At 71.3% G+C, this 56,535-nt stretch carries 54 protein-coding genes (1 of these 54 only partly in view); 21 read left to right on the forward strand and 33 right to left on the reverse strand.

Annotated elements, in window-relative coordinates; translation table 11 throughout:
* Positions 1–87: 87 nt before the first annotated feature.
* Positions 88–1,038, reverse strand: coding sequence for a DMT family transporter (locus tag ACWDAS_RS34605; RefSeq protein ID WP_450398772.1), 951 nt, complete (start codon positions 1,036–1,038; stop codon positions 88–90).
* Between the two features lie 220 nt (positions 1,039–1,258).
* Here ACWDAS_RS34605 and ACWDAS_RS34610 point away from each other — a divergent pair, with 220 nt between their 5' ends.
* Positions 1,259–1,786 carry a hypothetical protein gene (locus ACWDAS_RS34610; RefSeq protein ID WP_450398774.1) on the forward strand — a complete coding sequence of 176 codons (528 nt, stop codon included), beginning with the start codon at positions 1,259–1,261 and terminating at the stop codon, positions 1,784–1,786.
* A 15-nt stretch (positions 1,787–1,801) separates the two neighbouring features.
* On the opposite strand, the gene ACWDAS_RS34615 is transcribed toward ACWDAS_RS34610, so the two are convergent.
* Positions 1,802–2,503, reverse strand: coding sequence for a hypothetical protein (locus ACWDAS_RS34615; RefSeq protein ID WP_450398776.1), 702 nt, complete (start codon positions 2,501–2,503; stop codon positions 1,802–1,804).
* Between the two features lie 173 nt (positions 2,504–2,676).
* Here ACWDAS_RS34615 and ACWDAS_RS34620 point away from each other — a divergent pair, with 173 nt between their 5' ends.
* The 3 genes from ACWDAS_RS34620 to ACWDAS_RS34630 all read left to right on the forward strand — a co-directional run bounded on the left by ACWDAS_RS34620 (position 2,677) and on the right by ACWDAS_RS34630 (position 5,648).
* Positions 2,677–3,936, forward strand: a complete 1,260-nt coding sequence (locus ACWDAS_RS34620; RefSeq protein WP_450398778.1) for a magnesium transporter MgtE N-terminal domain-containing protein — start codon at positions 2,677–2,679, stop codon at positions 3,934–3,936.
* On the forward strand, positions 3,900–4,427 hold the full coding sequence (locus tag ACWDAS_RS34625) for a DUF1003 domain-containing protein (protein WP_450398872.1): 528 nt from the start codon (positions 3,900–3,902) through the stop codon (positions 4,425–4,427). Before ACWDAS_RS34620 ends, ACWDAS_RS34625 begins: the two co-directional genes overlap by 37 nt.
* 63 nt (positions 4,428–4,490) lie before the next feature.
* Positions 4,491–5,648, forward strand: a complete 1,158-nt coding sequence (locus ACWDAS_RS34630) for an Mrp/NBP35 family ATP-binding protein (RefSeq protein ID WP_450398780.1) — start codon at positions 4,491–4,493, stop codon at positions 5,646–5,648.
* Positions 5,649–5,728: 80 nt separating this feature from the next.
* Here ACWDAS_RS34630 and ACWDAS_RS34635 read toward each other — a convergent pair whose 3' ends face one another.
* From ACWDAS_RS34635 to sigE, 5 genes are all read right to left on the reverse strand, one after another.
* A complete protein-coding gene (locus tag ACWDAS_RS34635; RefSeq protein WP_450398782.1) occupies positions 5,729–6,340 on the reverse strand; it encodes a hypothetical protein in 612 nt (203 codons plus the stop codon).
* Positions 6,341–6,418: 78 nt separating this feature from the next.
* On the reverse strand, positions 6,419–6,865 hold the full coding sequence (locus ACWDAS_RS34640; protein WP_450398784.1) for a sec-independent translocase: 447 nt from the start codon (positions 6,863–6,865) through the stop codon (positions 6,419–6,421).
* Positions 6,866–7,037: 172 nt separating this feature from the next.
* The gene (locus ACWDAS_RS34645) at positions 7,038–8,534 is read right to left on the reverse strand and encodes a trypsin-like peptidase domain-containing protein (RefSeq protein ID WP_450398785.1); all 1,497 of its coding nucleotides are present in this window, start codon (positions 8,532–8,534) and stop codon (positions 7,038–7,040) included.
* A 69-nt stretch (positions 8,535–8,603) separates the two neighbouring features.
* Complete coding sequence (locus ACWDAS_RS34650) at positions 8,604–9,533, reverse strand: zf-HC2 domain-containing protein (RefSeq protein WP_450398787.1); 930 nt, start codon at positions 9,531–9,533, stop codon at positions 8,604–8,606.
* 41 nt (positions 9,534–9,574) lie between these two features.
* On the reverse strand, positions 9,575–10,351 hold the full coding sequence (gene sigE, locus ACWDAS_RS34655) for an RNA polymerase sigma factor SigE (RefSeq protein WP_450398789.1): 777 nt from the start codon (positions 10,349–10,351) through the stop codon (positions 9,575–9,577).
* 136 nt (positions 10,352–10,487) lie between these two features.
* Here sigE and ACWDAS_RS34660 point away from each other — a divergent pair, with 136 nt between their 5' ends.
* Positions 10,488–11,153, forward strand: a complete 666-nt coding sequence (locus ACWDAS_RS34660; RefSeq protein ID WP_450398874.1) for an O-methyltransferase — start codon at positions 10,488–10,490, stop codon at positions 11,151–11,153.
* Between the two features lie 108 nt (positions 11,154–11,261).
* On the opposite strand, the gene ACWDAS_RS34665 is transcribed toward ACWDAS_RS34660, so the two are convergent.
* Entirely contained in the window at positions 11,262–11,429 is a 168-nt protein-coding gene (locus ACWDAS_RS34665) for a DUF3117 domain-containing protein (RefSeq protein ID WP_018561471.1), read from the reverse strand.
* Between the two features lie 262 nt (positions 11,430–11,691).
* On the opposite strand from ACWDAS_RS34665, the gene chcB reads away from it, so the two are divergent.
* Positions 11,692–12,510, forward strand: coding sequence for a 2-cyclohexenylcarbonyl CoA isomerase (gene chcB, locus ACWDAS_RS34670; protein WP_450398791.1), 819 nt, complete (start codon positions 11,692–11,694; stop codon positions 12,508–12,510).
* Between the two features lie 10 nt (positions 12,511–12,520).
* On the opposite strand, the gene ACWDAS_RS34675 is transcribed toward chcB, so the two are convergent.
* Both ACWDAS_RS34675 and ACWDAS_RS34680 read right to left on the reverse strand, forming a co-directional pair.
* Positions 12,521–13,111, reverse strand: a complete 591-nt coding sequence (locus ACWDAS_RS34675) for a DNA-3-methyladenine glycosylase I (RefSeq protein ID WP_450398793.1) — start codon at positions 13,109–13,111, stop codon at positions 12,521–12,523.
* Positions 13,108–13,491 (reverse strand): cell division protein DivIVA, encoded by a 384-nt coding sequence (locus ACWDAS_RS34680; protein WP_450398794.1) that lies wholly within the window; start codon positions 13,489–13,491, stop codon positions 13,108–13,110. The genes ACWDAS_RS34675 and ACWDAS_RS34680 overlap by 4 nt, the downstream gene beginning before the upstream one ends.
* A gap of 123 nt (positions 13,492–13,614) precedes the next feature.
* Between ACWDAS_RS34680 and folP the strand changes: the two genes are divergently transcribed.
* A complete protein-coding gene (gene folP, locus ACWDAS_RS34685; protein ID WP_450398796.1) occupies positions 13,615–14,475 on the forward strand; it encodes a dihydropteroate synthase in 861 nt (286 codons plus the stop codon).
* 18 nt (positions 14,476–14,493) lie between these two features.
* Here folP and ACWDAS_RS34690 read toward each other — a convergent pair whose 3' ends face one another.
* Both ACWDAS_RS34690 and dapE read right to left on the reverse strand, forming a co-directional pair.
* The gene (locus tag ACWDAS_RS34690) at positions 14,494–15,228 is read right to left on the reverse strand and encodes an LOG family protein (RefSeq protein WP_450398875.1); all 735 of its coding nucleotides are present in this window, start codon (positions 15,226–15,228) and stop codon (positions 14,494–14,496) included.
* Positions 15,229–15,369: 141 nt separating this feature from the next.
* Entirely contained in the window at positions 15,370–16,437 is a 1,068-nt protein-coding gene (gene dapE / locus ACWDAS_RS34695; RefSeq protein ID WP_450398797.1) for a succinyl-diaminopimelate desuccinylase, read from the reverse strand.
* Between the two features lie 63 nt (positions 16,438–16,500).
* Here dapE and ACWDAS_RS34700 point away from each other — a divergent pair, with 63 nt between their 5' ends.
* Both ACWDAS_RS34700 and ACWDAS_RS34705 read left to right on the forward strand, forming a co-directional pair.
* Complete coding sequence (locus ACWDAS_RS34700) at positions 16,501–17,502, forward strand: heavy metal transporter (RefSeq protein WP_450398799.1); 1,002 nt, start codon at positions 16,501–16,503, stop codon at positions 17,500–17,502.
* Positions 17,503–17,786: 284 nt separating this feature from the next.
* Positions 17,787–18,224, forward strand: coding sequence for an ATP-binding protein (locus tag ACWDAS_RS34705; protein ID WP_450398801.1), 438 nt, complete (start codon positions 17,787–17,789; stop codon positions 18,222–18,224).
* 65 nt (positions 18,225–18,289) lie between these two features.
* On the opposite strand, the gene dapC is transcribed toward ACWDAS_RS34705, so the two are convergent.
* Both dapC and fdxA read right to left on the reverse strand, forming a co-directional pair.
* Positions 18,290–19,402: a succinyldiaminopimelate transaminase gene (gene dapC / locus ACWDAS_RS34710; protein WP_450398802.1), complete on the reverse strand. Its 1,113-nt coding sequence runs from the start codon at positions 19,400–19,402 to the stop codon at positions 18,290–18,292.
* Between the two features lie 94 nt (positions 19,403–19,496).
* Complete coding sequence (fdxA, locus tag ACWDAS_RS34715) at positions 19,497–19,817, reverse strand: ferredoxin (RefSeq protein ID WP_018561461.1); 321 nt, start codon at positions 19,815–19,817, stop codon at positions 19,497–19,499.
* 113 nt (positions 19,818–19,930) lie between these two features.
* On the opposite strand from fdxA, the gene ACWDAS_RS34720 reads away from it, so the two are divergent.
* Positions 19,931–20,956, forward strand: a complete 1,026-nt coding sequence (locus tag ACWDAS_RS34720) for a GNAT family N-acetyltransferase (protein WP_450398877.1) — start codon at positions 19,931–19,933, stop codon at positions 20,954–20,956.
* A gap of 10 nt (positions 20,957–20,966) precedes the next feature.
* Positions 20,967–21,791: a transglutaminase family protein gene (locus ACWDAS_RS34725; protein ID WP_450398803.1), complete on the forward strand. Its 825-nt coding sequence runs from the start codon at positions 20,967–20,969 to the stop codon at positions 21,789–21,791.
* 78 nt (positions 21,792–21,869) lie between these two features.
* Here the strand turns inward: ACWDAS_RS34725 and ACWDAS_RS34730 are convergent, their stop codons facing one another.
* From ACWDAS_RS34730 to ACWDAS_RS34765, 8 genes are all read right to left on the reverse strand, one after another.
* Positions 21,870–22,478 (reverse strand): response regulator, encoded by a 609-nt coding sequence (locus tag ACWDAS_RS34730; RefSeq protein ID WP_450398805.1) that lies wholly within the window; start codon positions 22,476–22,478, stop codon positions 21,870–21,872.
* Complete coding sequence (locus ACWDAS_RS34735; RefSeq protein ID WP_450398807.1) at positions 22,408–23,658, reverse strand: sensor histidine kinase; 1,251 nt, start codon at positions 23,656–23,658, stop codon at positions 22,408–22,410. Before ACWDAS_RS34735 ends, ACWDAS_RS34730 begins: the two co-directional genes overlap by 71 nt.
* Positions 23,659–23,695: 37 nt before the next feature.
* A complete protein-coding gene (locus ACWDAS_RS34740; protein ID WP_450398808.1) occupies positions 23,696–24,409 on the reverse strand; it encodes an ABC transporter permease in 714 nt (237 codons plus the stop codon).
* Complete coding sequence (locus tag ACWDAS_RS34745; RefSeq protein WP_450398809.1) at positions 24,406–25,311, reverse strand: ABC transporter ATP-binding protein; 906 nt, start codon at positions 25,309–25,311, stop codon at positions 24,406–24,408. Before ACWDAS_RS34745 ends, ACWDAS_RS34740 begins: the two co-directional genes overlap by 4 nt.
* Positions 25,312–25,447: 136 nt before the next feature.
* Positions 25,448–27,286: a hypothetical protein gene (locus ACWDAS_RS34750; RefSeq protein ID WP_450398811.1), complete on the reverse strand. Its 1,839-nt coding sequence runs from the start codon at positions 27,284–27,286 to the stop codon at positions 25,448–25,450.
* A gap of 429 nt (positions 27,287–27,715) precedes the next feature.
* Complete coding sequence (locus tag ACWDAS_RS34755) at positions 27,716–28,072, reverse strand: DUF6113 family protein (RefSeq protein WP_450398813.1); 357 nt, start codon at positions 28,070–28,072, stop codon at positions 27,716–27,718.
* On the reverse strand, positions 28,069–28,962 hold the full coding sequence (mshB, locus tag ACWDAS_RS34760) for an N-acetyl-1-D-myo-inositol-2-amino-2-deoxy-alpha-D-glucopyranoside deacetylase (RefSeq protein WP_450398815.1): 894 nt from the start codon (positions 28,960–28,962) through the stop codon (positions 28,069–28,071). The genes ACWDAS_RS34755 and mshB overlap by 4 nt, the downstream gene beginning before the upstream one ends.
* A 38-nt stretch (positions 28,963–29,000) precedes the next feature.
* Positions 29,001–29,195 (reverse strand): hypothetical protein, encoded by a 195-nt coding sequence (locus ACWDAS_RS34765; protein WP_450398817.1) that lies wholly within the window; start codon positions 29,193–29,195, stop codon positions 29,001–29,003.
* A gap of 189 nt (positions 29,196–29,384) precedes the next feature.
* On the opposite strand from ACWDAS_RS34765, the gene ACWDAS_RS34770 reads away from it, so the two are divergent.
* Positions 29,385–31,517 carry an alpha/beta fold hydrolase gene (locus tag ACWDAS_RS34770; RefSeq protein WP_450398819.1) on the forward strand — a complete coding sequence of 711 codons (2,133 nt, stop codon included), beginning with the start codon at positions 29,385–29,387 and terminating at the stop codon, positions 31,515–31,517.
* A gap of 231 nt (positions 31,518–31,748) precedes the next feature.
* On the opposite strand, the gene ACWDAS_RS34775 is transcribed toward ACWDAS_RS34770, so the two are convergent.
* Positions 31,749–32,777, reverse strand: coding sequence for a hypothetical protein (locus ACWDAS_RS34775; protein ID WP_450398821.1), 1,029 nt, complete (start codon positions 32,775–32,777; stop codon positions 31,749–31,751).
* A gap of 488 nt (positions 32,778–33,265) precedes the next feature.
* Here ACWDAS_RS34775 and ACWDAS_RS34780 point away from each other — a divergent pair, with 488 nt between their 5' ends.
* From ACWDAS_RS34780 to ACWDAS_RS34800, 5 genes are all read left to right on the forward strand, one after another.
* Positions 33,266–34,294, forward strand: a complete 1,029-nt coding sequence (locus tag ACWDAS_RS34780) for an ABC transporter permease (protein WP_450398879.1) — start codon at positions 33,266–33,268, stop codon at positions 34,292–34,294.
* Between the two features lie 140 nt (positions 34,295–34,434).
* Positions 34,435–36,216 carry an ABC transporter substrate-binding protein gene (locus ACWDAS_RS34785; RefSeq protein WP_450398823.1) on the forward strand — a complete coding sequence of 594 codons (1,782 nt, stop codon included), beginning with the start codon at positions 34,435–34,437 and terminating at the stop codon, positions 36,214–36,216.
* 80 nt (positions 36,217–36,296) lie between these two features.
* Positions 36,297–37,274 (forward strand): ABC transporter permease, encoded by a 978-nt coding sequence (locus ACWDAS_RS34790; RefSeq protein WP_450398824.1) that lies wholly within the window; start codon positions 36,297–36,299, stop codon positions 37,272–37,274.
* Between the two features lie 37 nt (positions 37,275–37,311).
* Entirely contained in the window at positions 37,312–38,403 is a 1,092-nt protein-coding gene (locus tag ACWDAS_RS34795; protein WP_450398826.1) for an ABC transporter ATP-binding protein, read from the forward strand.
* Between the two features lie 35 nt (positions 38,404–38,438).
* Positions 38,439–39,509, forward strand: coding sequence for an ABC transporter ATP-binding protein (locus ACWDAS_RS34800; protein ID WP_450398827.1), 1,071 nt, complete (start codon positions 38,439–38,441; stop codon positions 39,507–39,509).
* A gap of 115 nt (positions 39,510–39,624) precedes the next feature.
* Here the strand turns inward: ACWDAS_RS34800 and ACWDAS_RS34805 are convergent, their stop codons facing one another.
* The 5 genes from ACWDAS_RS34805 to ACWDAS_RS34825 are packed head-to-tail and all read right to left on the reverse strand — an operon-like array spanning position 39,625 to position 45,233.
* Positions 39,625–40,674: an ABC transporter ATP-binding protein gene (locus tag ACWDAS_RS34805; RefSeq protein ID WP_450398829.1), complete on the reverse strand. Its 1,050-nt coding sequence runs from the start codon at positions 40,672–40,674 to the stop codon at positions 39,625–39,627.
* Positions 40,658–41,683: an ABC transporter ATP-binding protein gene (locus ACWDAS_RS34810; RefSeq protein ID WP_450398831.1), complete on the reverse strand. Its 1,026-nt coding sequence runs from the start codon at positions 41,681–41,683 to the stop codon at positions 40,658–40,660. The genes ACWDAS_RS34805 and ACWDAS_RS34810 overlap by 17 nt, the downstream gene beginning before the upstream one ends.
* Positions 41,683–42,684 carry an ABC transporter permease gene (locus ACWDAS_RS34815; protein WP_450398832.1) on the reverse strand — a complete coding sequence of 334 codons (1,002 nt, stop codon included), beginning with the start codon at positions 42,682–42,684 and terminating at the stop codon, positions 41,683–41,685. Before ACWDAS_RS34815 ends, ACWDAS_RS34810 begins: the two co-directional genes overlap by 1 nt.
* Positions 42,677–43,600, reverse strand: coding sequence for an ABC transporter permease (locus ACWDAS_RS34820; protein WP_450398834.1), 924 nt, complete (start codon positions 43,598–43,600; stop codon positions 42,677–42,679). The genes ACWDAS_RS34815 and ACWDAS_RS34820 overlap by 8 nt, the downstream gene beginning before the upstream one ends.
* A 4-nt stretch (positions 43,601–43,604) precedes the next feature.
* Entirely contained in the window at positions 43,605–45,233 is a 1,629-nt protein-coding gene (locus tag ACWDAS_RS34825; protein ID WP_450398836.1) for a peptide ABC transporter substrate-binding protein, read from the reverse strand.
* A gap of 407 nt (positions 45,234–45,640) precedes the next feature.
* On the opposite strand from ACWDAS_RS34825, the gene ACWDAS_RS34830 reads away from it, so the two are divergent.
* Genes ACWDAS_RS34830 through ACWDAS_RS34845 form a run of 4 tightly spaced genes read left to right on the forward strand, consistent with a single transcriptional unit; the run spans position 45,641 to position 51,454 of the window.
* Positions 45,641–46,621: an ABC transporter permease gene (locus ACWDAS_RS34830; protein WP_450398838.1), complete on the forward strand. Its 981-nt coding sequence runs from the start codon at positions 45,641–45,643 to the stop codon at positions 46,619–46,621.
* Between the two features lie 54 nt (positions 46,622–46,675).
* Positions 46,676–47,656, forward strand: coding sequence for an ABC transporter permease (locus ACWDAS_RS34835; RefSeq protein WP_450398840.1), 981 nt, complete (start codon positions 46,676–46,678; stop codon positions 47,654–47,656).
* The gene (locus ACWDAS_RS34840) at positions 47,653–49,725 is read left to right on the forward strand and encodes an ABC transporter ATP-binding protein (protein WP_450398842.1); all 2,073 of its coding nucleotides are present in this window, start codon (positions 47,653–47,655) and stop codon (positions 49,723–49,725) included. The genes ACWDAS_RS34835 and ACWDAS_RS34840 overlap by 4 nt, the downstream gene beginning before the upstream one ends.
* A gap of 31 nt (positions 49,726–49,756) precedes the next feature.
* The gene (locus ACWDAS_RS34845; protein WP_450398844.1) at positions 49,757–51,454 is read left to right on the forward strand and encodes an ABC transporter family substrate-binding protein; all 1,698 of its coding nucleotides are present in this window, start codon (positions 49,757–49,759) and stop codon (positions 51,452–51,454) included.
* 612 nt (positions 51,455–52,066) lie between these two features.
* On the opposite strand, the gene ACWDAS_RS34850 is transcribed toward ACWDAS_RS34845, so the two are convergent.
* The 5 genes from ACWDAS_RS34850 to ACWDAS_RS34870 form a co-directional block, all read right to left on the reverse strand.
* Positions 52,067–53,188 carry an ABC transporter ATP-binding protein gene (locus ACWDAS_RS34850; protein ID WP_450398846.1) on the reverse strand — a complete coding sequence of 374 codons (1,122 nt, stop codon included), beginning with the start codon at positions 53,186–53,188 and terminating at the stop codon, positions 52,067–52,069.
* Positions 53,181–54,239, reverse strand: coding sequence for an ABC transporter ATP-binding protein (locus ACWDAS_RS34855; protein ID WP_450398848.1), 1,059 nt, complete (start codon positions 54,237–54,239; stop codon positions 53,181–53,183). Before ACWDAS_RS34855 ends, ACWDAS_RS34850 begins: the two co-directional genes overlap by 8 nt.
* A gap of 15 nt (positions 54,240–54,254) precedes the next feature.
* Entirely contained in the window at positions 54,255–55,196 is a 942-nt protein-coding gene (locus ACWDAS_RS34860; RefSeq protein WP_450398850.1) for an ABC transporter permease, read from the reverse strand.
* Positions 55,189–56,118 (reverse strand): ABC transporter permease, encoded by a 930-nt coding sequence (locus ACWDAS_RS34865; protein WP_450398851.1) that lies wholly within the window; start codon positions 56,116–56,118, stop codon positions 55,189–55,191. The genes ACWDAS_RS34860 and ACWDAS_RS34865 overlap by 8 nt, the downstream gene beginning before the upstream one ends.
* A gap of 136 nt (positions 56,119–56,254) precedes the next feature.
* Positions 56,255–56,535 carry the 3' portion of a peptide ABC transporter substrate-binding protein gene (locus tag ACWDAS_RS34870; protein ID WP_450398853.1) on the reverse strand. 1,354 nt of this gene lie beyond the right edge of the window, so 281 of the gene's 1,635 nt are visible here — the last part of the coding sequence; the start codon falls outside the window, past its right edge — the gene reads right to left on this strand; it ends in the stop codon at positions 56,255–56,257.

Below are 56,535 nucleotides of genomic sequence, written 5' to 3' on the forward strand. Positions count from 1 at the left end.
CTCCCCGGCCCATTCCCCCTGCATGCCTACAAGACTGGCCCCGACTCCACAGAGCCGGGGCCAGAACCCGAGATTTTCAGCAGTCTTCTAGGCGGCCTTCCTGCGGTCCGCCAGGATCACCAGGGCCAGTCCCGCGAGGATCACCAGGAGCGCCGGGTAGGCCGCCGCGGGCGGGTTCTGGCCCAGCCAGAGCGCCGCCACCAGCGCGGCCCCCGGCGTCTCCAGCAGGATCGCCGTGGACGTCGTCGAGGCCCCCAGCCCACGGACCACGCGGTTCAGCAGGCTGTGGCCGAGCAGCTGCGCGGCCACCGTCAGCGCGACGAGCTTCGCCCAGGTGCTCCCGTCGTAGCCGCCCAGCGCCGAACCCGAGACCAGGCAGACGACCAGCAGCACCACGGCCGTCGTGGAGTAGCAGACGTATGTGTACGCGGTCGTGCTGACGGTCCGTCGCACCTCCGCGCCGAGCAGGACGTACCCCGCCGCCGCGATGCCGCCGCCCAGCGCCAGCGCGTCCCCGGCCAGGGCGCGCGGCGACAGTGACAGGTCGACGCCGGTCAGGAGCACCACGCCGGCGACCGCCAGCGCAGAGCCGAGCCACACCAGCCGGGGCGGCCGGTGACCGCGCATCCGCAGGATCAGCGTGGTCCACACCGGTGTGGTCGTCCCCAGCGCCGTGGAGGACGCGACCGAGGTCATGTTCAGGCTCGGCAGCCACAGCCCGAAGTGCAGCGCCAGCACCGCGCCGGACGCGAGCGACAGCCACAGGGCCCGGCGGCCCATGCCCCGCAGTTCGTCGCGGTGCCTGAACCAGGCGAAGGGGCTCAGCACGCCGACCGCCATCGCGTTCCGCCAGAAGGCGATGGCCAGCGCGGGGGCGGCGGTGGCGGCGATCAGCGGTGCCGACAGGGAGACGCCCGCGATCGCGACCGCCAGCAGCACGAAGTCCAGCGGCGCCTTGACCTGCGGGGATGCCGCCCCTGACGCGTCGTCCGCCGGGGTGGCGGCGGGTGTTCTGCTGGCGGACGGCGCGGCGGACACGCGGTTTCTCCTCTGGGCACGGCAAGACGGCGACGTGCTTAGCGTAAGGCCCGTCCGGGCGCCGAGCCCCTGTCGTCTCAGCATGTGTGCGGTGACCTCGCTCCTCCCGGCGGTCGCGGGCCGCCGGCCGTACGGCGGAGGCCGTGCCGTGCCGCGCCGCGCCGCGCGAAGTGCCGGGCGCGAGGGGATGCCGCAGGCGCCCACACCATAGGGTGGGCGCATGACGGAAACCGTGACGCAGCCGCTGCTGGACAAGGCCCTGATCGAGGAGGCCGTGAAGAAGTCCGGCCTGCTGTGGGCCGACGGGCAGGCCCTGTGGCACGCGTGGGTCGACGGCGCCGTGGTGGTCGTCGGCGGCGGCCCCGGCGAGCAGCCGCTGCCGGGGCCGGGGCTCACCGACGGCGGCACCGCCACCGTGACCGTCCGCAGCAAGGACAAGGGCGGCCGGCTGGTCGCCTTCCCGGTCCGGGTCACGGAGCTCGTCCCGGAGGGCGAGGCGTGGACGACCGCCGTCGAGGAACTGAAGGGCAAGCGGCTCAACGCGCCGGACGCGGAGACGATGACCGGGCGCTGGGCCCGCGAGTGCCGTGTCCTGCGCCTGGAGCCCGCCGGCGCCCCCTTCGAACGTCCCGGCGCGATGCCGGACGGCAGCGGCGCCGCCGCGCCGGTGCCGACGGCCGCCGTCACCCGCCGCCCGATCCCGGCCGGCCTGCCCAAGCTGCTGCTCAAGCGCCGCAAGAGGGCCTGAGCCGCCGCGGCATCCCTACGGTGTGACCGCCTTGCCGTAGTCGACGACGTCCTCGTCGTCCGGCGCGCGCAGCGTGAAGTCCTTGCCCCAGTCGGCCATCGTCAGCGTGCCCGCGCCGCCCGCGCGCTCGTAGCGCAGGGGGTACGGCCTGCCCTCCAGGGACACGTCGAGCGTGCCGCCGCTGCCGCCGTCCGCGGTGACGGCGATCGTGCGGACGCCCTCGACCTTGCGGTGGTCGCCGACCGCGAGGCCGCCGTGGAGCACGAAGAGGCCCTCCAGCAGCACCTCCTTGTCGGTGAAGCCGCTGAACTGCTCGTACGCGGGATCCCCGGCGGGCACCTTGACGTACTTGTTCTTGAGCTTGGCGCCGACCTGGTCGCCGTAGAAGCCCGCGCCCGCCTTGAGGTAGAGGTCGTCGCCCACCCGCAGCAGTTCGAAGGTGCTGCCCTCGGCGGTGACCTCGCCGAGGCCGCCGTTGCCGCGCAGCCTCATGTCGAGCCGGTAGGTGCGGCCCTTGCTGACGACGGTGCCCGACAGCCTCACCGTGTCGGCGGTGTCCGCGGCCGCGCGGGCGCGCTTCTCGATGGTCTCGGCCGGCAGCTTGCCGACCCCGTTGGTCCCCGTGTCCGGATCGCCCGCGCACCCGGTCACTCCGGCGAGCGCGAGAACCGCGCCCAGAAGGCTCCCAAGGACGGCTGACCGGCGGCCGGGGATCACGTGTTCTCTTCCTCCTGCAGTTGTACGCACCCGTCACACGACCGGTACGGCGAAGCGGAGCCGAAGCTACCGCAGCGTACCGCTGCCCGGGTGAACCGCTGTGAACGCCGTGCGAAGCCCCCGTGGAGCATTACCGCGCGCCCGGCCCGGGACGGCGGCGTTAGCCTGGCGGCATGGCAGCCGGAACCTCGCGGGTCTTCGTCTCGCACCTGTCCGGGGTGCGGGTCTTCGATCCCAACGGCGACCAGGTCGGCCGGGTCCGGGACGTGGTCGTGATGCTGCGGGTCGGCGGCCGCCCGCCGCGAGTGCTCGGGCTGGTGGTGGAGGTGGTCAGCCGGCGCCGCATCTTCCTCCCGATCACGCGGGTGACGGGTGTGGAGTCCGGCCAGGTGATCACCACCGGTGTCGTCAACATGCAGCGCTTCGAGCAGCGCCCGACCGAGACCCTGGTCCTCGGCGAACTGCTGGACCGCCGGGTGACCCTGGTCGAGACCGGCGACGAGGTGACCGTGCTGGACGTGTCGATGGTGCGGCTGCCCGCGCGCCGCGACTGGGAGATCGACAAGGTCTTCGTCCGCCGCGGGAAGGGCGGCCCGCTGCGCCGCAGCGGGGAGACGCTGACCGTCGAGTGGTCGGTGGTCACCGGCTTCTCCCTGGACGAGCACGCGCAGGGCGCCGAGGCGCTGCTCGCCACCTTCGAGCAGCTGCGCCCCGCCGACCTGGCGAACGTCCTGCACCATCTGTCGCCCAAACGCCGTGCCGAGGTCGCCGCCGCCCTCGACGACGACCGGCTCGCCGACGTCCTGGAGGAGCTGCCGGACGACGACCAGGTGGAGATCCTCGGCAAGCTGAAGGAGGAGCGTGCCGCGGACGTGCTGGAGGCCATGGACCCGGACGACGCCGCGGACCTGCTGGCCGAGCTGCCCAAGGAGGAGCAGGAGCGGCTGCTGGCCCTGATGGAGCCGCACGAGGCGGCCGACATGCGGCGGCTGATGTCGTACGAGGAGCGCACCGCGGGCGGTCTGATGACCACCGAGCCGATCGTGCTGCGCCCCGACGCGACCGTGGCCGACGCCCTCGCCCGGGTCCGCAACCCGGACCTGTCCCCCGCGCTCGCCGCCCAGGTGTACGTCTGCCGGCCGCCGGACGAGACCCCGACCGGCAAGTACCTGGGCACGGTGCACTTCCAGCGGCTGCTGCGCGACCCGCCGTTCACCCTGGTCAGCTCGCTCCTCGACAGCGACCTGCAACCGCTGGCGCCGGACACCCCGCTGCCCGCGGTCACCAGCTTCCTCGCGACGTACAACATGGTGTCCGTGCCGGTCGTCGACGACAGCGGCTCGCTGCTGGGCGCCGTCACCGTCGACGACGTGCTGGACCACCTGCTGCCGGAGGACTGGCGCGAGACGGAGCTGCACGAGGCGGCGCAGTGAGCGACGAGCGTCCCCGCGTCCGCCTCGACCAGCCGCGGGTGCCGCGGATCAGCTTCCTGCCCTCCTACGACCCGGAGGCGTTCGGGCGGCTGTCGGAGAAGATCGCCCGCTTCCTGGGGACCGGGCGGTTCATCGTCTGGATGACGGTGGTGATCATCGCGTGGGTGGCGTGGAACGCGCTGGCGCCCCGCCACCTGCGCTGGGACTCCTACCCGTTCATCTTCCTCACCCTGATGCTGTCGCTGCAGGCCTCGTACGCCGCCCCGCTGATCCTGCTGGCGCAGAACCGGCAGGACGACCGGGACCGGGTCAACCTGGAGCAGGACCGCAAGGCGAACGAGCGCAGCATCGCCGACACCGAGTACCTGACCCGCGAGATCGCCGCGCTGCGCCTCGGGCTCGGCGAGGTCGCCACCCGTGACTGGATCCGCTCCGAACTGCACGAGCTGATGAAGGAGATCGACCAGCGCTCGCCCGTCGAGGCGGAGTGACCCTGCGTGTGAGCCCGCCCACCGCGGGTCCTCGGGCCACCGGCCGGGACGTACCATCGACGCATGGCTGACGACACTCTCCCAGGCTCCGTCTCACTCGACGCGGTGCGGGCCGCGCTCGCGACGGTGAACGACCCCGAGATCCACAAGCCGATCACCGACCTGGGCATGGTCAAGTCGGTCGACATCGCGGACGGCGGCGCGGTGCGGGTCGCGGTCTATCTGACGGTGTCGGGCTGCCCGATGCGGGACACCATCACGAGTTTGGTGACCACCGCCGTGTCGAAGGTCGCCGGGGTGACCGGGGTGACCGTCGAGCTGGACGTGATGAGCGACGAGCAGCGCCGCGAGCTGGCCACCTCGCTCCGCGGCGGGCAGGCGGAGCGGGAGATCCCGTTCGCCAAGCCCGGCTCGCTGACCCGGGTGTACGCGGTCGCCTCCGGCAAGGGCGGCGTCGGCAAGTCCTCGGTGACGGTGAACCTGGCCGCCGCGATGGCCGCCGACGGCCTGAAGGTCGGCGTGGTCGACGCCGACATCTACGGCCACAGCGTGCCGCGCATGCTGGGCGCGGACGGCCGTCCGACCCAGGTCGAGAACATGATCATGCCGCCCTCGGCCAACGGGGTGAAGGTCATCTCCATCGGCATGTTCACCCCGGGCAACGCCCCCGTGGTGTGGCGCGGCCCGATGCTCCACCGGGCCCTGCAGCAGTTCCTCGCCGACGTGTACTGGGGCGACCTGGACGTGCTCCTGCTCGACCTGCCGCCCGGCACCGGTGACATCGCGATCTCGGTCGCGCAGCTCGTCCCGAACGCCGAGATCCTCGTGGTGACCACGCCGCAGCAGGCCGCGGCCGAGGTCGCCGAGCGCGCGGGCACCATCGCCGTGCAGACCCACCAGAAGATCGTCGGTGTCATCGAGAACATGTCCGGGCTGCCCTGCCCGCACTGCGGCGAGATGGTCGACGTCTTCGGCACCGGCGGCGGCGAGCGGGTCGCCGAGGGCCTGACCCGCACCACCGGCGCCACCGTGCCGGTGCTCGGCCAGATCCCGATCGACGTACGGCTGCGCGAGGGCGGCGACGACGGGCGCCCGGTCGTCCTGACCGACCCGGAGTCCCCGGCGGGCTCCGCGCTGCGCGCCATCGCGGGCAAGCTCGGCGGGCGGCAGCGCGGCCTGGCCGGCCTCTCCCTGGGCATCACGCCGCGCAACAAGTTCTGATCCGGGGGCCGGCCGCGACCGGCTCCCCCGGAAAACGCCTCAGGGGCGCCCTCCGAGCCGGAGGGCGCCCCTGAGGCGTGTCACGGCCGGTACGCGGTGATGTCCTTCACCTGGGCCAGACCGAGGCCGTACGCGCTCATACCGCGCCCGAAGGCACCCAGGTGCACCCCGCGCGCGGAGCCGGCCATCACCCAGCCGTACTCCGACTCCCGGTAGTGGAAGGGCGTGGGAACGCCGTCCACCGGCAGGGTGAGCGTCGACCAGCCGGGCCCGTCCAGGTTGTCGGCGAGGTCCCAGGCGATGGCGGTCTGCTGGTCGAGCCAGTTCTGTCGCAGATGGCGCTCCATGTGGGTGGGCCAGGTGCACGACAGCAGTCCCGAGCCCGCCAGCCAGGCCGCCGAGGCGACCGAGGTGGCCTCCAGCACGCCGGTGCCGTCCGAGCTGCGCCGCACCGGGCGGTCGGCGACCGTGACGACCGCCACGAAGCGGCGGTTGTCGGGCGTGGGCTCGACCTTGACGGACGGTTCGTCGCCGTGACCGGTGGAGCCGTGCTCCACGGTGCCGTCGGCGCTCAGGCCGATGGGGGCGAGCCAGCGGTCGCCGGTGAATGCCTCGTCCAGCCCGTACCAGGGGAAGTCGGCCTTGAGATAGCCGTCGATCGTACGATCCGCCGGGTCAGCTGTGGTCTCCATACGCGCGGCGCCTCCTCCATAAGGGCAAACAAAGGGAGAATAGCCACTCGCGCTACCTGAACGGGGCAGGGCCCCGGATCAGGTGGCGTCGGAATCGAACGGCGGGGCCTCGCCCGGGGCCAGGCCGTCCCGCTTGCGCAGCCGGTCCGGGGTGCCCGAGGAACCGGAGGAGCCCGAGCCGCCGCTGCCGGCGGCGCTGTCGCGGCCGTGCACGGCGTCGGTGACCGCGGACATCTCCTCCTTGAAGTCGAATCCGTTGCGGATCTCCTTCAGGCCCAGCTCGTCCTTGTCCAGCAGCTGCTTCCGGACGAAGTTCTTGGGGTGCAGGTCCTCGAATTCGAAGTCCTTGAACTCGGGACCCAGCTCGTTGCGGATGTCGGCCTTGGCGCTGTCCGAGAACTCCCGCACCTTGCGGACGAACTGCATGACGTCCTTGATGACCTTGGGCAGTTTGTCCGGCCCGAACACGAGCACGGCAAGGATCACGAGCGCGACGACCTCCAGCGCGCCTATGTCTGAAAACACCGTGCAGCTCCTCGTGGTCCTCGACCGGCGGACGGAATCCGGCGGATCTCACCGTACCTGCCCCAACCGCGTACACGGGAGTGGCCCGGGTCAACAGTAGGTCGTGCCCCGGTAAATCCCGAATTCGCCGCCCGGCCCCGTCGCGCCTTCCCCGCCGGGCCGGGCGCCCCCGTCAGGTCCCGGTGGCGGAGCCGAGGGTCAGCTGCACGGCGCGCTCCTTGCCGTCCCGCTTCACGGTCAGCTGCAGCGTGTCGCCGGGGCGGTGGGCGCGGATCCGCACGATCAGTTCCTCGCCGCTGTGCACCCGCTTGCCGTCGATGGCGGTGATCACGTCGCCCGGCTCGATGCCCGCCTTGGCGCCCGGGCCGTCGGGGGTCACCGAGTCCCCGTCGCCCTCGCCTTCGGGGCTGACCTGGGCGCCGTCGCCCGAGTACTGCAGGTTGATGCTGACGCCGATCACCGGGTGGGTGGCCTTGCCGTCGTTGATCAGCTGTTCGGCCACCCGTTTGGCCTGGTTGACCGGGATGGCGAAGCCGAGGCCGATGCTGCCGCCCTGGCTGCTGTTGCCGAACGGGTCGGAGCCGCTGTCCGCCGAGCGGATGGCGCTGTTGATGCCGATGACCAGGCCCTTTGCGTCGACCAGCGGACCGCCGGAGTTGCCGGGGTTGATGGGGGCGTCGGTCTGGATGGCGTCCACGTAGCTGACGTCGCTGCTGTTGGTCTCCCCGCCGGCGGTGATCGGGCGCTGTGTGGCGCTGATGATGCCGGAGGTGACGGTGCCCTCGAGCCCGTACGGGGCGCCGATGGCGACCACGGGGTCGCCGACCTGGGCGGCGTCGGAGTCGCCGAGGGTCAGCGGGTGGAGTCCCTTGACGCCGCTGACCTTGATGACCGCCAGGTCGTAGCCGGTGTCCCGGCCGACGATCGTGGCGGGTTTCACCTGGCCGCCGTTGAAGGTCACCGAGATCGTGCCGTTCTTGGCGACGCTCTCCACCACGTGGTTGTTGGTGAGGATGTGGCCCTCGGCGTCCAGCACGAAGCCGGTGCCGGTGCCCTCGCCGTCGTCGCCCTTGACGTGGATGTAGACGACACCGGGCAGCACGTTGGCGGCGATGCCCGCGATGCTTCCCGGAGCGCGGGTGCCGGCCTCCGCGGTGGCCTGCGGCAGGGTCACGTCCTGCGCACCGCCGCTGTCGTGGACGTAGGCGCCGAGCGCGCCGCCGATGCCGCCGGCGATCAGCGTGACCGCGATCAGCGCGGCCGCCAGCGGGCCGCGCCGGCTACGCCCGGGTGGGGCGGGCTGCTGCGGGTCCCCGGTGCCGCCGGGAGCCGCCCAGGGGTCATGGCGGTGCCACTGGCCGATGGACAGCGGCGGGGCGGGCGTGGGCGGGGCTGTGGGCGGCGGCGCGGGCTGGTGCGGCGGCACGGCTCCCGCGGGGTGCTGCACCGGCGGCGCGGGCGCCCACGGGCCGGGCTCGCCGTACGGCGGGGTGTCGTACGGGTCGGAGGCGTGCCGCGGCTCCGCTCCGGCGGTGGGCTCGGTGGGCCCGGCGGGTGCGGAGTCGGTGACCGTGTCCGGGGCGGGCCGGTCCTGCGGCTCGGGCGGTACCGGCGCGACCGTCTCCGGCCGGCTCCACCATTTCGGCCCTTCGGCCTTCCCCTCGTCCACACTGCTCCCCTACGACGACCTGTCCTCCCTGGATTGAACCAGGAGTCGGCGCCGCCCGCAGCCGCCCGCTCAGCGGGTCACGGGGAAGTGTCCGAGCAGCGGGACGACCGAGTCGAACGGGACAGGCACGGTCGAGGAGCCCGTGGAACCCCCCGCGGAGCCGGGAGAGACGGACGGGCTTGCGGTCGTCGAGGGGGCGACGGCAGGCGCGAGGGTGACGCCCGGGACCACCGATGCGGCCGAGCCGGTGACCGACCGGTCGCCCGACAGTCCCAGGGGCCGGGTGACGGCGCCGCCGGGGGCCTCGCGCTCGTCGGCCGCGCCGATGCCGTAGGGGTGCATGCCGCGGGAGACCGGGTGCAGGAGGTCGCTGGTCGCCGTGGACCACACATCGGCCGCCGCGCGGGCGGAGTCGGCGGTCACCGGAGTCGTCGCGGCACCGGTGCCTCCGCCGCTGCGGGAGAGCGGGGAGCCGCCGGCCCCGTCGACCGCCGCCTCCAGGGGCAGGGCGCCACCGAGCGCGATGGCCGCCATGGAGACCGCGCCGGCCGCGGCGAACGCGAAGCGGCGCCGGCCGCGGACCGCGGAGCCGGACGGGGCCGGGCCGACGGGCGCGACCGCGGCGCCGGAGCGGCCGGTCTCGTGGATCCGGAAGCCGCGGGAAGCGGAGGCGGACAGGGGCTGCGAGAACTCCTCGCGCGCCTTCCCGAACAGGCCGCCGCCGAGGCGCTCACCGCCGAGGCTGGCCGTCTCGATCACTCCGCCCCCGTCGAAGGGTCCTCCCCCGCCGGCTCCGTCACCCCCGGGCAACTCCTGGAGACGGGCGAGCAGACCCGCGGAGAGGGCGGGCGGCGCCGAGGCGGCGACCACGTCCTTCATCCGGCGCTGCTCGTCGGCCGCGGCCTTGCAGCCGGGGCAGGTCGCGAGGTGCGCGAGCACCCGGTCACGGGCGTCGTCGTGGAGCTCGCCGTCGACGAAGGCGGCGAGATGGTCACCCAAGTGCTGATCGGCACACGTGAGGTGCCGGCTTACGGCGCCGCTCACGTGCTCCCGCCCTCCAGGGCCGGAAGGCCGGTGGCCAGAACCGGCGCGCGGCCCGGACGGGCGGCCGGCGCACGGTGCTCCAGTGCCTTGCGCAGGTGCGAACGGCCGCGGTGGATGCGGCTGCGCACCGTCCCCAGCTTCACGCCGAGCGTCGCGGCGATCTCCTCGTAGGACAGGCCCTCGATGTCACAGAGCACGACGGCCGCGCGGAACTCCGGGGCGAGGGTGTCCAGCGCCTGCTGGATGTCCGCGTCGAAGTGGGTGTCGGCGAAGTGCTGCGCCGGGGACGGCTCGCGGCTGGGCAGCCGCTCGGCGGCGTCGTCGCCCAGGGCGTCGAAGCGGATGCGCTGACGGCGGCGGACCATGTCGAGGAAGAGGTTGGTGGTGATGCGGTGCAGCCAGCCCTCGAAGGTGCCGGGGGTGTACGTCGACAGCGAGCGGAAAACCCGGACGAAGACCTCCTGCGTCAGGTCCTCGGCGTCGTGCTGGTTGCCGGTGAGGCGGTACGCGAGGCGGTAGACCCGGGCACTGTGGGTACTGACGATCTCCTCCCAGGACGGGGGAGTCCACGCCTGGCCGTCCCCGTCGGTGGCGAAGGTCGCGTTGGCGGCCACAGTCGCGGACTCGTCGGTGCGCGGACGGTCGTCAGCTGTATCGGTCACGGATTTCGGCTCGCCGGCCGACCTGCGAAAGCGCGACAGCACTCCCCGGTGACCAGCCGCAGCCGCACCTCCCCTGTCGGCTCTGGTGGTGTCCAGTAGAGCCCCCACCATATCCACCTCGCCCGTTAGCTCCGGATAAGTGCCGAGCTCATCGCTCCCGGCCCCTGTCGTTCACGTCTGTCGCAGGTACCAACGAGCGGTCCCATCTGCGGGTTCCCGACCGCAACGGATACAGTCGCCAGGCGGGCTGCAACCATCACGCGGACAGGAGAGGGCAATTACCGGCAACCGGCAGGCGAGCTGGGCGTTCGCGGACGCTTTCGTCGCCGAGGACGACGCGCTGATACGGGCCCGCGGACGAGCTCGTGAGGCAGGCGTGCGCCCCGTCTCCCCCGGCACCGGCGCGACGCTGCGGCTGCTGGCCGCCGCCACCGACGCCAAGGCGGTGGTGGAGATCGGCACCGGCACCGGCGTCTCCGGGATCCACCTGCTGCACGGCATGCGCCCCGACGGCGTGCTGACCACCGTCGACACCGAGCCGGACCGCCAGCAGCTGGCCCGCACCGCCTACCGGGAGGCGGGGTTCGCGGGCAACCGCGCCCGCTTCATCCCCGGCCGGGCGCTCGACGTCCTCCCCCGGCTCGCGGACGGCGGCTACGACCTGGTGTTCTGCGACGGGGACCGGCTGGAGTACCCGGACTATCTGGGCGAATCGTTGCGCCTGCTGCGTCCCGGTGGGCTCGTCTGCTTCGAGGGGGCCTTCGCCCAGGGCCGGTCCATGGACGCCGCCCACTCCGAGCCGGAGGTCATCCGGCTGCGTGAACTGATGCGGACCGTACGGGACAACGCGGCACTCGCCCCGGTCCTGCTGCCGACCGACGACGGCCTGCTCTGCGCGGTACGGCGCGGCTGACAATTCCGCCGCCCGGAATGCACCCGTTTCCGGCCGGAGGCGGAAAGAACAAACAAGTGGGCCCCCGGCGGATGCCGCCGGGGGCCCAAGGCTTGGATTGGCCGGTTGTCAGGCGATGGCCTTCTTCAAAGCCTCGCCGAGTGCATCCGCCTCGTCCGGAGTCAGCTCGACGACAAGCCGTCCGCCGCCCTCGAGCGGAACGCGCATGATGATGCTCCGCCCCTCCTTGGTCACCTCGAGCGGGCCATCACCCGTCCGCGGCTTCATGGCCGCCATGCTCGTTCCCCTTCCTGAAACCAGCTCTTCGCAACCGGTGGCCCAGGCGCCACCGGACTCGAACACATTGGTTCTCAGCCATTATCCCGCATCGGGTGACCCGATGACCAACATCGGTTCCCATCCGTTCGAGAACCCGGTCCCGCAAAACCGTCCATTTCGGTGATCGCACTCTCGGCCGTGTTTGACGGAGGTCACATGTCCGCACCTGGCGATCTCCGGCATGCTGGCCCCGAACGGGAGCCGCGACGAAGGGGATCACATGGCCGACACCGTGCTGTACGAGGTGAGCGACGGGCTCGCCACCATCACCTTGAACCGCCCCGAAGCGATGAATTCGCTGAATGTCGACACCAAGGTCGCCCTGCGCGACGCCCTGCAGACGGCGGGCGCCGATCCGGCCGTGCGGGCCGTGCTGCTGACCGCGAGCGGCAAGGCCTTCTGCGTCGGGCAGGACCTCAAGGAGCACGTCGCGTTCATCGCCGAGGCCGGCGGCGGCCCGGGGGTCCCCCCGGCGAAGCCAGGGGGCGCGATGTCCACGGTGCGCGAGCACTACAACCCGATCGTCACCGCGATCGCCACCATGCCCAAGCCGGTCGTCGCCGGGGTCAACGGCGTCGCGGCGGGGGCCGGCGCGGGCTTCGCCTTCGCCTGCGACTACCGCGTGGTCGCCGACACCGCCAGCTTCAACACGTCCTTCGTGGGTGTCGCCCTCACCGCGGACTCCGGGGCCTCCTGGACACTGCCCCGGCTCGTCGGCCGCAGCCGCGCCGCCGATCTGCTGCTCTTCCCGCGCACGATCAGCGCGCAGGAGGCGCACGAGCTGGGCATCGCCAACCGCCTGGTCCCGGCCGCCGAGCTGGCCGACCAGGCCCGGGCCGTGGCCCGGCGGCTCGCGGAGGGCCCGACGGTCGCCTACGCGGCGGTCAAGGCGTCCATGGCGTACGGCGAGGAGCACTCGCTGATCGACACCCTGGCCAAGGAGGACGAGCTGCAGACGCTCGCCGGCGGTTCCGAGGACCACCGGATCGCCGTCGACGCCTTCCTGAAGAAGCAGAAGCCCCGCTTCCTCGGCCGGTGAGCCACAGCGGTCAGCGCCGGGCGCAGCAGTCCGCCAGGTGGTCGTTCACCAGACCGCAGGCCTGCATCAGCGCGTAGGCCGTGGTGGGGCCGACGAAACGGAATCCGCGCTTCTTGAGGTCCTTGGCGAGCGCGATGGACTCCGCCGTGACGGCCGGTACGTCCGCGACGGTGCGGGGTTCCGGGCGTCCGGCGGGGTCCGGCGCGTACGACCAGACGAGGGCGTCCAGGCCGCCCTCGTACCCCTCGCGCAGGGCCAGGGTGGCGTGCGCGTTGGCGATGGACGCGTCGATCTTGGCGCGGTTGCGGATGATGCCGGGGTCGGCGAGCAGCCGCTCGCGGTCCTCGTCGGTGAAGGCCGCGACCGCTTCCGGCGAGAAGCCCGCGAAGGCCTTCCGGAAGCCCTCGCGGCGGCGCAGGATCGTGATCCACGACAGGCCCGACTGGAAGGCCTCCAGGCACAGCCGCTCGAAGAGGGCGGCCTCGCCGTGCACCGGGCGCCCCCACTCGGTGTCGTGGTACTCGACGTAGTCGTCGGTGGACAGCCCCCACGGGCAGCGGGCCAGGCCGTCCGGCCCGGTCAGCACGCCGCCGTCGCTCACAGCCCGCTCCCGGGGGCGCGCGGGTCCTCGGGGGCCCGCTCCGCGTCCTGCTCGGCGTCCTTGATCAGCGAGTGGCCGCCGAGCCGGGTGGCGTGGGCGCCGGCCAGCGCGGCCTCCAGGTCGGCGATGTGGGCGTCGCGCTGGGCCAGCTCCGCGCCGAGGCGCTCCAGCACGTCGTCGACGTCCACCATGCGGTAGCCGCGCACGGTCACCGGCAGGCGCAGCCGCTCGACGTCCGCGCGGCCCACCGGCCGCTCCGGCGGCAGCCGGTCGTCCACCCGGTCCGGCTCCACGTCACGGAGCACCCCGCCGTCGCCGAGCACCGCGAGGGCGACCGCGGCCACCACCGCGACCAGCGCGATGAGCATGAACCAGAACAAGACCTCTCCCGGGGTCGGCCCGACGTGTACGCCACGATCGTGCCATGTCGCGCCGTGCGCGCGGTGTGCGGTCGACGACTATCTTCGATCGGCGTACGACATTTCGAGGGAGGCAGGCGCGACATGCTGCGGCTGGGTACACGGGAATTCGGCGAGCACGAGCCCGTGATCATGGCGATCGTGAACCGGACGCCGGACTCGTTCTACGACCAGGGCGCCACGTTCACGGACGCACCGGCCCTCGAACGCGTCGAGCGCGCGGTCGCGGAGGGCGCCGCGATCATCGACGTCGGCGGGGTGAAGGCCGGCCCCGGTGAGGAGGTCTCGGCGCAGGAGGAGATCCGCAGGACCGTCGGATTCGTCGCCGAGGTGCGGCGGCGCCACCCGGATGTCGTCATCAGCGTCGACACCTGGCGCCACGAGGTCGGCGAGGCGGTCTGCGAGGCCGGCGCGGACCTGCTCAACGACGCCTGGGGCGGCGTCGACCCCCGGCTCGCCGAGGTCGCCGCGAGGCACGGAGTGGGCCTGGTGTGCACCCACGCGGGCGGCGCGCAGCCTCGCACCCGGCCGCACCGGGTGGGCTACGAGGACGTGATGGCCGACATCCTGAAGGTGACGGTGGGCCTCGCCGAGCGGGCGGCCGCGCTGGGGGTGCGGCGGGACGCCATCCTCATCGACCCCGGTCACGACTTCGGGAAGAACACCCGGCACTCGCTGGAGGCGACGCGGCGGCTGCCGGAGATGACGGCGACGGGCTGGCCGGTGCTGGTGTCGCTGTCCAACAAGGACTTCGTGGGCGAGACGCTGGACCGCCCGGTCAAGGAGCGGCTGATCGGCACCCTGGCGACGACCGCCGTCTCCGCGTGGCTCGGCGCGCAGGTCTACCGGGTGCACGAGGTGGCCGAGACCCGGCAGGTGCTGGAGATGGTCGCCTCGATCGCGGGGCACCGGCCCCCGGCGGTGGCCCGGCGGGGGCTGGCGTAGCCGCGGCGCGGCGGTCCCTCAGTCGCCGCTCTCCTTCGTCACCAGGGCGACCGCCTCGTCGACGTCGTCGGTGACGTGCAGGAGTTCCAGGTCCACCGGGGAGGCCTTCCCGCCGTCCACGACGGTGTCGCGGACCCAGTCGACCAGGCCCCGCCAGTAGGCGGAACCGAACAGGACGATCGGGAACTGCGTGACCTTGCGGGTCTGGACGAGCGTGAGGGCCTCGAAGAGCTCGTCGAGCGTGCCGAAGCCGCCCGGCAGGACGATGAAGCCCGAGGCGTACTTCACGAACATCGTCTTGCGGACGAAGAAGTAGCGGAAGTTCACGCCGATGTCGACGTAGGGGTTGAGCCCCTGCTCGAAGGGGAGCTCGATGCCCAGGCCCACGGAGACGCCGCCGGCCTCGCAGGCGCCGCGGTTGGCCGCCTCCATCGCGCCGGGGCCGCCGCCGGTGATGACGGCGAAGCCCGCCTCGGCCAGGGCGCGGCCGATACGGACGCCGGTCTCGTAATCGGCCGATCCCTCGGAGGTGCGGGCGGAGCCGAAGACGCTGACCGCCCGGCCGAGTTCGGCGAGCGCGCCGAAGCCCTCGACGAACTCCGACTGGATGCGCATCACGCGCCAGGGGTCGCCGTGGACCCAGTCCGAGGGACCGCGGGTGTCCAGCAGCCGCTGGTCGGTGGTGGACTTCTGCACCTGGCCCCGGCGCCGCACGACGGGACCGGTGTGGCGCTCGGGCCAGCCGCGCCCCATGGGGGTGCCTTCCGCCGCGGCCGTCTCGGCGGCGGACGCCTCCTCCGCGTCACTGTCCATGTCGCGCTCCTTTCGCTGCCGTCCGGTCAGGGTACGACCGCGTCCACCGGGCGGATCAAGAACGCGCCGCTTAATTGCTCGTTACGACAGCCAGGCGCGCAGCTTCTCCTCCGCCTCCAGGACGGCGGCGGCGGCGACGTGCTCCTCGCGGGTGTGGGCGAGCCTGGGGTCGCCGGGGCCGTAGTTGACCGCGGGGACGCCGAGCGCGGAGAACAGGGCCACGTCGGTCCAGGCGTCCTTGGGCGCGGGCTCGGTGCCGATGGCCTCGACGAAGGCGGCCGCGGCCGGGTGGGACAGGCCCGGCAGGGCGCCGGGGGCGCTGTCGGTCAGGCGCACCTCGAAGCCCTCGAAGACCTCGCGGACGTGGGCGAACGCCTCGGCCTCGGAACGGTCGGGGGCGAAGCGGAAGTTGACGATCACCGCACAGGAGTCGGGGATCACGTTGCCGGCGTGGCCGCCCTCGATCATGACGGCGTTGAGGCCCTCGCGGTAGGTGAGGCCGTCGATGACCGCCTGCCGCGGCTCGTACGCGGCGAGCCGGGCCAGGGCCGGCACGGCCTTGTGGATGGCGTTGTCGCCGAGCCAGCTGCGCGCGGAGTGGGCGCGGCGCCCGGTGGTCTCGACGCGGACCCGCAGGGTGCCCTGGCAGCCGCCCTCGACCTTGGCGTCGGTGGGCTCCAGCAGGACGGCGAAGTCGCCCGCGAGCCACTCCGGGTGGTTCCGGGAGAGGCGCTTGAGGCCGTTGTGCTCCGCGGCGATCTCCTCGGCGTCGTAGAAGACGAAGGTCAGGTCGCGGTTGGGGGCCGGAAGTGTGGCGGCGAGCCGCAGCTGGACGGCGACGCCGGACTTCATGTCGGAGGTGCCGCAGCCCCACAGGATGCCGTCGGCGTCCAGGCGGGAGGGCACGTTCTCGGCGATCGGCACCGTGTCCAGGTGCCCGGCGAGCACGACCCGCTCGGACCGGCCGAGCCGGGTGCGGGCGACGACGGCGTCCCCGTCGCGGTCCACCGTGAGGTGCGGGAGGGCGCGCAGGGCGCTCTCCACCGCGTCCGCCAGGGGCTTCTCGGCGAGGCTGACGGAAGGGATGTCGACGAGCTGCGCCGTCACGGCGGCGGCGTCCTGGCTGAGATCGAGCACGGGCCGTTCCATGCGCCGACCCTACCGGCGGACGGGCCGGGACTCGGCAGCGGAAGCCTTCGGTACGGTGTGCCCGTGCCGAAGCCACCGTCGACGTCGACGCCCGACGAACGCGCCCCCGTGAAGCGGGGGCGCGCCGCCCGTTTGGCCACCGCAGGCCTGGTGCTGCTGGGCGTGGCGGGCTACGCGGCCTACCACCTGGCCGGCGTCGGCGGCGGTCCGCGCCGCTCGGGCTGCACGGTGACCACCGAGGCCGGCAGCCTGACGCTGGAGCCGCAGCAGGCGGCGAACGCCTCCACGATCGCCGCCGTGGCGACCTCGCGCGGGCTGCCGGAGCGGGCGGTGACGATAGCACTGGCCACGTCGATGCAGGAGTCGGCGCTGCGCAATCTGGATCACGGCGACCGCGACTCGGTCGGCCTGTTCCAGCAGCGCCCCTCGCAGGGCTGGGGAACGGCCGCGCAGATCATGGACCCGGTGTACGCCTCGAACGAATTCTTCGACGGCCTGGTGAAGATCCCGGGCTATTCGCGGCTCCCGCTCACCGTCGCCGCGCAGAAAGTGCAGAAGAGCGGCTTTCCGCTGGCGTACGCCAAGCACGAGGCGGACGCGACGCTGCTGGCCGCCGCGTTGACCGGCCGGCACGCCGGGGCGCTCACGTGCACCACGGTGGCGGCCGCCGGGACGGTCTCCGGGGGCGATCCGGCGAAGGTTCGGGCACGGCTGGTGCGGGAGTTCGGGGCCGATGTGGCGCCGCGCACCGCCGAGACGCCCGCGGACCCGGGCGGCGGGGCCGGGAAGAACGCCAAGAACCGTTCCGGGAGCACGGGTTCGGCGCGGCGCACGGTGGCCGTGCCGTCCGCCCCGGCGGGCGACGAGGCGCGCGGCGACGGGCGCCGGCGGGGCTGGGAGCTGGCGCAGTGGGCGGTGGCGCACGCACACGAGCTGAAGGTGGAGAAGGTGTCCTTCGGAAACCGCGAGTGGTCCGCGGAGACCTCCGACCGGGGCTGGACGGCGGCGAATTCCACCGCTCCGGGCGCCGCGGCGGGCGATGTCAGGATCACCGTCGCGCAATAGTGCGGGTATTCACCCCCAGGCGGGTGATTGATACGCCAAACCCATCAGATGCGAATCCCCTCGTTCGGGGTGCGGAAAAGGCTTCTGATCAAGGGCTGTGACGTTTCGGCGACGCTTAGGACTCCGCCCGAATTGCTCCGCTTTACTGCCCCGGGAATCCGGCTGCATTGCCAACTCTTTACTCTTGGCGGCCGCAACCTTCGGGGCCCCTCACGCGGTAGTCACGACGTCCGCCCCGCGGACATGTCACGTCGAAACTGTCGTCTCTCCGTAAAAGGAGCACCATGTCTCTCCCCCTCACGCGTCGGATCGCCCGGGCCGCCCTGCTGGTCGGCGCGGCCGCGGCTCCTCTCATCGGTGCCGGTGCCGCGTCCGCCGCCGAGCTGCCGCAGGTCGGCGACCTGGGTGGGCTGACCAACGTGGACAAGGCCCCCGACCTCACCGGCGCCGTGTCCGGCGTGGCCAAGCAGTCCGGTGCCGTGAAGACCGTCCAGGACGCGGTGCCCGCCACGACCGGCACGGTGACCGGCGTCGCCAAGAGCGCCCAGCCGACCGTCAGGAACGCCGCGACGCAGGCCGCGCGGACCGTCGGCGGCACCGCCATGGACCTCGGGAGGCACGCCAGGGCGGCCGACACCTCCGGCCTGCCTCTCCAGGGGCTTCCGGGCGGAGTCCCCTCCACCGGCCGGCCGCCCCTCAAGGACCTTCCGATCGGCGGCTGACCCCCACAGCCCCACCGAAAGGGCCCGGGGAGGGGCGCTCCCCGGGCCCTTTGCGCCGTCGTGGCTCAGGAGGCCAGCCGGTGCACAGCCGCCGCCACCCGCTCGTCGGTGGCCGTGAAGGCGATCCGGACGTACCGCTCCCCCGCCGCACCGTAGAACTCGCCGGGAGCCACGAGGATGCCGCGCTTGGAAAGGTCCGCGACGGTGTCCCAGCACGACTCCCCGCGCGTCGCCCACAGGTACAGGCTCGCCTCGCTGTGCTCGATGCGGAAGCCCGCCCTCTCGAAGGCCTCCCGCAGGGCGGCCCGCCGCCGCGCGTAGCGCTCGCGCTGCCCGGCCACGTGGGTGTCGTCCCCGAGCGCCGCGATCGTGGCGGCCTGCACCGGGGCGGGGGTCATCATGCCGCCGTGCTTGCGGATCTGCAGCAGCTCGCCCAGCACTGCCGGGTCGCCCACCAGGAACGCGGAGCGGTAACCGGCCAGGTTGGAGCGCTTGGACAGCGAGTGGACGGCCACGATGCCCTCGTAGGAGCCGCCGCAGACGTCCGGGTGCAGGACGGAGACCGGGTCGGCGTCCCAGCCCAGCTCCAGGTAGCACTCGTCGCTGAAGACCAGCACGCCGTGCTCACGCGCCCAGGCGACGGCACGGGTCAGCTCGTCCTTGGACAGGACGCGACCGGTGGGGTTGGAAGGGCTGTTGAGCCACAGCAGCCTCAGCCCGGACGGATCGGTCTCGGTCGGCTCCTCGTAGACGACCGGCTCGGCGCCCGCCAGCCGCGCGCCGACCTCGTACGTCGGGTAGGCGAGCCGCGGGTACGCCACCTTGTCGCCCGCGCCGAGGCCCAGTTGCGTCGGCAGCCAGGCGACCAGTTCCTTGGATCCGACCACGGGCAGCACATGCGCGTCGGTCAGGCCCGCGGCGCCCAGCCGGCGGCCGGCCCAGCCGGTGATGGCGGCGCGCAGCCCGGGCGTCCCCCACACGGTCGGGTAGCCGGGGCTGTCCGCGGCCCCGGACAGCGCCTGCTGGACGATGTGCGGGACCGGGTCCACCGGGGTGCCGATCGACAGGTCGACGATGCCGTCGGGGTGGGCGGCGGCCGTGGCCTTGTACGGTTCGAGCCGGTCCCACGGGAAGACGGGGAGTCTGGACGAGACTGGCTGCGACACGCTGTTGCTCACTTTCCGTTCCTCCCAGGCCCACGGCCCGCCACTGCCTCAAACACGGCGGTCCCGCACGGCGGTGTGCCGTGCGGGACCGCCCGCAATTTCCGGGTCACTCGCCCTGCGGGGGCAGGGCGGCGATGAAGGGGTGGTCACGCTCGATCAGCCCGAGCTTGGAGGCACCACCGGGCGAGCCGAGCTCGTCGAAGAACTCGACGTTCGCCTTGTAGTAGTCCTTCCACTCCTCGGGGGTGTCATCCTCGTAGAAGATGGCCTCCACCGGGCAGACCGGCTCGCAGGCTCCGCAGTCGACGCATTCGTCCGGGTGGATGTACAAGGACCGCTGGCCCTCGTAGATGCAGTCGACGGGGCACTCCTCGATGCACGCCTTGTCCTTGACGTCGACACAAGGCTGCGCGATGACGTAGGTCACGCTGTCGTTCCTCCTCGATAGGGCTGTCTCGCGCGGGAGCGCGGCGTCGTCGATGCCCGCCCCTAGTATCTCCGTTCTTGGGCAGCAGACGAACAGGAGGGGCGGTCATGAGCATGGATTTCACCGCAGGAGGCCGGCCAGAGGTGCGCATAACCCCTTCTGACGTGGGCAAACGCGTTTCGGTACGGAGGATCGCGGAGATCGTCGAAGGGCGGCCGGTGTTCGCGGACGCTGTCGGGCTTCTCACATCGTGGGACGAAGGGGTACTTCTTGTCACCCGTCGGGACGGGCAAACCGTCCGTATCGCGGAATCCGCGCTGGTGGCGGGCAAGATCGTGCCCGGCGCACCGGCGCGCCGCGGCGCCCGCGCCCCCCGCGCGACCGCACGGGAACTGCAGGAGCTGGCCTCCCGTGGCTGGCCCGCGCGGGAGACCGCCCGCCTCGGCGACTGGACGCTCCGGGCGGCCGGCGGATTCACCCGGCGGGCCAACTCCGTGCTGCCGCTCGGCGATCCGGGCGTGCCGCTGACGGAGGCCGCGGCACGGGTCGCCCGCTGGTACGGCGACCGCGGCCTGCCCGCGTACGTCCAGGTCACCACCGGCGGCGAGGACTCCGACGAGGGGCTGGCGCAGGCACTGGACCGGCTCGGCTGGACCGCGGAGGGCCACACACTGCTGCGCACCGCGGCGCTGGCACCGATCGCGGACCTGCCGGGCGCCGAGGCCGTACGCCTGTCCCGCGAGGTGGACGCGGCGTGGCTCGCCCGGTACCACCGCACGGGCGACCTGGGCGACGAGGCGCTGAAGGTGCTGACCGGCGGCCCGTCGGTGTGGTTCGCCACGGTGCCGGGCGACGACGACGCGACGGACGCCGGGCCCGCGGCCATCGGGCGGTGCGTGGTCGACGGCCGCTTCGCCTCCTTCGGCGCGGTCGAGGTGGGCCCCGCCCACCGGCGGCGCGGGCTGGCCTCGGCCGTGATGGCCGCGCTCGCCCGCAAGGCACTGGACGAGGGCGCCTCCGGCGCGTACCTGCAGGTCGAGACGGACAACGACGGCGCGCGCGCCCTCTACGACCGGATGGGCTTCACCACTCATCACGCCTACCACTACCGGCGCGGCCCGCAGTCCGCGGGAGGGTGAGAGCGGCGGTATGAACGACGCCATCAGGCAGCGCTTCGCCGAGGCCGCCCGCGAGCCGCGCCCCGATCTGGCGACCCTGTGCCTGCTCATCGGCGCGGAGGCCGACCCCGCCCTCGACGAGGCCGGCACGGACGCGGCGCAGATCGAACTCGACCGCCTCGCCGGGCTCCTGCCGTACGGACTCACCCACCCGGCCGACTGGGCCGACGCCGCCGCCGAGCTGCTCGGCCGGCGCTGCGGCTTCGGCGGCTCCCCCGCCGACTACCAGCGGCTGGAGTCCTCGCTGCTGCACGAGGTGCTGCGGCGGCGGCGCGGGCTGCCGATCCTGCTGTCGGTGGTGTGGATGGAGGTCGTCCGGCGCGCCGGCGGCCCGGTCCACGGGGTCGCCCTCCCCGGGCACTTCGTGGTGGGCTTCGGCGATCCCGCGGGCGCGTTCGTGCTGGCCGATCCCTTCAACGGGGGCAGGAGACTCGGCGACGAGGACCTGCGCGTGCTGGTGGCGGGCGCGACGGGGGCCGACCTGTCCCCGGCGATGCTCGCCCCGGCCGATCCGCTGGACATCGTGGTGCGCGTGCTCAACAACATCCGCGCCTGGGCGTCGGCGCGACCGGAGCAGCTGGCCACGCAACTGTGGTCCGTCGAGCTGGCGCTGCTGCTGCCCCACCACCCGGCGCGACTGCGCTACGAGCACGCCCAGTTGCTGGTGCGTAAGGGCGATTTCGCGCGCGGCGCCGCCGAGATGGAGGCGTACGCGGATGTACTGGCCGACGGGGAGCCCGCGGCCGCCGCGGCCATACGCCACCAGGCGCGCGCCGCGCGCGCCCTCCTCAACTGAGGGGGTGCACGCCGGGCCGGGTGGGGCGGTGGCGCCACCGGCATCACCGCCTGACCAGGTGCCAAGCCCCGAGTACACCTACAGCCAGCCGCGTTCGAGGGCGATGCGGACCGCTTCGGCGCGGTTGCGGGCGCCGGTCTTCTGGATGGCGGTGGAGAGGTAGTTGCGGACGGTCCCCTCGGAGAGGTGGAGGCGGCGGGCGATGTCCGCGTTGAGGGAGCCGCCGGCCGCCGCGCGGAGCACGTCGCGCTCGCGCGCGGTGAGGGGGTCGGCCCCCTCCGTGAGCGCGGCCGCCGCGAGCGCGGGATCGATGACCTTCTCCCCCCGCAGCACCCTGCGCACCGCCTCCGCGAGCTCCGCCGCCGGCGCGTCCTTCACCAGGAAGGCGTCGGCGCCCGCTTCCATGGCCCGCCGCAGATAGCCGGGCCGGCCGAACGTGGTCACGATGACGACGCGCACCGCGGGCAGTTCGGTCCGGAGCACGGCGGCCGCGTCGAGGCCGGTCATCGCGCCCGGCATCTCGATGTCGAGGAGGGCGACCTCCGCGCCGGCGGCGCGGGCCGCGTCGACGACGTCCTCGCCCCGGGCGACCTGGGCGACCACCTCGATGTCGCCCTCAAGCCCCAGCAGCGCGGCCAGGGCCTCCCGCACCATCGACTGGTCCTCCGCCAGCAGCACCCGGATCATGGGCGGCAGCGTAGTCCGCCGGGACGACGGCGCGGAGGGTGAAGCCGCTCCCTGGGGTGACGGTCTCCAGACGGCCGCCGGCGAGCAGCAGGCGCTCCTCCAGACCGGTCAGGCCGTTGCCGCGCCGGGTGCCGCCGGGGCCCGGGCCGCGGCCGTCGTCGGCGACGGTGAGCCGAACCGTGCCCTCGCCCTCGGTGACGGTGATCACGCAGCGGGTCGCGCCACTGTGCCGCACGACGTTGGTGACGGCCTCGCGCAGGGCCCAGGCCAGCGCGCCCTCGGCCTCGGGGGTGAGCGGGGCGGCCACCTTCGCGGGCAGCTCGGCGCGGATGCCCGCGGCGTGCAGGGTGCCGCGGGCGCCGGCGACCTCGGCGGCGAGGGTGGGGCGCCGGTAGCCGCTCACGGCCTCGCGGACGTCGACAAGGGCCTGCCGGCTGACCCGCTCGATGTCGGCGACCTGGAGGGCGGCGTCCTCGGGGCGGCCGGGCAGCATGCGTCCGGCCAGTTCGCTCTTGAGGGTGATCAGGGACAGCGAGTGCCCGAGCAGGTCGTGCAGGTCCCGGGCGAGCCGCAGCCGTTCCTCGGTGGCGGCGAGCTGGGCCACGGCGGCGCGGGCCTCGCGCAGTTCGCGGGTGGTCCGCACCAGCTGCCGCACCCCGGTCATGGCGTAGCCGCCGAGGAAGCACGGCACGAGGAGCGAGACCCCCATCCCCTCGCTCGCCCCGGTGAGCCCGGCGACGGCCGCGAGCACCGCGGTGACCAGCGGGATCGCCCAGCGTGCCTGCCGGGTGGGCAGCACGGCGCCGCAGCCGACGGCGAGGTAGACGAAGAGCACGAGGAAGGCGTCGCCCAGGGTGAAAGCCATGAGCAGGCCCAGCGCGCCCAGCGCCGCCAGCTGCGCGTACACCCAGCGCGGCTGGCGCTCGGCGTTGGTCCGCAGGAAGACGATGCCGAGGTAGCCGGCGACGAACGCGGCGAGGCCGGTCCAGCCGAGGACGGTCGCGGCGATGCCCCGGCCGCCCTCCGCGAGGTAGCTGACCGGGGCGCCCAGGTAGAGCATCCACATGGCGACCCAGATCAGCTTCACCAGCATCTGGCGGCGGTTCTCCGGGGCGCGGCCGATCGCCGTGGTGTCCTCGGCCTCGGCGGCCTCCTGCACGCGCGCCGTTCCGGCAGCCACGATGCCTCTCCTCTCCGTGCGGACGTCCCCGGGGCCCTCAGGCCTTCGCCGTGTCCTTGCGGTACATCCACGCGGCCGTCCCGGCGAACACCAGCCCGTAGACCGCGAGCACGGCGATGTCCCTCGCGTGCGGGGCCTGGCCGAGCTCGACGGCCTGGCCGAGCGCCGCGTACGGGCGGGCCGGCAGCAGGTTCGCGATGTCGCGCAGCCAGCCGGGGAAGGAGCTGAACGGCATCCACAGGCCGCCCAGCAGGGCGAGCCCGAAGTACGCGATCATCGCGATGGGGCGGGCCGTCTCCGCCGAGGCGACGTAGCCGATGGCCACGCCGAGCGCGGCGAAGACGAAGCTGCCCGCCCAGCTGGTGAGCAGGACGCCGGCCCACTGCCAGGCTGCCATCCGTACGCCCTTCACGGCGGCTCCCGCGGCCAGCACGAGCACGATCGAGGGCAGGCTGACGGTGGCGGCCGCGGCGATCTTGGCCACGACGTAGCCGCGTCCTGGGAGGGCGGTCAGCCGCAGCTGGCGGACCCAGCCCTTGTCCCGTTCGCGCGCGATCCGCTCGGAGTTGCCCATGAGCACGGCGGTCATGGCGCCGAAGGCGCACATCGCCACCATGTAGTACGGAACCATCGAGGCCTTCTGGCCCGCCGTCAGGATCATGAAAAGCAGCACCGGGTACAGCACCGAGAAGAACATGAACCTGCGGTTGCGCAGGACGCGCAGGACCTCCAGCCGGGCCAGCGTCCTCATCGGGCCGCCACCTCCTCCTTCGACGATTCCGTGATGGCCAGGAAGGCCTGCTCCAGGCCGAGCCCGGCGACCTCCAGGTGCCGGGGGTAGAGCCCGGCCGCGTAGAGCGCGTGCACGGTCGCGTCGGCGTCCGTGGACCGGATGCGCACCGTGCGCCCGGTGACCTCCAGATCGGTGACGTGCGGCAGGGACCGAAGGGCCGGCTCGTCGACCGGTCCGTCCAGATCGAAGACGATACGCCGGACCCCCGCCCGCGCCTTGATCTCGGCCGCCGTGCCGTCGGCCAGCAGGCGCCCGCCCTGCAGGACGAGCACGCGGTCGGCGACGGCGTCCGCCTCCTCCAGGTAGTGGGTGGCGAAGAGCACCGTGCGGCCCTGCTTCACCTGGCCGCGCATGGCCTCCCAGAAGGCCTGGCGGGCGGAGACGTCCATGCCGGTCGTGGGCTCGTCGAGGATCAGCAGGTCGCTCGCCCCGGCGGTGGCCAGGGCGAAGCGCACGCGCTGCTCCTGGCCGCCGGAGAGCTTGTTGACCTTGCGGTCGGCGATGGAGTCCAGTCCGGCGGCCGCCAGCACCTCGCCCACCGGGTGGGCGCGCGGGTGCAGGTCGCAGGCGAGCCGCACGATCTCACGCACGGTGACGTCCTCCATGAGGCCGCCGCTCTGCAGCATGGCCCCGACCCTGCCCTCGGCGATGGCCCGGCGCGGGGTGGTGCCGAAGACCTCGACGCTGCCGGTGTCGGGGGTGCGCAGGCCCAGCAGAAGGTCCAGGGTGGTGGACTTGCCGGCGCCGTTGGGGCCCAGCAGGGCGACGGTCTCACCGGGGTGGAGGGTCAGGCTCAGGTCGTCGACGGCCCGGACCTGACCGAAGCTCTTGCTCACGTGCGTGAACACTGTTGCGGTCATGACGACAGCGTCGCCGACGGCGGGGTGCGGGCGGCAGTGCCGGGCGTCCTGTCCTGCGGATGACAGATGTCATGGGTGTGGCCCCGGTACGGGTACCGGGGCCACACCCGTCAAACGGCGAACGGGAGACCGGGGGTCAGGAGGTGCCCTCGATGGTCACCGTCTTCTTGGAGGCGTCGGTGGTCTGCAGGGCGGGCAGCATCGCCGAGGCGACGTCCTCCGGGGTGACGGCGGTCTTGGTGCCGTCCCCGCGGGTGACCAGCACGCCGTCGAAGGCACTGCCGTACAGGCTCTTGAGCACCTTGCGGTCGATGTACGGGGTCAGGTTGCCGTCCTGGTCCGGCACCATGGTCAGGATCTTCGACAGCGAATTCTGCGGGCTGAACGGGACGGGAGCCGCAGCGCCCGCACGGACCGTGACGAACCCGGACATGGCCGTCTTCCCGAAGCCGTTGACGGCCTTGTCGAGCGCCTCCTGGGTCACCTTGGGCTGGACGGTGGTGACCTTCAGGCTGACCGTGCCGGCCTTGCCGGTGGCGACCTGCGTGGCGTAGGCGGCGGTGACGGTGTCGATCGAGGCGTTGACGTCGACACCCCGGTGGGGCTTGCCCGGTACGGCGACGGCCTTGCCGTTCACGAACTTGACCATGCCCTCGGAACCGGAACCGCCCAGGCCCTGGGAGAGCTTCTCCAGCTGGGCGCGGAGCTTCTCCTTGTCCGTGGTCAGCACGGGGTCGGCCTCGCGCGAGCCGCCGAACAGCGAACCGATGACGGTGACCGGGTTGTAGTCGCGGTGCGCCACGTTGCGGACGGTCGCGTCGGTGTCGAGGACGAGACCGGCGGTCGCGGGCTTCAGCGACTTGTGCTGGTCGCCGACGGTGACGGTGAGGGGCGCGTTCTTGCGGGAGCCGAGCTCCTGGTCGAGGGCAGCGACGGCCTGGTCCTTGGTCTTGCCGCCGATCTCGACGCCGTAGACGGTCGTGCCGGCCGGCACGTCGGAGTGGTCCATCAGCAGGCCCGCGCCGTAGGCGATGCCGAGCACACCCAGCAGGCCGACGCCCACCAGTATCAGCTTGGAGCGGCCCTTGGGCTCGGGCTCGGCCGCCTTCTGCCGGGCGACGGGCGCCGCCGGCTCGTCCGCCTCGAAGCGGTACGCCTCCCCGCCGGCCGGGCCCGGGCGGCCTGCGGACTGTCCGGCCGGGGGCACGGCCGGGATGCCGCTGACGACGGTGTCACCGGACAGCCGGTCGGCGGCGGAGCGCGGGAACGGCGTGGGGAACGGCGGGCGGCCGGCGGACGGGCCCGCCGGGGGCACGCGCATGTCGCCGGTCACCGGACCCGCGGTGGGGCCGGCGGGCGGCTGCTGTCCCGGGAAGGGCGTGCCCGCCCCGGGCCCCGCGGGACCGCCGCCGGGCATGCCGGGGGCACCCTGCGCGCCGGGGAAGGGACGGGGGCCGGGAGCGGTGCGGCCGGTGCCACCCGGACCGGCGGGACCGCCCGGGCCGACCGCGCCGTCGTTCAGATACGGGATGCCACCGCGGCGGGGACCGCCGGGAGCGGCGCCGGGACCGGGTGCCGGGGCGGGGCGGCGCTCAGGGGGGCCGGGCTGCGCCGGGATGTCCCCGAGCTGCATCGGCTGGGTGACCTCGGGAGCGGCGAACTCCTGCGTGGCCTCCGGCGCGGGCGCCGCGTCGGGCCTGGGCGCGGTCTTCCGCGGCGCGAACCAGTCGCTCGCGGGCTTCTCGCCCTTCGGTGCGGGAGCCGGCTCCGCGGCGGCCTCCGGCGCCGTCGCCGGGGCGCCCTGACCGGCCCCGGTGCCGCCGCCGACGGCCCATCCCGCGGGCAGCGGGGTCGACTCGGCGGCCGGGGCGGCCGGAGCGGACCCGGCGGGCGCCTCGCCCTCCGCGGCGCCCTCGACGGGCGTGCGGACGACGACCGGCGGGATCGGCCGGGACCCGGGGATGTTGATGCGCACCCGGGTGGTCAGCGTGGTCTCGGTTGTCTTGGGCTCTCCCCCGGCCTGAGGGCCGGCAGGCGCCCCCGCGGCGGGGGCGGCAGCCGCCTCCCCGTCGCCCGCGGCACCGTCCCGCGGGCCCTCCTGCGGATGCAGTGACGGAAACGGTCGGGTTCCGTACGGCGGGGTACCCGACGGGTACGCGGCTCCGCCCCGGCCCTGGGGGTCGGGGGACGGACGGTCAGTTTCACGACTCAAAGCAGGCTCTCCCGGTTCGCTTCGCCACCCGTCACGGCCTTCCGCGGGCGGCCCGGCGGCGCGCACCACCATACTGGGCGCCGCGTGGGAGCCGCCTGCCGCCGGGTGGAGACCGCCCTGATCAAAGGGGTTTATACGACGTCAACCGTCAAATCGGGCGACGTTCGCTCCGTAACGGACGCAACGTGGCGCCTATCGTGCCTCAAGTGATCCGTCAGTGGGAGGACGGGGTTGCACAAGCGTGGCCGACATCACGCCCGCCATGGCTCCGCCCAACAGGTAGACGTACGGGCTGAGTCCGTTGGCGAACAGGAAATCACCCTCCGGACGGGAGGAACTGAGCAGCATCACGGTGATCAGCCACACCGCGGCCGGCACCACGGCTCCCAGCCGCGTCCCGGTCAGCCTGGCGCCCCCGTGGAAGAGCGCCGCGCTGCCGGCGAGCGCGAGCAGCAACCCGCCCGGGAACCAGGCGGCCTGGACCAGCGATCCGGCGACGGCGACCAGCACGCCCAGGACCGCGAGCACGGGGTAGGCGGCGCGCCTCATGCCCCGGCCCCCGCGAACAGGTCGTCCTCCAGGCCCTCGGCCCGCCCGGACACGCCCTTGACCAGACGGTAGAACTCGGCGCCGAAGAGGGGCTGCCCGAGGTCGTTGGAGAGCGCGAAGAACGGGCCGTCCACAGCGATCTGGGTCGCGTGGGCCTTCATCGCGGCGGCCTTCTGCGCGGCATAGCGGGCCTCCTCGTCGATGGCCGCGGTCACCAGGGCGTCGTCCACCACGCCGGGGACGTCGTCGGCGGTCGCGATGCCCTCGAAGGGGATCTGGCCGCCCGCCGCGCGCAGCCGGGCGAAGCCCTCCTCGACCACCCGGCGCGGGATGCAGTTCCAGTAGATCTTGGCGATGGAGTGCGGGTCGCCGAGGTCGCGCCGGTAGGCCGGTTCCGCGGCCAGCTCGGCGGCGCGCATGGCGACCCGGTGCGCCTGGATGTGGTCGGGGTGGCCGTAGCCGCCGTCGGGGTCGTAGGTGACCAGGACCTGCGGACGCGTCTCGCGGATCACCTCCACGAGGTACGAGGCCGCGAGGTCGAGGTCGGCCCGCCAAAAGCTGCCTGGCCGGTCGTTCTGCGGCACGCCCATCATCCCCGAGTCCCGGAAGCGGCCGGGGCCGCCCAAGAAGCGGTGATCGGTGACGCCGAGCTGCTCCATGGCGTCGGCGAGTTCGCCGATCCGGTGCGTGCCGAGGGTGTCGTCACGGTCGGCGGCCAGGTGTGCCAGATCGGGCGGGATGACCTCGCCCTCCTCGCCGAGGGTGCACGTCACCAGGGTGACGAGGGCGCCCTCGGCGGCGTACTTGGCCATGGTGGCGCCGTTGTTGATCGACTCGTCGTCGGGATGCGCGTGGACGAGCAGCAGTCGGCGGGCGGGCGGTGCGGTCATGAGCAGAGCCTAAGGCTCACCAGGGGGGAGCCAGGGGCTCAGAACTTGAAGTCCCCGATCATGCCCGCGACATTGCTGGTGAGGTCCCGGATCGTCGGCGCGATGGACGAGCTCGCCAGATAGAACCCGAGCAGTATGCAGACCACCGCATGCCCCGCCTTCAAACCGGCCTTCCTGACCAGCAAGAACACGACGATCAGCAGCAGCAGCACCGCCGAAATCGAAAGTGCCACAGCGGCTCACCTCCAGGGCCTCAGGGTCGCGACAGCAATTGCCAACCGGTTGTTACCCACTCTCGGCAGTGGATCATAACTTTGTGGCGTACCGCATAGCTCGTCGCACGGGAGCACACGGGGGCGCATGGCCGGATCTCGCGGTTGGCGTGCGCGGGGCTCACTCGCGGGCGGTGGCACACTCCCCCCATGACGCAAGCGCTCTCGTTCCCGCGGCAGTACGCCCGCACGCAGCGGTTCTCGCTCGGCGCCCCGCGCGCCTTCACCGTGTCGCCGGACGGCGGCCGGATCACCTTCCTGCGCTCCCGTTCCGGTACCGACCGCTCGCACCTGCTGTGGGTGCTGGACCTGGAGTCCGGCGCCGAGCGGATCGCGGCGGATCCCGAGGTGCTGCTGTCCGGCGCCGCGGAGGAGCTGTCGCCGGAGGAGAGGGCGCGCCGGGAGCGCAGCCGGGAGGGCTCGGCCGGGATCGTCGGCTACGCGGCCGACGACGCGGTGGAGCTGGCCGCGTTCGCCTTGTCGGGACGGCTGTTCACGGCGGAGCTGCGGGCCGGCACGGCCCGGGAGATCGCCGTGCCGGGCCCCGTGGTGGACCCGCGCCCCTCGCCGGACGGCCGGCGGGTGGCCTACGTGGCGAACGGCGCGCTGCGGGTGGTGGACGCCGACGGAGGCGAGGACCGGGCGCTGGCCGAGCCCGAGGGCCCGGATGTCACGTACGGGCTGGCGGAGTTCATCGCCGCCGAGGAGATGTCGCGCAGCCGCGGCTACTGGTGGGCCCCGGACGGCGCCTCCCTGCTGGCGGCCCGGGTGGACGCGTCCCCGGTCCGCCGCTGGTGGATCGCCGACCCCGCGAACCCCGCGCAGCCGCCCGCCGAGGTGGCCTACCCGGCGGCGGGCACGCCGAACGCCGAGGTCAAGCTGGTGCTGCTGACACTGGACGGCGCGGCGACCCCCGTGGAGTGGGACCGCGAGCGCTACCCGTACCTCGCTCAGGCGCACTGGTCGGCGGCGGGCCCGCCGCTGCTGCTGGTCCAGACCCGGGACCAGCGCGAGCAGCTGTACCTGGCGGTGGACACCGCGACCGGCGGCACCCGGGAGGTGCACCGGGACCGCGACGAAATCTGGCTTGATCTTTTCCCCGGCGTGCCCGCCTGGATGTCCGGGGAGCGCCTCGTGCGGATCGCCGACGAGAACGGCTCGCGATCACTGTTCGTCGGCGAACAGCCTTGGACCGGACCGGAGTTGCACGTCCGCGCGGTGCTCGGTACGGACGGCGACGGCATCCTGCTGTCGGCGTCCGCGGGGCACGGCGCCAAGGATCCGGAGACCGGCGAGATCCATGTGTACCGCGCCGACGGCGACCCCGCGGGACCGGTCCGGCTGACCGGCAGGCCGGGCGTCCACTCGGCGGTGCGCGCCGGCGCGGTCACGGTGCTGTCGTCCGCGTCGCTGGAGTCGGCCGGCACGGCCGTACGGGTGCTGCGGGACGGCGAGCAGGTGGCGGAGGTCGCCTCGCACGCCGCGACCCCGGTCCTCACCGCGCGCCCCGAGCTCGTCACGGCGGGCGAGCGCGGCATCCCGGCGGCGGTGCTGCTCCCGTCGGGCCACCGGGAGGGGGACGGGCCGCTGCCTGTCCTGATGGACCCCTACGGCGGGCCGCACGGCCAGATGGTGGTGAGCGCCCAGCGCGGCTATCTGCAGGCGCAGTGGCTGGCCGACCAGGGCTTCGCGGTGGTCGTCGCGGACGGCCGGGGCACCCCCGGGCACTCCCCCGCCTGGGAGAAGGCGATCGCGGGCGACTTCGCGGGCGCCACGCTCGACGACCAGGTCCACGCGCTGCACGCGCTGGCCGGCCGGTACCCCCTGGACCTCACCCGGGTGGGCATCCGCGGCTGGTCGTACGGCGGCTACCTGGCGGCGCTCGCGGTGCTGCGCCGCCCGGACGTCTTCCACGCGGCCGTGGCCGGTGCGCCGGTCACCGACTGGCGGCTGTACGACACGCACTACACCGAGCGCTACCTCGGCCACCCCGAGGAGCGGCCCGCGGTGTACGCCGCCAACTCCCTGGTCACCGACGCGGGTCTGGCCGACCCGGCCGACCAGGTCAGGCCGTTGATGATCATCCACGGCCTCGCGGACGACAACGTGGTGGCCGCGCACACCCTGCGGTTGTCCTCCGCCCTGCTGGCCGCAGGCCGGCCGCACGAGGTGCTGCCGCTGTCCGGGGTCACGCACATGACGCCGCAGGAGGAGGTCGCCGAGAACCTGCTCCTGCTCCAGGTCGCCTTCCTGAAGCGCGCCCTGGGCGTCGCCGCCGGCTAGGGAACGCGGGGCGAGGTCCGGATTCCCTCGCCCGGCCCTCGGCTGGGCGAGGGAATCGCACGCCGCGTTGTCGAATCGTCCGAGTAGCCCACGGCGAGGACGGCTCTCCGCCCTGCGATGCACCGCACCCGGGGGGCACCCCCAGCGCAGCCGGGGGAGCCGCGGGACCCGCCCTCCGGGCGGTGGGGGCACCTCCCGGCAGAGCTGGGGGAGCCGACGCGACGACAGGCTCTAACCCGGCGGGTCCTGCAGGTACGCCGCCCGAGGCTCGGATGCGGGCCCGGGCGGCGGCTGCTCGTAGGCGCGCTCGTAGGCGCCGAAGACGGGGAGGACGGCGGTCTGTTCGTACAGCGGCATGGACAGGTTGTCGGCGGCCGCCGGGATCTCCGCGTCGGCGTACGGGTCACCGGACGGCCCGCCCCTGTCCGTCAGGTCGCCCGGGACGAGCAGCAGTGTCACCACCAGGGCGGCGCCCACCGCGAACGCGGCGGCGAAGTCGTCGGCGCCCGGGACGTCGATGCGGGAGGTGCCGATCACCGGGACCGCCGTCATGGCCAGCAGGCCGGCCACGGAGATGCCCAGCGGCCGGGCGAACGGGGCCCGCGCCAGCCCGGCGAGGCCGGCGGCGGCGGCCAGCCCGGCCGTCGCCCAGACCAGCCACTCGTAGGGCGCCCCCAGCTGGGAGTCGACCAGGTGACCGCCCTCGGCGGTACGCCAGAAGTACCCGGGCGGCAGGAGCGCCGCCGGGTCGGACTGCCGGGAGAACTCAAGGATCCCGGTGATGAGCGCGACGACGAGCAGCAGCAGCCCCGCCAGCGCGCCCGCCGCGGGCCGCGGTGGGGCGGGCGCGTCCTCCCCGGCGCGCCGTACGACGAAGAGCAGGACCAGAGCGCCCAGGACCTGCCCGCCGGCGGTCACCAGCAAACCCCCCTGCAGTCCCGGCGGGCTGCCGCCCGAGGCGGGAGCCAGCAGGTACGCCGCAGGGGTGCGCAGCGCCAGGGTGACCACCGCGGCCGCCCCGAGGACGCCGACGCCGCCCGGCCTGAAGGCCGCCACCACGCCGGCCGCGTACAGCCCGAGCAGCAGCAGGTCCACGGTGGAGGTGACCAGCGGGGCCCCGCCGACCGGCACCCCCAGCCCCGACCACACCCTGACGGCGCCCTCCACCCGGAACTGCACGAGGTCCTGGCCCAGCCAGACCGCCTCGGCGGCCCCCAGGACCGCACAGACCACTCCTCCGAGCCGATACGCCTGCCGCATGGCCACCTCCCCGGCCCCTCCGGCAGCACTGTCCTTGCCCTTCGCAGGGGATACGGGCCGGGCCGGGCGGCCGTTCAACGCGGGCGGGAGGGAATGACGGGGATTCCCGGCGGCCCCGGGAGCCGGGCCGCCCGCGGGCGCACGGCAGCCGGCCGGGATGACTTGCTGCCACCCCGGCCGGCTTACGGCACCCGCACGGCCGTACGCTGCTCAGCGTGGCGCGTCCGTATATCGGAGATGCGTCAGTCAAGTTGCCTGCGTGTTAAAGAGTTTCATCCTGAAACATCCGCTTTCGCCGGAGCGCCCGCGGATCTGTCAAGCACGCGTTCACGACAATATTCCAAACCTTTACCCAAGATAATCAAGATCGCGACATCTGATCGCTTCACCCCCTTGACTGGCCGCCAAATCCATTGCCCAATACCGGCTAGCTAGCCACGGGCGTCCACAGGCGCCACCAAAACTCCTTGGTGCGGGGGCAGATGAGCATGTCCAGTCCGAGCACGGCCGCGAACCGGCCGGAACCCGTTCCGGCCGAGGCTCCCGCGGGCATCGAGGGCACCGGGAAAGAACCCTCCGAACTCGTCGGACGATCTCCTGGCCAACTCGCCTGGCTGCGTTTCAAACGCGATCGTACGGGAATGCTGTGCGCCGGCGTCGTGATCTTCTACATCGTCATCGCCATGGCCGCGCCGCTGATATCCAAGTTCTACGGAAAGAACCCCTACGACCTGTACGGGCAGGACCGGGGCCTGCTCAACAGCTACGGGATCCCGCTCAAGCCCAACGGCGGAATCGACGGCGACTTCTGGTTCGGGCTCGAACCCCAGCTCGGCCGCGACGTGTTCACCCTGCTGATCTACGGGATCCGCACCTCACTGGGCATCGCCCTCGCCGTGACCACGGTCTCGGTCGTCGTCGGGGTGCTCATCGGGCTCGTCCAGGGGTATCTCGGCGGGCGCTCCGACTACTTCCTCGGCCGGTTCTCGGACCTGATGCTGTCCTTCCCTCAGCAGCTGTTCTTCATCGCCTTCACACCGGTGATCGTGGCGCTCTTCGTCTCGCCCCGCGACGAGGAGCCGACCTATGTGCGCATCGCGGCGCTGATCATCGTCCAGTTCGTCCTCGGCTGGATGAGTGTGGGCCGGCTGGTGCGGGCCCAGGTGCTGAGCCTGCGCGAGCGCGAGTTCATCGAGGCCGCGCGGATCAGCGGGGCCTCCTCGGCGCGGATCATCCGCAAGGAACTGCTGCCGAACATCTGGTCCACCATCCTCGTCCAGTCGACGCTGCTGCTCCCGGTGAACGTCACCACCGAAGCGGGCCTGTCCTATCTCGGCGTCGGAATCCTGCCGCCCACCCCGGACTGGGGGCTGATGTTCCAGCAGGCCGCGGCGTACTACGAATCCGACGTCACCTTCATGTTCTTCCCCGGCATCGCGATGGTGATCTTCGTGGTCGCCTTCAACCTGCTCGGGGATTCGGTCCGGGACGCACTCGATCCCAAGACCGTGCGTTAGGGCCCGCCTTCCGGGTCCCCGCGACGCCGCGGAGAGCCGGAGGACGGACCCTGGGCGTCCAAGCCGCCGGGCCGGGCCCCTGTGGGGGGAGACCGGGCACGTCGGTATCCGCAGTTCGGTTCACTGACAGGCAGGGATCAATGAGAATTCGCAAGGCGCGTTACGCCTCCGCGTTCCTGGCGTTGGGGGCTCTGACACTGTCCGCCGCGTGCAGCAGCGGTGGTGGTGGGGGGACGGGAACCGGCGGCGGCGAGGGCAAGCAGGCCACCGTCCAGAACTTCGGTCTCGGCACGGCCGCCGATTCCACGGGCCCCGCCCCGGCCGTACCCGGAGCCAAGAAGGGCGGGACGGCGTACGACCTCGACCAGGCGGGCTTCGACTACCTGGACCCCGGCCAGCAGTACGTCAGTGACCAGCTCTCGGTCCAGCTGCTCTACAACCGCTCGCTGACCGGTTACAAGATCGACGCGAAGACCGGCAAGACGATCCTCGTGGGCGACCTGGCCACCGACACCGGCAAGTCCTCCGACGGCGCGAAGACCTGGACCTTCACCCTCAAGGACGGCCTGAAGTTCGAGGACGGCACCCCCGTCACCTCCAAGGACGTCAAGTACGGCATCGAGCGGCTCTTCGCCGACTACCAGACGCAGGGCCCGCAGTACATCCAGAAGTGGCTCTTCGGCCCCGACTACCGCAAGGCCTACACGGGCCCGTACGAGGGCAAGGAGATCCCCTCCGACAAGATCGACACCCCGGACGACAAGACCATCGTCTTCCACTTCATGGAGGCGCACGCCGACGCGCCCTACGCGGCCGCGATGCCCAACATCTCGCCGGTGCCCAAGGCCAAGGACGACAAGCAGAAGTACAACAACCACCCGGTCGCCACCGGCCCGTACAAGATCGCCAGCTACAAGCCGGGCAAGGAACTCGTCTTCGAGCGGAACACCAACTGGGACCCGAAGACCGACCCGATCCGCAACGCCTACCCCGACAGCTGGAACTTCCAGCTCGGCATCGCCGAGCCGGGCCTGACCAACCGCCTCGCCGCCGAGGACGGCAACGACAAGTACGCGGTGAACATATCCGGTTCCTCCGACCCGTCGAAGATGCAGACCCTGACGACGGACGCGCAGTACAAGTCGCGGACGGTGAACCAGTACCAGCCGTACGTCGAGGTCATCAACATCAACACCAAGCGGATCACCGACCCCAAGATCCGCCAGGCGATCATGTACGCCTTCCCGATGACCCAGGTCCAGCAGGCCTTCGGCGGCGGCGCGCAGGGCGAGCTCGGCACCACCCTGCTCAGCCCGACCGTCGCCGGCTGGAAGAAGTACGACCCCTTCGGCAAGCTCGACAAGCCCGCCGGTGACATCGAGAAGGCCAAGCAGCTGCTGCAGGAGGCCGGCGTCAAGGGCAAGGTCAAGCTCTCCTACGCCTACGCCAACACCCCGCGCTGGCAGAACGTGTCGCTGACCCTCGAGAAGGCCCTGGAGAAGGCCGGCTTCGACGTCCAGCGCAAGGCCATCGACCCGACGTCGTACTACACGGTCGTCGGCAAGGTCGACACCCCGTACGACATCTACCGCACCGGCTGGGGCGCGGACTGGCCCAACGCCTCGACCGTGGTCCCGCCGACCCTGGACGGCCGCAACCTCGCCGACGGCACCAACAACTACTCGTTCCTCAACGACGAGCACGTCAACTCCGAGATCGACCGCATCCTGGCGATCACGGACGTCAAGAAGCAGAACGACGAGTGGCGCACCCTGTCCGAGTACGTGCTGAAGAACGACACGTCGCAGATCCCGTTCATCTTCGACAAGTACTTCAACATCTACGGCTCGGGCCTCGGCGGCGTCACCTACAACGAGGTCTACGGGACGATCAACCCCAACACGATCTTCGTCAAGCAGTAGCCACAGCGCACCCGCGCCGGTCCCGGCCTCTCCCCGGGCCGGGACCGGCGCCCCGACGGAACCGACGGAGAGCCTGACCCATGCTGCGTTTCCTGGTACGCCGTGTGCTGGGCGCGCTGGTCATCCTGCTGCTGATCAGCGCCATCACGTACTTCCTGTTCTTCTTCCTGCCGTCCGACCCGGCGCTGCTGTCCTGCGGCAAGAACTGCAATCCGCAGAACGTGGCCCTGATCCGCAAGAACCTCGGCCTGGACCTGCCGATCTGGACCCAGTACTGGCACTTCATGGTGGGCATCTTCGCCGGCCGCGACATGCCCATCGGCCACTGCCCGGCGCCGTGCTTCGGTTACTCATTCGCCGACCAGCAGCTGGTCTGGGACACCATCGCCGACCGGTACCCGACCACTTTGTCGCTGGCCGTCGGCGGGGCCTCCGCCTTCCTGGCCATCGGCGTCGGCCTCGGACTCATCTCCGCCTGGCAGCAGGGCAGGGCCTTCGACCGGATCGCCAGCGGCGTCTCGCTGGTCGGCAACTCGGTGCAGATCTACTTCCTCGGCCCGATCGCCATCGGCCTGTTCGCCACCAGCTGGCACGTGCTGGACCGCGGACACGACCCCGACTGGTCGCACGACCCGTGGGGTTCGGTGCAGGGGCTGATCCTGCCCTGCCTGGTGATGTCGGTGATCTTCTGGTCCAACTACAGCCGGCAGACCCGCTCGCTGATGGTGGAGCAGATGTCCGAGGACCACATCCGGGCCGCCCGCGCCAAGGGCATGTCGTCCCGGTACGTGTTCCTGCGGTACGCGCTGCGCGGCGCGGCCGCCTCCATCATCACCATCTTCGGCATCGACCTGAGCGCCGTCCTCGGCGGCGCGATCATCACCGAGGTCACCTTCGGACTGCACGGCCTCGGCCTGCTGTCGGTGCAGGCGGTGTTCCGCAGCGACCTGCCGCTGGAGATGGCCGTGATGCTGATCGGCGCCACGATCATCGTCGTCTGCAACATCGTCGTCGACGCCGCTTACGCCCTCATCGACCCGCGGATCAGGCTTTCGTGAGCCGGAACGCTTGCCGGCACGCAGAGGAGAACCACCCGTGAGCATCCTCACCAAGACCGAGGCGGGGCCGCCCGGACCCGAGAACCCCGCGCCGTCCGGGCCGTTCCTGTCGGTACGCGACCTGTACGTGCAGTTCGCCACCGAGGACGGTGTCGTCAAGGCCGTCGACGGGCTCTCCTTCGACGTGGAGCGCGGCAGAACCCTGGGCATCGTCGGCGAGTCCGGCTCCGGCAAGTCGGTCACCAATCTGGCGATCCTCGGTCTGCACAACCCCCGCAACACCACCACCCGCGGTGAGATCGTGCTGGACGGGCAGGAGCTCACGGGTGCCTCGGAGCGCACCCTTGAACGCCTGCGCGGCCGGAAGATGGCGATGATCTTCCAGGACTCGCTGACCGCGCTCTCCCCGTACTACTCGGTCGGCCGGCAGATCGCCGAGCCGTACATGAAGCACATGGGCGCCTCGAAGAAGGCCGCCCGCGAGCGGGCGATCGAGATGCTCGCCCGGGTGGGCATCCCCCAGCCGCGCCAGCGCGTGGACGACTTCCCGCACCAGTTCTCCGGCGGCATGCGGCAGCGCGCGATGATCGCGATGGCGCTGGTCTGCGACCCCGCGCTGGTCATCGCGGACGAGCCGACGACCGCCCTGGACGTGACCGTCCAGGCCCAGATCCTCGACCTGCTCAAGGACCTCCAGCGGGAGACGGGCACGGCGATCGTCATCATCACCCACGACCTCGGTGTGGTGGCCAACACCGCCGACGACGTCATGGTGATGTACGCGGGGCGCTGCGTGGAGCGCGGCACCGTGCGCGAGATCCTCAAGACGCCCGAACACCCTTACTCCTGGGGCCTGCTGGCGTCCATCCCCCGGCTGTCGGCGCCGGTGGACCTGCCGCTGTCCCCGATCGCCGGCACCCCGCCCAGCCTGCTCAACCCGCCCTCCGGCTGCCCCTTCCATCCGCGCTGCGGCTTCACCGCGGAGGTCGGCGGCGCCCGCTGCGCCACCGTGCGGCCGGACATACCCGAGAGCGAGCGGCGCGGCTCCGCCTGCCACCTGGGCCCGGAGCGGAAGCAGGAGATCTTCACCGGGCAGATCCAGCCGCGTCTTGCGGGCGGTGCCCGGTGAGCGTCCCGCAGCAGAACCACGCGCCGAGGGAGACCATGAGCACGCTGCTCGAAGTGACCGGTCTGCGGAAGTACTTCCCCGTACGGAGCGGCTTCCTGGTCAAGCGCCATGTGGCGGACGTGCGGGCCGTGGACGGCGTCGACTTCAGCATCGCCGAGGGCGAGAGCCTCGGGCTGGTCGGCGAGTCGGGCTGCGGCAAGTCCACCACCGGGCGGCTGGTGACCCGGCTGCTCGAGCCGACGGAGGGCCGGATCAGCTACCAGGGGCAGGACATCACCCACGCCTCGCGCAAGGAGCTGGCCCCGATCCGCTCCGAGATCCAGATGATCTTCCAGGACCCGTACGCTTCGCTGAACCCGCGCCAGACCGTTGGGCACATCGTGTCCGCGCCGCTGGAGATCAACGGGATCAACCCGCCGGGCGGCCGGGAGAAGCGGGTGCGCGAACTCCTGGAGACCGTGGGCCTCAACCCCGAGCACTACAACCGCTTCCCCCACGAGTTCTCCGGAGGTCAGCGGCAGCGCATCGGAGTGGCCCGGGCGCTGGCCCTGGAGCCGAAGCTCATCGTGGCGGACGAGCCGGTGTCGGCGCTGGACGTGTCGATCCAGGCACAGGTGGTGAACCTGCTGCAGCGCCTCCAGCGGGAGCTGGGGATCGCCTTCCTCTTCATCGCCCATGACCTCGCGGTGGTACGGCACTTCTCGCAGCGGGTGGCGGTGATGTACCTCGGTCGGATCGTGGAGGTCGGCGAGCGCCAGGACATCTACGAGCGGCCCCGCCACCCGTACACCCACGCCCTGCTGTCCGCCTCTCCCGAGCCGGACCCGGACGAGCGGGACACCACCGAGCGGATCCGGCTCGCCGGCGACGTGCCCTCGCCGATCTCCCCGCCGTCCGGCTGCCGCTTCCGCACGCGCTGCTGGAAGGCGCAGGACAAGTGCGCGACCGAGGAGCCGCCCCTGGTCCGCATCGAGGGGAACCGGGAGGGGCACCTGAGCGCGTGCCACTTCCCCGAGGAGCCGACGACCGCGGCGCGGGGCGAGGACGTCATCCTCGACCCGGCCCTCGCCGCGATCGAGGAGACGCCCGCCGACAAGACCCCTTGACCCGGGCCGACAGACGTCTCCGTTCGGAGCCCGACCCGCGCCCACACCCCTGCCGCACCGGGCGCGGGCCGCGGCATGTCCTCCCGCGGCCGGGCCGCCTCCGGGACGCTGCGGCTCACCCGCCCGGGGGCTCGGGCGGCACCACCGTCTTCTCCTCCGCGAAGTGGCAGGCGCTGTCGTGCGCCGCCGGGGAGTCCAGCCCCCGGAACGCGGCGGGCACCGCCAGCTCCGGCACCTCCAGTGTGCAGCGCTCCTGTGCCTTCCAGCAGCGGGTGCGGAAGCGGCAGCCGGACGGCGGGTCGGCCGGGGAGGGCACATCGCCGGAGAGCAGCAGCCGTTCCCGGTGCTCGCGCGCGTCGGGGTCCGGTACCGGCACCGCCGACAGCAGGGCCTGGGTGTAGGGGTGCGTGGGGTGGTCGTAGATCTGCGTGTCGTCGCCGGTCTCGACGATCCGCCCGAGGTACATCACCGCCACCCGGTCCGAGATGTGCCGGACGATCGACAGGTCGTGCGCGATGAAGAGGTAGGAGAGGTCGAACTCGTCCTGCAGCCGCTCCATCAGGTTGACCACCTGCGCCTGCACGGAGACGTCCAGCGCCGACACCGGCTCGTCGGCGACGATGATCTCCGGGCGCAGCGCCAGGCCGCGCGCGATGCCGATGCGCTGCCGCTGACCGCCGGAGAACTGGTGCGGATAGCGGTTGACGTACTCGGGGTTCAGGCCGACGACGTCCAGCAGCTCCCGCACCCTTCGGCGCCGGTCGCCCTTCGGCGCGACCTCGGGGTGGATCTCGTACGGCTCGCCGATGATGTCGCCGACCGTCATACGCGGGTTGAGCGAGGTGTACGGGTCCTGGAACACCATCTGGATGTTCCGGCGCACGGCCTTGAGGGCGCGGCCGGACAGTTTGGTGATGTCCTCCCCCTTGTAGAGGATCTGGCCCTGCGTGGCCTGCTCCAGGTGCACCAGCAGCCGGGCCACGGTGGACTTGCCGCAGCCGGACTCGCCGACGATGCCGAGCGTCTCCCCCTTGCGCAGGTCCAGGTCCACGCCGTCGACCGCCTTGACCGCGCCGATCTGCCGCTTGAACAGGATCCCCTGGGTCAGCGGGAAGTGCTTGTACAGCCCGCGCACCTGGAGGACGGGCTCACCGCTGGTCCTCACCGAGGCACTCCCTCCAGAAGTGGCAGGCGCTGCCCCGCCGGGCGCTGATCCGGTAGAGCTCGGGCTCGTCGGTGGCGCACACCTCCCGGGCCAGCGGGCAGCGCGGGTGGAAGGCGCAGCCGGGCGGGATGTGCAGCAGGTTCGGGGGGAGGCCCTTGATCGCGTAGAGCTCCCGGCCCTTCTGGTCCAGGCGCGGGATCGACTCCAGCAGGCCCTTGGTGTACGGGTGCGCCGGGCGCTTGTAGATCTCGTGGACCGGCGCCGTCTCGACGATGCGCCCGGCGTACATCACCGCGATCGTGTCCGCCACGTCGGCGACCACGCCCAGGTCGTGCGTGATGAGGATCAGACCCATGCCGTACTCGCGCTGGAGTTCCGCCAGCAGGTCCATGACCTGGGCCTGGACGGTGACGTCGAGCGCGGTGGTCGGCTCGTCCGCGATGATCAGTTCCGGCTCCAGGGCGAGGGCCATCGCGATCATGATGCGCTGGCGCATGCCGCCGGAGAACTGGTGCGGGTACTGCCCGACCCGTTCGCGCGCCGCCGGGATCCGCACCCGGTCCATCAGCTCCACGGCGCTGGACCGGGCGTCCTTGCGGGACATCCCCCGGTGGACCCGGAACATCTCGCCGAGCTGGTCGCCCACGGTGAGGACGGGGTTGAGGGCGGACAGCGCGTCCTGGAAGATCATCGCCATCCTGGCGCCGCGCACCTTGCGGCGCTCCTCGGCGCCCATGGCCAGCAGGTCCTCGCCCCGGAAGAGGATCTCGCCGCGGGTGACGAACCCCGGCGGCGAGTCGAGGATGCCCATGACGGCCAGCGCGGTCACCGACTTGCCGGATCCGGACTCGCCGAGCACGGCGAGCGTCTGGTGGGAACGCACCGAGTAGGAGACCCCGTTGACGGCCTTGGCGATGCCGTCCCGGGTGCGGAACTCCACATGGAGGTCGCGGACGTCGAGCAGGGGCGGCTCGTCCTGGGCCGCGGTGGCCATCGCGTCTCCGTCCATCAGCGCAGCTTGGGGTCGAGGGCGTCGCGCACCGCGTCGCCGAGCATGATGAAGGCCAGCACGGTCAGGCTCAGCGCCCCGGCCGGCCAGAGCAGCATGTGCGGGGCGTTGCGGATCTGCGTGGAGGCCTGCGAGATGTCGATGCCCCAGGAGACGGTGGGCGGTTTCAGCCCGACGCCGAGATAGGACAGGGTGGCCTCCAGGGAGATGTACGTGCCGAGCGCGATGGTCGCGACGACGATGACGGGCGCGACGGCGTTGGGCGCGATGTGCCGCAGCAGCAGGCGGGCGTTGCCGGCGCCGAGGGCCCGGGCGGCCTGGACGTAGTCGTTCTGCTTGACGGTGATGACCGAGCCGCGGGCGATACGGCCGATCTGCGGCCAGCCGAGCAGCACGATGAAGCCGACCACCGGCCACACGGTCGTCCCGGTGACGACGGACAGGAAGACCAGGCCGCCGAGCACGATCGGGATGCCGAAGAAGATGTCGCTCACCCGGGAGAGCACCGCGTCCGCCCAGCCGCCGTGGTAGCCGGCGAGGCCGCCCAGCAGCCCGCCGAGCAGGGCGGCGCCGACGGTGGCGCAGATCCCGACGGTGACGGAGGCACGGGCCCCGTGGACGACCCGGGTGTAGACGTCGCAGCCCTGGGTGTCGAAGCCGAAGGGATGGCCGGGCGCGGAGCCCTTCTGGGAGTTGTCCAGGTTGCAGCTGAGCGGGTTGCCGGGCGCGATGAGCTGCGGCCAGACGGAGATGACGATCAGGAAGAGGATCACCAGCGCGGAGAGCACGAAGACCGGGTTGCGCCGCAGGTCCCGCCACGCGTCCGACCACAGGCTGCGCGGCTTCTCCCCGGCGGGGTACTCCACCGGGCCGCCCGGCGTCCCCCCGGGGCCCGGGGGCCTCTCCAGCGTGCGTGCCTCGTCCTGGCCCAGTCCCATGGAGGCCCCCGTCCCGCCGGCCGGCTCCATGGCCTCGTCGGGGTGATTGCGCGGCTCAGGCATAGCGGATCCTCGGGTCGAGGACGGCGTAGACCAGGTCGACCAGCAGGTTGGCGATGAGGAAGACGATCACCAGGATGGTCACGAAGCCGACGACGGTGGCCGAGTCCAGTCGCAGGATGCCCTGGTAGAGCTGGTAGCCGACGCCGTGGATGTTGAAGATGCGCTCGGTGACGATGGCCCCGCCCATGAGCGCCCCGATGTCGGTGCCGATGAAGGTGACCACTGGGATGAGGGAGTTGCGCAACAGGTGATGGGTGATCACCCGGCGGCGCGGCAGGCCCTTGGCGGTCGCGGTGCGGACGTAGTCGGCGCGGGCGTTCTCGACGATGGAGGTGCGGCTGAGCCGGGTGACGTACGCGAGCGAGGTCAGTGCCAGCACGAACCCCGGGACGATCAGCTCGTCGATGCGGGCCTCGGACGACACCGAGGGCGCGATGAGGTTCCACTTGACCCCGAGCAGATACTGCAGCACGTAGCCGGTGACGAAGGTCGGGACGGAGATGACGACGAGGGTGCCGAGCAGCGCCGCGGTGTCGACCGGACGGCCCCGGCGCAGCCCGGTGAGGACGCCGAGGGTGATGCCGATGACGATCTCGAAGAGGATCGCGATGATCGTCAGTCGCAGGGTGACGGGGAAGGCGCTCGCCATCAGCTGGGTGACCGGCTGCCCGTTCCACGCGATCCCGAAGTCGCCCCGGAAGATCTGCCCCATGTAGTGCAGGTACTGCTGCCACAGGGGGTGGTCCAGGTAGAGCTCGTGGCGGATCTGCGCGGCCGTCGCGGGATCGCAGGCGCGGTCCCCGCACCTGGCCTGGACCGGGTCGCCGAGCGCGAACACCATGATGAAGATCAGCATGGTGGTGCCGATGAACACCGGGATCATCTGCAGCAGACGGCGGATGACGTACCGTCCCATGGAGTCAGCTGACCTTGATCTGGTTGTAGACGGGGACGCTGAAGGGGTTGAGGGCGACATCGGAGAGCCGCTGCGACCAGCCCGCGCTGCCGTTCTGGTACCACAGGGCGATGGCCGGGACCTGCTGCGGCAGGATCCGCTCGGCCTGCTTGAAGGTGTCGACGGCCTTGGCGGTGTCGCTCTCGGCGTTGGCCTGGTCGACGAGCTTGTCGAACTGCGCGTTGCTGAAGTGCGCGTCGTTGGACGAGGCGTCGGTGTAGTAGAGCGGCTGCAGGAAGTTCTGGATCAGCGGGTAGTCCATCTGCCAGCCGGCCCGGAAGGGGTTCTTCATCTGCTGGTTGACGATCTGGTTGCGGAAGTCCGCGAAGGTGCCGACCGGGTTGCCGACGCAGGCGCTGTCGTTGTCCAGGGCGTTGTTGATGCTGTTGCAGACCGCGTCGACCCAGTCCTTGTGGGAGCCGCTGTCCGCGTTGTACGTGATCTTCATGGTGCCGCCGGGGATGCCGCCGCCCTCCTTGACCAGCTTCCTGGCCCGGGCGGGGTCGTAGTCGCAGACGTCCCCGCAGAGCGTGTCGTCGAAACCGCCGGCGGTGCCGAGCACGGGTGAGGTCCAGTCCCGGGCGGGGATGCGCGTGTTGTGGAAGATCTGCCGGGTGATCTGCTTGCGGTTGATCGCCATGGAGATGCCCTGGCGGAGCTTCTCGGAGTTCCTGCCCGACCAGGCCTTGTCGTAGAGCGGGAAGGCGATGGTCTGGATGATGCCGGCCGGGGTGTTGAGGTAGCGGCCGGCGAGGTCGGCCTTGACGTTCTTCAGCTGGGAGGCGGGAACGTCGTCGACGAGGTCGAGGTTGCCGGCCTGCAGGTCGGTGTAGGCGGTGGTGTTGTCGGTGTAGACCTTGAGGTCCACGCCGCCGTTGACGGCCGCGTCGGCCCCCTTGTACCCGTGCCACGTGCGCAGCTGCATGCCCTGGCCCCTGGTGTACGACTCCACCCGGTAGGGGCCGTTGCCGATGGGCTTCTTCAGCCAGGCGGCGTGGTTGGTGAAGAAGGCGCGCGGCAGCGGCATGAAGGCGGCGTAGCCGAGGGTGTCGGGCCAGGTGGAGAACTTCTGGTTGAGCTTGACGGTGAAGTTCAGGTCGTCCTGCTTGGTCAGCCCGGAGAGCTTCTCGGCGGTCGGGCCGCCGGACGCGGGGTGCACCTTGTCATAGCCGTCGACGTAGCGGAAGAAGGAAGCGTTGATCTGCTTGTTCGTGACGAGCGCCCCGTAGTTCCAGGCGTCGATGAACGAGTCGGAGGTGACCTTCTGGCCATTGCTGAAGGTCCAGCCGTCCTTGATCTTGATCTTGAAGGTCCGCTGGTCCGAGGTGGTGATCGAGTCGGCGATGACGTTCTCGGCGGCCGCGGTCTTCGGGTTGTACTTCTTCAGGCCGCGGAAGATCATGTCCAGCACCTTGCCGCCCTGCACCTCATTGGTGTTGGCCGGCTCCAGTGGATTCTGCGGGTCGGTCCACGAGGCGCTGAACACCCCGGACCCGTCCGCCGGACCGCCGCCCCCGTCCCCACCCCCGCAGCCCGTCGCCACCAGGGCGGCCGCGGCCGTGCAGACGGCCCACCTCGCCGCGCTCCGTCGCATCGGATGCCTCCTCGGGGAGCTCTACGCCATGAAGGACACGTGGCTCACCATGACATCGCAAACCCGGACATAATGCACAGCGGCTCACCGGCCCGGGGCAGCGCCGAGGGGAGCAGAGGGTTTTCCCTATGCCCGGGGCAGTCAATGAGGGTTATCCCGACAGTCGGGTTAAATTTCTACAAAGAAAATAAAGGATCCATCACGACGATCCGGCGCTCGTTGACGCGGCCATAATTCGGTTGCGAAAGTCCCATCAACCCTTCAAGCCGAGTTGGAATGCGCACGACCTGCGCAGACGACTCGGTCGCAAATGTTTCGGCCGTGCTACACAACTATGCCAGACGCGGCCGGCGAAGAAAGTTCAATCTTGTTATTCGTTCGAAACGAACCGACTGAGAGTGTGAGCCGTGGGCCGTTACCTGCTGCGCCGACTGATCAACCACATGGCGCTGGTTCTCATCGCGGCCTCCCTCACCTACTTCCTCGCGGCGATCAGCCTCAACCCGAGAGCCAACTTCGCCGGCCGGAACCCTCCGGTGGCGGCCTCCTCGGTGACGACCACCCTCAACGAGTACAACCTCAACCCCGACACCCCGGTCGTGGTCCGCTTCGCCCACTGGGCGAACGGCGTGGCCCACGGGGACCTCGGACGGACCGTCACCGGCGGTGAGGTGAATGACGAGTTCGGGCGCCGCGTCGGAGTGAGCACCCGTCTGCTGCTGCTCGCCACCATCCTGGGCTCCATCGGCGGTGTGCTGCTGGGCGCCTGGGGGGCCGTCAGACAGTACCGGGCGTCGGACCGGGTCGCCACACTGGGCTCGTTCTTCATCCTGGCCATGCCGGTGTTCGTGATCGCCGTGACCTTCAAGCTGTGGGCGATCGACCTGAACGACGCCGTCGGCTTCAAACTCATCAAGTACACCGGCGAGTACGACCCCGACCTGACCGGGACCGGTGAGATCCTCGCCAGCCGGCTGCAGCACCTGCTGCTGCCCAGCCTGACCCTGATCGTCATCCAGGTCGCGCTCTACAGCCGCTACCAGCGCAGCACCATGCTGGACGTCCTCGGCAGCGACTTTTTGCGCACCGCGCGGGCGAAGGGCCTGTCGCGGCGGGCGGCGCTGATGAAGCACGGTCTGCGCACCGCGGTCCTCCCGGTGGTCCCGCTGCTGGTCTACAACGTCGTCCTGCTCTTCACCGGCGCGACCTTCACCGAGAAGATCTTCGGCTGGCACGGCATGGGCGAGTGGCTGGTCAACTCCATCAGCACCAACGACGTCAACGCGGTCGCCGCGGTGGGCATGTTCACCGCTCTCGTGGTGCTGATCGCCGGCCTGCTCTCCGATCTGCTCTACGCGGCGCTCGATCCCCGCGTACGGGTGCGCTGAGACCCACCGCACCCCTCCGCCGCCCCGATCCCGCGTTCCCAGGAGCCCTCACCCATGGCCGTCCAGACCCCCTCCGTACAGCCTCCCGCGCAGGTGCCCACCGCGCCGGGCGACCGGCCCGCACGGCGCCGCGCGAGCGGCCGGCTCCGGCTCACCGCCGTCCGCTTCACGCGCAACCGCCTGGCCCTGTTCGGGCTGGTCATGCTGGTCCTGCTCTTCCTGATGGCGTACGTATCGCCGCTGTTCTACAAGTGGGACTACACCGAGCTCGACTTCACCGCCTTCCAGAAGCCGCCGTCGGCCGGGCACTGGTTCGGCACCGACCAGACCGGCTCCGACCTGTTCGCGCTCACCGCGCGAGGCATGCAGAAGTCCCTGGTCATCGGCATCCTGACCGGCGTCATCTGCACCTTCGTCGCCGCGGTGGTCGGCGCGAGCGCCGGCTACTTCGGCGGCTGGACCGACCGCTCCCTGATGTGGGTGGTCGACCTGCTGCTGGTCATGCCCAACTTCCTGATCATCGCGGTGCTCTCGCCCCTCTTCCAGGGCACGACCTGGCTGCTGTTCGTGGTGCTGCTGGCGCTGTTCAGCTGGATGATCACCGGCCGGGTCGTCCGCAGCATGACGCTCACCCTGAAGGACCGTGAATTCGTCAAGGCCGCGAAGTACATGGGGGTTCCGGCCCCGGTCATCATCTTCCGGCACATCCTGCCGTCGATGGCCTCGATGCTGATCATCGACGGGACGATCCAGGTCGGCGCGGCGATCATCGGCGAGACCAGCCTGTCGTACTTCGGCTTCGGCGTGCAGTCCCCCGACGTCTCGCTCGGCACGGTGATCGCCACCGGAACCCCGGCCGCCCCGTCCTTCCCGTGGCTGTTCTACTTCCCGGCCGGCTGCCTGGTGCTGATCTGCCTGTCCATCGCCTTCATCGGCGACGGTCTGCGGGACGCCCTCGACCCCAACTCCAGCGGCGCCAAGGCCCGCGCCCCCCGCAAGTCCAAGAGCACGTCCACGGAAGGACGCACGTCGTGAGCGAGACCCCCGCCCTCGAGGTCACCGACCTCCACGTCTCCTTCCCGAGCGAGGCCGGGCCGGTCAGCGCCGTACGCGGCGTGTCCTTCTCCGTGCGGCCCGGCGAGGTCCTCGGCATCGTCGGCGAGTCGGGTTCGGGCAAGTCCGTCTCCTCGCTCGCCGTCCTCGGCCTGCTGCCGGATACCGCCTCCATCAAGGGCTCGGTGAAGCTCCACGGCCGTGAGCTGCTGGATCTGGACGACCGGGAGATGACGGAGATCCGCGGCAAGGAGATCGCGATGGTCTTCCAGGACCCGCTCTCCGCGCTGACCCCGGTCTACTCGGTCGGCGACCAGATCGTCGAGGCGCTGCGGATCCACCAGGACCTGGACAAGGAAGCCGCCCGCAAGCGCGCGATCGAACTGCTGGACCTGGTCGGCATCCCGGACCCGGCTCGGCGCGCCGACGCCTTCCCGCACGAGTTCTCCGGCGGCATGCGCCAGCGGGCGATGATCGCCATGGCGATCGCCAACGACCCCGAGGTGATCATCGCCGACGAGCCGACGACCGCCCTGGACGTGACCATCCAGGCGCAGATCCTGGAGGTCCTGAAGAAGGCCCAGGAGGTCACCGGCGCCGCCATCGTCATGATCACCCACGACCTGGGCGTGGTGGCCGGCTTCGCCGACCGGGTCCAGGTGATGTACGCGGGCCGTCCGGTGGAGACCGGCACCGTGGACGACGTCTACTACACCCCGCGCATGCCGTACACCATCGGCCTGCTCGGCTCGATCCCGCGGCTCGACGACGGCCGGCGCCACGCGCTGACCCCGATCGACGGCAACCCGCCCTCGCTGGTGGACCTGCCGACAGGCTGTCCCTTCGCGGCCCGCTGCCCCATCGCGATCGACGTGTGCCGGCGCGTCGAGCCCGAGCTGACGGTACGGGACGGCGGCAACCACCCCACCGCCTGCCACCGCAGCCACGAGCTGGTGAAGGGCGGCTCCCTCGACCCCGAGACCATCTACCCGGTTCCGGCGCTGCCCGAGGCCCCGGCCGAAACCGCCCGGCCGCGTGACGACCGCGCCCCGGTGCTGGAGGTCAAGGGGCTGGTCAAGCACTTCCCGCTGATGCACGGCGCGGTCATCAAGCGCAAGGTGGGCGAGGTGCGCGCGGTCGACGGCATCAGCTTCGACATCCGCGAGGGCGAGACGCTCGGCCTGGTGGGCGAGTCCGGCTGCGGCAAGACGACCACGCTGCTGGAGATCCTCGACCTGCCCTCCGGCCAGTCCGGCACGGTCACCGTCTTCGGCAAGGACATCCGGGGGCTGAAGGGCGCCGACCGCAAGGCGCTCCGCCGCGACCTGCAGGTGGTCTTCCAGGACCCGATGGCCGCGCTCGACCCGCGGATGCCGGTCGGCGACATCCTGGCCGAGCCCATGAGGACCCACGGCTGGTCCCGCGACCGCGTCGCCGCCCGGGTGCCGGAGCTGCTGAGCCAGGTCGGCCTCGACCCGGACCACGTCGACCGCTTCCCGGCGGAGTTCTCCGGCGGGCAGCGGCAGCGCATCAGCATCGCCCGCGCCCTGGCCCTGGAGCCCAAGCTGGTCGTCCTGGACGAGCCGGTCTCGGCTCTGGACGTCTCCATCCAGGCCGGTGTCCTCAACCTGCTCGACGAGCTCAAGGCCCGGATGGGCCTGAGCTACCTCTTCGTGGCGCACGACCTGTCCGTCGTACGGCACATCGCCGACCGGATCGCGGTGATGTACCTCGGCCGGATCGTCGAACTCGGCTCCGCCGAGGCCGTCTTCGGGGCACCCTCCCACCCGTACACCCAGGCGCTGCTCTCCGCGGTGCCGCTGCCCGATCCCCGCAAGGAGCGCGATCGCAGGCGCATCCTGCTCACCGGCGACCTTCCCAGCCCCGCGGACGTGCCGACCGGCTGCCGATTCCGCAACCGCTGCCCGAAGTTCGCCTCCCTCGACGAGTCCGACCGCGGCCGGTGCCGCGAGGAGGACCCGGCACCGACCGGACTGGCGGGCGACCACACCGCGGCCTGCCACTTTGCCGCCGCCGTCACCGTCGTGTGATTTCCCACCCCGTAAGAGGAGAGAGAGTCCGTTGAACAGAACACGTATGTCCGTCGCCGTGGTGGCGCTGGCCACGGCGAGCGCGCTGACCCTGACCGCGTGCGGCGGCGGGGACGGGAAGAGCGACGCCGCGGCGAAGAAGAACTCGGTGCCGAAGTCCAGCGTCAACAACATCAAGGCGACCGACCGCGACCAGCTGAAGGCGGGCGGCACCCTCAACTTCCCGCTGGGCGAGATCGCCGAGAACTTCAACTACAACGAGATCGACGGCACCCTCTCCGACGGCTACGACGTCGAGCGCGCGCTGATGCCGATCGTCATGATGTCGGACGCGACGGGCACCGTGACCCCGAACCCCGACTACCTGAGCTCCGCCAAGGTCGACGACAGCTCGGGCACGCAGGTCGTCACCTACGAGATCAACCCCAAGGCCAAGTGGTCCGACGGCACCCCGCTGTCCTGGAAGGACTTCGAGGCCAGCTGGAAGGCCGGCAACGGCAAGGACTCCAAGTACAAGGTCTCCTCCACCACCGGCTACGAGCTCATCAAGAGCGTCGCCAAGGGCAAGAGCGACCAGGAGGTCGTGGTCACCTTCGCCAGCCCCTTCGGTGACTGGAAGAGCCTGTTCAGCCCGCTCTACCCGGCCAAGATCGTCGGCACTCCCGAGGGCTTCAACACCGGCTACCTCGGGAAGATCCCGGTCACCGCCGGCCCCTTCAAGTTCCAGGGCATCGACAAGACCGCCAAGACCCTCACCGTCGTCCGAGACGACAACTGGTGGGGCAACAAGGCGATCCTGGACAAGATCATCTTCCGTGCCCTGGACGCCGACGCCACCGCCGGCGCCTTCGCCAACGGCGAGGTCGACTTCTTCAGCGTGGGCCCCGACTCGGCCGCCTACAAGCAGGCCAAGACCGTCAAGGGCGCCGAGATCCGCAAGGCGGCCGGTCCCAACTACCGTCACATCACCATAAGCGGCACCCACGGTCCCCTGAAGGACGTCAAGGTCCGCCAGGCGGTCACCTCCGCCGTCAACCGGCAGGCCATCGGCGACTCCGACCTCCAGGGCCTGGACTGGGAGGCGAAGCCGCTGAACAACCACTTCTTCGTCACCAACCAGAAGGGCTACAAGGACAACTCCGGCGAGTTCGCCTCATACGACCCGGCCAAGGCGAACAAGCTGCTGGACGAGGCCGGCTGGAAGAAGAGCGGCGAGTTCCGCAAGAAGGACGGCAAGGTCCTCGAGGTCAACTTCACCATCCCGGCGAACTACGTCACCGCCGCCAACGAGGGCAAGCTGCTGCAGGCCATGCTGAAGCAGGTCGGCATCAAGCTGACGGTGAAGTCCGTGCCGCTGCAGGAGTTCTTCGACAAGTACGTCACCCCCGGCAACTTCGACCTGACGGCCTTCTCGTGGCTGGGCACCGCCTTCCCGGTCTCGTCCACCAAGTCGATCTACGCCAACCCCAAGGGCAGCAACGTCCAGCAGAACTACACCGGTGTCGGCAGCCAGGCGCTCGACGACGCCATGAACAAGGCCGCGGCCGACACCGACCCGGCCAAGGCCATCGACGACGCCAACGCCGCGGACCAGCTCATCTGGACCCAGGCCAACGTCCTGACGCTCTACCAGCGTCCCGACATCTACGCGGTCAAGAAGAACCTGGCCAACATCGGCGCCTACGGCTTCCAGGACCTGCGCTACGAGAACATCGGCTTCCTCAAGTAAGCCGCGCCGGCTACCGGCACCGCGTCCGCCCCGTCACCGCCAGGTGACGGGGCGGACCGCTTTGTATACGTGGCCGAAGTCGCCGTCGCGATGGACCCGTTGCCGGGCCCGCACGCACCGGCCAGGTCCCCGGCAGGGCAGGGTCCCCCGCCATGCCCCTCGCGCCCTCCCGGCCCTTCGCCGACGTCTTCGCCCACTTCGGGGTGGCCGAGGGCGACCGTCCCGCCTGCTCGGTCCACCCGCACTCGCCGGTCTTCCGCTGCCGCGTGGCCGGTACGGAAGCGGCGCTGAAGAAGGCCGCCTCGCCGGAGCCCGCGGCGGCGGCCGTCGCCGGCTGGACGCGCGCCCTGGCGGCGCGGGGCGTCGCGGTGGTCACCCCGCTCGACGGGCCGGCCGCGAACCCGGCCCGGATCGGCAAGCAGTCCTGGGTGGCCTACCCCTGGGCTCCTGGACGCCACGGAGAACGACGACTGGGCCGACCCGCACCAGCGGGCCTTCCTCACCGCACTCGCGAGCGCCGGGCCGGACGGCCGTCCCCTACGCCCGGGAACGCCCGAGGGGTGCCCGTGCGATGCTCGCGCGGGCACCCCTCATGGGTGGTGCGGATGGTGCTCAGTTCACCGCGTGGACGACGTCCTTCTCCTCGGCGAAGTGGCACGCCGAGTCGTGCGCGGCCGGGGTGTCCGTCTCCTTGAAGCGCTGCGGGATGGCCAGCAGCGGCTCCTCGGTGGCGCACTTGTCCTGCGCCTTCCAGCAACGGGTGCGGAAGCGGCAGCCGGACGGCGGGTTGGCCGGCGACGGGACGTCACCGGTCAGGATGATGCGCTCGCGGTGCTCGCGCGCGTCGGGGTCCGGCACCGGCACCGCCGACAGCAGGGCCTGGGTGTACGGGTGGGTGGGGTGGTCGTAGATCTCGGTGTCGGAACCGATCTCGGCCATCTTGCCCAGGTACATCACGCCGACGCGGTCGGAGATGTGGCGGACGATCGACAGGTCGTGCGCGATGAAGATGTAGGAGAGGTTGAACTCGTCCTGCAGCTTCTCCATCAGGTTGATGACCTGCGCCTGCACGGAGACGTCCAGCGCCGAGACCGGCTCGTCGCAGATGATGATCTCCGGGTTGAGCGCCAGGCCGCGGGCGATGCCGATGCGCTGCCGCTGGCCGCCGGAGAACTGGTGCGGGTACCGGTTGATGTACTCCGGGTTGAGGCCGACGACGTCCAGCAGCTCCTGCACCTTGCGGCGCCGGTCGCCCTTCGGGGCGACCTCGGGGTGGATGTCGTACGGCTCGCCGATGATGTCGCCGACCGTCATACGCGGGTTGAGCGAGGTGTACGGGTCCTGGAACACCATCTGGATGTTCCGGCGGACCGCCTTCTGCGCGCGGCCGGACAGCTTGGTGATGTCCTGGCCCTTGTAGAAGACCTCGCCCGCGGTCGCCCGCTCCAGGTTCATCAGCAGCTTGGCGACGGTGGACTTGCCGCAGCCGGACTCGCCGACGATGCCCAGGGTCTCGCCCTGGTACAGGTCGAAGGAGACACCGTCGACGGCCTTGACCGCGCCGATCTGCTTCTTGAACAGGATGCCCTGGGTCAGCGGGAAGTGCTTGACCAGGTTGCGCACCTGCAGGATCGGCTCACCGCGCTCGACCGGCTTGGCGAAGGCCGCCTCGACGGCCGCCACCTCGTCCTGGACGTCCAACGGCGCGGCCTCGTCGTTCTTGAGCTCAGCCATGGATCGTCTCCTTCCAGAAGTGGCACGCGCTGCCGCGGCCGGGCAGCTCGCCGCCGTCCCGCTCGGTCACCGGGACCAGCTTGGGCACCTCGGTGCGGCAGATGTCCTGCGCCATCTCGCAACGCGGGTTGAACGCGCAGCCGCTGGGCGTGTGCAGCAGGTTCGGGGGGAGGCCCTTGATCGCGTAGAGCTCCTGGCCCTTCTGGTCCAGGCGCGGGATCGAGGCGAGCAGGCCCTTGGTGTACGGGTGCGCCGGGCGCTTGTAGATCTCGTGGACCGGCGCGGTCTCCACGATCCGGCCCGCGTACATCACGGCGATCTTGTCGGCCACGTCGGCGACGACGCCGAGGTCGTGGGTGATCAGGATCAGACCCATGTTGAACTCGCGCTGGAGCTCCGCCAGCAGGTCCATGACCTGGGCCTGGACGGTCACGTCGAGCGCGGTGGTGGGCTCGTCGGCGATGATCAGGTCCGGCTCGAGGGCCAGAGCCATGGCGATCATGATGCGCTGGCGCATACCGCCGGAGAACTGGTGCGGGTAGTCGTTGACCCGCTGCTTCGCCGCGGGGATGCGGACCCGGTCCATCAGCTCGATGGCCTTGGCCTTGGCTTCCTTCTTGGACAGGCCCTGGTGGACGCGGAACATCTCACCGAGCTGGTAGCCCACGGACAGCACCGGGTTCAGCGAGGAGAGCGCGTCCTGGAAGATCATCGCGATCTTCCGGCCGCGGATCTTCCGGCGCTCCTCCGCCGACATCTTGAGCATGTCCTGGCCCTGGAAGAGGATCTCGCCCTGGGGGATCTTGCCCGGAGGCATGTCCAGGATGCCCATGATCGCCTGCGCGGTCACGGACTTGCCGGAGCCGGACTCGCCCAGCACGGCGAGGGTCTCGCCGGCGTTGACCGAGTAGTTGACACCGTTGACGGCCTTGGCAACACCGTCACGGGTGTGGAACTCCACGTGCAGGTCGCGCACTTCGAGCAGCGGGGTGCCGTCGGCCCCGGCCTCACGTGGGGCCGGGACACTGCTGGTCTGGTCGATGATGGTCACTTGACGACGCCCCTCTCAGCGAAGCTTGGGGTCGAGGGCGTCGCGCACTGCGTCGCCGAGCATGATGAACGCCAGGACCGTGATCGACAGCATCGCGCTGGGGAAGAACAGCACGTGCGGTGCGGTACGGAGTACGTCCTTGGCGGAGGAGATGTCATTGCCCCACGACACGGTCGACGGCGGCAGGCCGATGCCGAGGTACGAGAGCGTCGCCTCGGTCGAGATGTAACCGCCGAGGGCAATGGTGGCGACCACGATCACCGGTGCGACCGCGTTCGGCAGGATGTGGCGCATGAGGATCCGGCGGGTGCCGGCCCCGAGGGCCTTGGCGGCGTGGACGTAGTCCGCCTCCTTCACCGTGATCACCGATCCGCGCATGACGCGGGCGCTCTGGGTCCAGCCCAGCACGCCGAGCGCGACCACGACGGTCCACACGTTGCGGTGGGTGAACGCGTTCAGCAGCACCAGGGCGCCCAGGAGCAGCGGGATGCCGAAGAAGATGTCGGTGATCCGGGAGATCAGGGAGTCCATCCAGCCGCCGAAGTAGCCGGCGAGCATGCCCGCGATACCGCCCGTGACGGTCACGAACAGGGTCACGGCGACACCGACGATGATCGAGGCCTTGGCGCCGTACAGGACGCGGGAGTAGATGCTCCGGCCCTGCACGTCGTAGCCGAACCAGTCCTCGCGGAAGAAGTGGGTGTAGTTCGGCTTCCCGAGGTAGTGCTTGGCCAGGTCGGCGTGGCCCGGGTCGACGGAGGTGAACAGGCCCGGCGCGAAGGCGATCAGCAGCAGCAGGACGATGAGCAGCGCGGAGATCACGAACACCGGGTTGCGGCGCAGGTCCCGCCAGGCGTCGGTCCACAGGCTGCGGGCCTTCTCCCGCGTGGTCTCGGTGGCAAGGAGTTCGACCGCGTCCGTCATCGGGTCGAAGCCGGTCTTGACGGCGTCAGGCATAACGAATCCTCGGGTCCAGGACCGCGTACAGCAGGTCGACGAGCAGGCTGGTCACGAGGTAGACGATGACCAGCACGGTGACGATGCCGACGACCGTGGCATTGTCCGACTGGTTGATGGAGCGGTAGAGCTCGTTGCCGATGCCGTGGACATTGAAGATGCCCTCGGTGACGATCGCGCCACCCATCAGCGCGCCGAGGTCGGTGCCGAGGAACGTGACCACCGGGATGAGCGAGTTGCGCAGCAGGTGGATGCCGATGACACGGCGCTTGGGCAGGCCCTTCGCCACCGCGGTGCGGATGTAGTCCGCCCGCGAGTTCTCGACGATCGAGGTACGCGTCAGCCGCGCCACGTAGGCGAAGGAGAGCGAACCGAGCACGACGCCGGGAAGGATCAGCTGCGCGTAGTCCGTGGAGTCCTGGACGGTCGGGGTGACCCAGCCCAGGTTGTTGCCGAAGACCGTCTGGAACACGTAGCCCAGAACGAAGATCGGCACGGAGATGAGCAGGAGGGTGATGACCAGGACCAGCTTGTCCGCGATCTTGTCGCGGCGCAGGCCGGCGAGGAGGCCGAGGGCGAGGCCGATGACGATCTCGATGGCGAAGGCCACGAAGGCCAGGCGGATCGTCACCGGGAACGCGTCCCCGAGGATGTCGCTCACCTGTCGACCGGTGACGAAGCTCCGTCCGAAGTCGCCGGTGAATATGTTGCTCAAGTAGTGCCAGTACTGGAGCATGACCGGGCGGTCGAACCAGAACTCGTGCTTGATCGCGGCCATGGCCACGGGATCAGCAGGTCTGTCTCCCCACAGGGCCCGGACCGGGTCGCCGGGCAGTGAGTAGACCATCAGGAAGATGAGCAGAGTGGTCCCGAGGAAAACCGGGATCATCTGGAGCAGTCGCCTCGCGACGTAGCGCCCCATCGTGCCTCCATGTCAACGCCGCACGAGCAGCCGGCGAGCCCTCCGCCTTGTGGGAGGGGGGCCCGCCGGCTGCCGCCTGCACGGTGGATGCCATCAGACGCGGATGGCATCGGGGGGGATGACCTAAACGGCCTGATTACTTCTTGAGGACCTCGACGTCCGTGAACGCCGGCTTGCCGAAGGTGTCGTAGGACACGTTCTTGACGTTCTTGGAGTAGCCCGCGTTGGTCTTGTAGTACCAGAGCGGGATCGCCGGCATCTTCTCGAAGAGGGCCTTCTCGGCCTCCTGGTAGAGCTTGACCGACTCGTCCAGCGTCGCGGCCTTGTCAGCCTTGGCGGTGAGCTTGTCGAACGCCTTGTTGGAGTAGCCACCCTCGTTGCCCGCGGCGGTGGTGCCGTACAGGTCCTTCAGGAAGT

Source organism: Streptomyces sp. NPDC001070 (genome assembly GCF_053598835.1).

Excerpts from the sequence above, each read along its gene's own strand:
- ACWDAS_RS34610 (WP_450398774.1), top strand. The coding sequence starts at position 1,259 with ATGACGGAAACCGTGACGCAGCCGCTGCTGGACAAGGCCCTGATCGAG.
- ACWDAS_RS34620 (WP_450398778.1), top strand. The coding sequence starts at position 2,677 with ATGGCAGCCGGAACCTCGCGGGTCTTCGTCTCGCACCTGTCCGGGGTG.
- ACWDAS_RS34630 (WP_450398780.1), top strand. The coding sequence starts at position 4,491 with ATGGCTGACGACACTCTCCCAGGCTCCGTCTCACTCGACGCGGTGCGG.
- ACWDAS_RS34635 (WP_450398782.1), bottom strand. The coding sequence starts at position 6,340 with ATGGAGACCACAGCTGACCCGGCGGATCGTACGATCGACGGCTATCTC.
- sigE (WP_450398789.1), bottom strand. The coding sequence starts at position 10,351 with ATGGTGGGGGCTCTACTGGACACCACCAGAGCCGACAGGGGAGGTGCG.
- ACWDAS_RS34665 (WP_018561471.1), bottom strand. The coding sequence starts at position 11,429 with ATGGCGGCCATGAAGCCGCGGACGGGTGATGGCCCGCTCGAGGTGACC.
- chcB (WP_450398791.1), top strand. The coding sequence starts at position 11,692 with ATGGCCGACACCGTGCTGTACGAGGTGAGCGACGGGCTCGCCACCATC.
- folP (WP_450398796.1), top strand. The coding sequence starts at position 13,615 with ATGCTGCGGCTGGGTACACGGGAATTCGGCGAGCACGAGCCCGTGATC.
- ACWDAS_RS34690 (WP_450398875.1), bottom strand. The coding sequence starts at position 15,228 with ATGGGGCGCGGCTGGCCCGAGCGCCACACCGGTCCCGTCGTGCGGCGC.
- dapE (WP_450398797.1), bottom strand. The coding sequence starts at position 16,437 with ATGGAACGGCCCGTGCTCGATCTCAGCCAGGACGCCGCCGCCGTGACG.
- ACWDAS_RS34705 (WP_450398801.1), top strand. The coding sequence starts at position 17,787 with ATGTCTCTCCCCCTCACGCGTCGGATCGCCCGGGCCGCCCTGCTGGTC.
- ACWDAS_RS34720 (WP_450398877.1), top strand. The coding sequence starts at position 19,931 with ATGGATTTCACCGCAGGAGGCCGGCCAGAGGTGCGCATAACCCCTTCT.
- ACWDAS_RS34725 (WP_450398803.1), top strand. The coding sequence starts at position 20,967 with ATGAACGACGCCATCAGGCAGCGCTTCGCCGAGGCCGCCCGCGAGCCG.
- ACWDAS_RS34730 (WP_450398805.1), bottom strand. The coding sequence starts at position 22,478 with ATGATCCGGGTGCTGCTGGCGGAGGACCAGTCGATGGTGCGGGAGGCC.
- ACWDAS_RS34740 (WP_450398808.1), bottom strand. The coding sequence starts at position 24,409 with ATGAGGACGCTGGCCCGGCTGGAGGTCCTGCGCGTCCTGCGCAACCGC.
- ACWDAS_RS34745 (WP_450398809.1), bottom strand. The coding sequence starts at position 25,311 with ATGACCGCAACAGTGTTCACGCACGTGAGCAAGAGCTTCGGTCAGGTC.
- ACWDAS_RS34755 (WP_450398813.1), bottom strand. The coding sequence starts at position 28,072 with ATGAGGCGCGCCGCCTACCCCGTGCTCGCGGTCCTGGGCGTGCTGGTC.
- mshB (WP_450398815.1), bottom strand. The coding sequence starts at position 28,962 with ATGACCGCACCGCCCGCCCGCCGACTGCTGCTCGTCCACGCGCATCCC.
- ACWDAS_RS34770 (WP_450398819.1), top strand. The coding sequence starts at position 29,385 with ATGACGCAAGCGCTCTCGTTCCCGCGGCAGTACGCCCGCACGCAGCGG.
- ACWDAS_RS34775 (WP_450398821.1), bottom strand. The coding sequence starts at position 32,777 with ATGCGGCAGGCGTATCGGCTCGGAGGAGTGGTCTGTGCGGTCCTGGGG.
- ACWDAS_RS34780 (WP_450398879.1), top strand. The coding sequence starts at position 33,266 with ATGTCCAGTCCGAGCACGGCCGCGAACCGGCCGGAACCCGTTCCGGCC.
- ACWDAS_RS34785 (WP_450398823.1), top strand. The coding sequence starts at position 34,435 with ATGAGAATTCGCAAGGCGCGTTACGCCTCCGCGTTCCTGGCGTTGGGG.
- ACWDAS_RS34790 (WP_450398824.1), top strand. The coding sequence starts at position 36,297 with ATGCTGCGTTTCCTGGTACGCCGTGTGCTGGGCGCGCTGGTCATCCTG.
- ACWDAS_RS34800 (WP_450398827.1), top strand. The coding sequence starts at position 38,439 with ATGAGCACGCTGCTCGAAGTGACCGGTCTGCGGAAGTACTTCCCCGTA.
- ACWDAS_RS34810 (WP_450398831.1), bottom strand. The coding sequence starts at position 41,683 with ATGGACGGAGACGCGATGGCCACCGCGGCCCAGGACGAGCCGCCCCTG.
- ACWDAS_RS34815 (WP_450398832.1), bottom strand. The coding sequence starts at position 42,684 with ATGCCTGAGCCGCGCAATCACCCCGACGAGGCCATGGAGCCGGCCGGC.
- ACWDAS_RS34820 (WP_450398834.1), bottom strand. The coding sequence starts at position 43,600 with ATGGGACGGTACGTCATCCGCCGTCTGCTGCAGATGATCCCGGTGTTC.
- ACWDAS_RS34825 (WP_450398836.1), bottom strand. The coding sequence starts at position 45,233 with ATGCGACGGAGCGCGGCGAGGTGGGCCGTCTGCACGGCCGCGGCCGCC.
- ACWDAS_RS34835 (WP_450398840.1), top strand. The coding sequence starts at position 46,676 with ATGGCCGTCCAGACCCCCTCCGTACAGCCTCCCGCGCAGGTGCCCACC.
- ACWDAS_RS34850 (WP_450398846.1), bottom strand. The coding sequence starts at position 53,188 with ATGGCTGAGCTCAAGAACGACGAGGCCGCGCCGTTGGACGTCCAGGAC.
- ACWDAS_RS34860 (WP_450398850.1), bottom strand. The coding sequence starts at position 55,196 with ATGCCTGACGCCGTCAAGACCGGCTTCGACCCGATGACGGACGCGGTC.
- ACWDAS_RS34865 (WP_450398851.1), bottom strand. The coding sequence starts at position 56,118 with ATGGGGCGCTACGTCGCGAGGCGACTGCTCCAGATGATCCCGGTTTTC.